53 protein-coding genes and 2 pseudogenes (1 of these 55 only partly in view) are annotated in these 55,963 nt (G+C 62.9%); 28 read left to right on the forward strand and 27 right to left on the reverse strand.

From position 1 onward, the window contains the following. Positions 1–387 precede the first annotated feature (387 nt). Genes KIH07_RS17715 through KIH07_RS17725 form a run of 3 tightly spaced genes read left to right on the forward strand, consistent with a single transcriptional unit; the run spans position 388 to position 2,804 of the window. The gene (locus KIH07_RS17715; RefSeq protein WP_226493229.1) at positions 388–1,482 is read left to right on the forward strand and encodes an enoyl-CoA hydratase/isomerase family protein; all 1,095 of its coding nucleotides are present in this window, start codon (positions 388–390) and stop codon (positions 1,480–1,482) included. An 8-nt stretch (positions 1,483–1,490) separates the two neighbouring features. Then, the gene (locus tag KIH07_RS17720) at positions 1,491–2,171 is read left to right on the forward strand and encodes a glutathione S-transferase family protein (protein ID WP_226493230.1); all 681 of its coding nucleotides are present in this window, start codon (positions 1,491–1,493) and stop codon (positions 2,169–2,171) included. A gap of 6 nt (positions 2,172–2,177) precedes the next feature. Further along, positions 2,178–2,804, forward strand: coding sequence for a DsbA family protein (locus tag KIH07_RS17725; RefSeq protein WP_226493231.1), 627 nt, complete (start codon positions 2,178–2,180; stop codon positions 2,802–2,804). Here the strand turns inward: KIH07_RS17725 and KIH07_RS17730 are convergent. From KIH07_RS17730 to KIH07_RS17740, 3 genes are all read right to left on the reverse strand, one after another. Next, positions 2,780–3,508, reverse strand: coding sequence for a Crp/Fnr family transcriptional regulator (locus KIH07_RS17730; protein ID WP_226493232.1), 729 nt, complete (start codon positions 3,506–3,508; stop codon positions 2,780–2,782). The two genes, KIH07_RS17725 and KIH07_RS17730, sit on opposite strands and share 25 nt — an antisense overlap. Before the next feature lie 74 nt (positions 3,509–3,582). Then, on the reverse strand, positions 3,583–4,572 hold the full coding sequence (locus KIH07_RS17735; RefSeq protein ID WP_226493233.1) for a hypothetical protein: 990 nt from the start codon (positions 4,570–4,572) through the stop codon (positions 3,583–3,585). A gap of 238 nt (positions 4,573–4,810) precedes the next feature. Beyond that, complete coding sequence (locus tag KIH07_RS17740; RefSeq protein WP_226493234.1) at positions 4,811–5,287, reverse strand: Lrp/AsnC family transcriptional regulator; 477 nt, start codon at positions 5,285–5,287, stop codon at positions 4,811–4,813. A gap of 297 nt (positions 5,288–5,584) precedes the next feature. Here KIH07_RS17740 and KIH07_RS17745 point away from each other — a divergent pair. Both KIH07_RS17745 and KIH07_RS17750 read left to right on the forward strand, forming a co-directional pair. Further along, a pseudogene (locus KIH07_RS17745) lies at positions 5,585–6,418 on the forward strand (acetoacetate decarboxylase family protein). Positions 6,419–6,538: 120 nt separating this feature from the next. Continuing rightward, positions 6,539–6,880, forward strand: a pseudogene (locus KIH07_RS17750) (RraA family protein); the annotation flags it as partial. Between the two features lie 240 nt (positions 6,881–7,120). Here the strand turns inward: KIH07_RS17750 and KIH07_RS17755 are convergent. Genes KIH07_RS17755 through KIH07_RS17765 form a run of 3 tightly spaced genes read right to left on the reverse strand, consistent with a single transcriptional unit; the run spans position 7,121 to position 9,871 of the window. Further along, on the reverse strand, positions 7,121–7,909 hold the full coding sequence (locus tag KIH07_RS17755) for a hydroxypyruvate isomerase family protein (RefSeq protein WP_226493235.1): 789 nt from the start codon (positions 7,907–7,909) through the stop codon (positions 7,121–7,123). Between the two features lie 46 nt (positions 7,910–7,955). Further along, entirely contained in the window at positions 7,956–8,822 is an 867-nt protein-coding gene (locus KIH07_RS17760; protein ID WP_226493236.1) for an amidohydrolase family protein, read from the reverse strand. 50 nt (positions 8,823–8,872) lie between these two features. Then, positions 8,873–9,871, reverse strand: coding sequence for a Bug family tripartite tricarboxylate transporter substrate binding protein (locus KIH07_RS17765; RefSeq protein ID WP_226493237.1), 999 nt, complete (start codon positions 9,869–9,871; stop codon positions 8,873–8,875). Positions 9,872–10,116: 245 nt separating this feature from the next. Between KIH07_RS17765 and acnA the strand changes: the two genes are divergently transcribed. The 3 genes from acnA to KIH07_RS17780 are packed head-to-tail and all read left to right on the forward strand — an operon-like array spanning position 10,117 to position 14,555. Further along, entirely contained in the window at positions 10,117–12,747 is a 2,631-nt protein-coding gene (gene acnA / locus KIH07_RS17770) for an aconitate hydratase AcnA (protein WP_413465762.1), read from the forward strand. Between the two features lie 8 nt (positions 12,748–12,755). Further along, the gene (locus tag KIH07_RS17775; RefSeq protein ID WP_226493238.1) at positions 12,756–13,499 is read left to right on the forward strand and encodes an ABC transporter substrate-binding protein; all 744 of its coding nucleotides are present in this window, start codon (positions 12,756–12,758) and stop codon (positions 13,497–13,499) included. 3 nt (positions 13,500–13,502) lie between these two features. Beyond that, positions 13,503–14,555: a lactonase family protein gene (locus tag KIH07_RS17780; RefSeq protein ID WP_226493239.1), complete on the forward strand. Its 1,053-nt coding sequence runs from the start codon at positions 13,503–13,505 to the stop codon at positions 14,553–14,555. Positions 14,556–14,608: 53 nt separating this feature from the next. Here KIH07_RS17780 and KIH07_RS17785 read toward each other — a convergent pair whose 3' ends face one another. After that, positions 14,609–14,986: a methylglyoxal synthase gene (locus tag KIH07_RS17785; RefSeq protein WP_226493240.1), complete on the reverse strand. Its 378-nt coding sequence runs from the start codon at positions 14,984–14,986 to the stop codon at positions 14,609–14,611. Positions 14,987–15,150: 164 nt separating this feature from the next. On the opposite strand from KIH07_RS17785, the gene KIH07_RS17790 reads away from it, so the two are divergent. The 11 genes from KIH07_RS17790 (at position 15,151) to KIH07_RS17840 (ending at position 25,627) form a co-directional block, all read left to right on the forward strand. Beyond that, a complete protein-coding gene (locus KIH07_RS17790; RefSeq protein WP_226493241.1) occupies positions 15,151–16,122 on the forward strand; it encodes a GntR family transcriptional regulator in 972 nt (323 codons plus the stop codon). Positions 16,123–16,228: 106 nt separating this feature from the next. After that, a complete protein-coding gene (locus tag KIH07_RS17795; RefSeq protein WP_226493242.1) occupies positions 16,229–17,302 on the forward strand; it encodes an isocitrate/isopropylmalate dehydrogenase family protein in 1,074 nt (357 codons plus the stop codon). Positions 17,303–17,318: 16 nt separating this feature from the next. Further along, positions 17,319–18,581 carry a 3-oxo-tetronate kinase gene (otnK, locus tag KIH07_RS17800; protein WP_226493243.1) on the forward strand — a complete coding sequence of 421 codons (1,263 nt, stop codon included), beginning with the start codon at positions 17,319–17,321 and terminating at the stop codon, positions 18,579–18,581. Between the two features lie 22 nt (positions 18,582–18,603). Next, the gene (locus KIH07_RS17805) at positions 18,604–19,260 is read left to right on the forward strand and encodes an aldolase (protein WP_226493244.1); all 657 of its coding nucleotides are present in this window, start codon (positions 18,604–18,606) and stop codon (positions 19,258–19,260) included. Between the two features lie 130 nt (positions 19,261–19,390). After that, positions 19,391–20,371, forward strand: a complete 981-nt coding sequence (locus tag KIH07_RS17810; protein ID WP_226493245.1) for a Bug family tripartite tricarboxylate transporter substrate binding protein — start codon at positions 19,391–19,393, stop codon at positions 20,369–20,371. 271 nt (positions 20,372–20,642) lie between these two features. Next, a complete protein-coding gene (locus KIH07_RS17815) occupies positions 20,643–21,641 on the forward strand; it encodes a Bug family tripartite tricarboxylate transporter substrate binding protein (RefSeq protein ID WP_226493246.1) in 999 nt (332 codons plus the stop codon). A gap of 111 nt (positions 21,642–21,752) precedes the next feature. Continuing rightward, positions 21,753–22,217: a tripartite tricarboxylate transporter TctB family protein gene (locus KIH07_RS17820; protein WP_226493247.1), complete on the forward strand. Its 465-nt coding sequence runs from the start codon at positions 21,753–21,755 to the stop codon at positions 22,215–22,217. 15 nt (positions 22,218–22,232) lie between these two features. Further along, a complete protein-coding gene (locus KIH07_RS17825; RefSeq protein ID WP_226493248.1) occupies positions 22,233–23,756 on the forward strand; it encodes a tripartite tricarboxylate transporter permease in 1,524 nt (507 codons plus the stop codon). Then, complete coding sequence (locus KIH07_RS17830; protein WP_226493249.1) at positions 23,753–24,421, forward strand: aspartate/glutamate racemase family protein; 669 nt, start codon at positions 23,753–23,755, stop codon at positions 24,419–24,421. The genes KIH07_RS17825 and KIH07_RS17830 overlap by 4 nt, the downstream gene beginning before the upstream one ends. 85 nt (positions 24,422–24,506) lie before the next feature. Next, positions 24,507–25,052, forward strand: a complete 546-nt coding sequence (locus KIH07_RS17835; protein ID WP_226493250.1) for a chromate transporter — start codon at positions 24,507–24,509, stop codon at positions 25,050–25,052. Beyond that, a complete protein-coding gene (locus tag KIH07_RS17840) occupies positions 25,049–25,627 on the forward strand; it encodes a chromate transporter (protein WP_226493251.1) in 579 nt (192 codons plus the stop codon). The genes KIH07_RS17835 and KIH07_RS17840 overlap by 4 nt, the downstream gene beginning before the upstream one ends. On the opposite strand, the gene KIH07_RS17845 is transcribed toward KIH07_RS17840, so the two are convergent. After that, a complete protein-coding gene (locus tag KIH07_RS17845) occupies positions 25,624–26,580 on the reverse strand; it encodes a GntR family transcriptional regulator (protein WP_226493252.1) in 957 nt (318 codons plus the stop codon). The two genes, KIH07_RS17840 and KIH07_RS17845, sit on opposite strands and share 4 nt — an antisense overlap. A 225-nt stretch (positions 26,581–26,805) precedes the next feature. On the opposite strand from KIH07_RS17845, the gene KIH07_RS17850 reads away from it, so the two are divergent. Next, positions 26,806–27,792, forward strand: coding sequence for a Bug family tripartite tricarboxylate transporter substrate binding protein (locus KIH07_RS17850; RefSeq protein ID WP_226493253.1), 987 nt, complete (start codon positions 26,806–26,808; stop codon positions 27,790–27,792). A 58-nt stretch (positions 27,793–27,850) separates the two neighbouring features. Here the strand turns inward: KIH07_RS17850 and iolB are convergent, their stop codons facing one another. The 12 genes from iolB to KIH07_RS17910 form a co-directional block, all read right to left on the reverse strand. Further along, a complete protein-coding gene (iolB, locus tag KIH07_RS17855) occupies positions 27,851–28,654 on the reverse strand; it encodes a 5-deoxy-glucuronate isomerase (protein ID WP_226493254.1) in 804 nt (267 codons plus the stop codon). A gap of 27 nt (positions 28,655–28,681) precedes the next feature. After that, positions 28,682–30,559 carry a 3D-(3,5/4)-trihydroxycyclohexane-1,2-dione acylhydrolase (decyclizing) gene (gene iolD / locus KIH07_RS17860; RefSeq protein ID WP_226493255.1) on the reverse strand — a complete coding sequence of 626 codons (1,878 nt, stop codon included), beginning with the start codon at positions 30,557–30,559 and terminating at the stop codon, positions 28,682–28,684. A gap of 13 nt (positions 30,560–30,572) precedes the next feature. Next, complete coding sequence (locus tag KIH07_RS17865; RefSeq protein WP_226494744.1) at positions 30,573–32,528, reverse strand: bifunctional 5-dehydro-2-deoxygluconokinase/5-dehydro-2-deoxyphosphogluconate aldolase; 1,956 nt, start codon at positions 32,526–32,528, stop codon at positions 30,573–30,575. 153 nt (positions 32,529–32,681) lie between these two features. Next, entirely contained in the window at positions 32,682–32,993 is a 312-nt protein-coding gene (locus KIH07_RS17870; RefSeq protein ID WP_226493256.1) for a MurR/RpiR family transcriptional regulator, read from the reverse strand. A 2-nt stretch (positions 32,994–32,995) separates the two neighbouring features. Continuing rightward, positions 32,996–33,901 (reverse strand): sugar phosphate isomerase/epimerase family protein, encoded by a 906-nt coding sequence (locus tag KIH07_RS17875; RefSeq protein WP_226493257.1) that lies wholly within the window; start codon positions 33,899–33,901, stop codon positions 32,996–32,998. 16 nt (positions 33,902–33,917) lie between these two features. After that, complete coding sequence (locus tag KIH07_RS17880; RefSeq protein ID WP_226493258.1) at positions 33,918–34,859, reverse strand: sugar phosphate isomerase/epimerase family protein; 942 nt, start codon at positions 34,857–34,859, stop codon at positions 33,918–33,920. A 39-nt stretch (positions 34,860–34,898) separates the two neighbouring features. Further along, positions 34,899–36,071: a Gfo/Idh/MocA family protein gene (locus tag KIH07_RS17885; protein WP_226493259.1), complete on the reverse strand. Its 1,173-nt coding sequence runs from the start codon at positions 36,069–36,071 to the stop codon at positions 34,899–34,901. Between the two features lie 114 nt (positions 36,072–36,185). After that, a complete protein-coding gene (locus KIH07_RS17890; protein WP_226493260.1) occupies positions 36,186–36,980 on the reverse strand; it encodes an ATP-binding cassette domain-containing protein in 795 nt (264 codons plus the stop codon). Beyond that, complete coding sequence (locus tag KIH07_RS17895; RefSeq protein ID WP_226493261.1) at positions 36,977–38,032, reverse strand: ABC transporter permease; 1,056 nt, start codon at positions 38,030–38,032, stop codon at positions 36,977–36,979. The genes KIH07_RS17890 and KIH07_RS17895 overlap by 4 nt, the downstream gene beginning before the upstream one ends. A gap of 1 nt (position 38,033) precedes the next feature. Continuing rightward, positions 38,034–39,008 carry a sugar ABC transporter substrate-binding protein gene (locus tag KIH07_RS17900; protein ID WP_226493262.1) on the reverse strand — a complete coding sequence of 325 codons (975 nt, stop codon included), beginning with the start codon at positions 39,006–39,008 and terminating at the stop codon, positions 38,034–38,036. Positions 39,009–39,211: 203 nt separating this feature from the next. After that, positions 39,212–40,237, reverse strand: a complete 1,026-nt coding sequence (locus KIH07_RS17905) for a LacI family DNA-binding transcriptional regulator (protein ID WP_226493263.1) — start codon at positions 40,235–40,237, stop codon at positions 39,212–39,214. Between the two features lie 185 nt (positions 40,238–40,422). Beyond that, positions 40,423–41,718: a tyrosine-type recombinase/integrase gene (locus KIH07_RS17910; RefSeq protein WP_226493264.1), complete on the reverse strand. Its 1,296-nt coding sequence runs from the start codon at positions 41,716–41,718 to the stop codon at positions 40,423–40,425. A 285-nt stretch (positions 41,719–42,003) separates the two neighbouring features. On the opposite strand from KIH07_RS17910, the gene KIH07_RS17915 reads away from it, so the two are divergent. The 4 genes from KIH07_RS17915 to KIH07_RS17930 all read left to right on the forward strand — a co-directional run bounded on the left by KIH07_RS17915 (position 42,004) and on the right by KIH07_RS17930 (position 44,880). Then, positions 42,004–42,369 carry a VanZ family protein gene (locus tag KIH07_RS17915; RefSeq protein ID WP_226493265.1) on the forward strand — a complete coding sequence of 122 codons (366 nt, stop codon included), beginning with the start codon at positions 42,004–42,006 and terminating at the stop codon, positions 42,367–42,369. An 87-nt stretch (positions 42,370–42,456) separates the two neighbouring features. After that, positions 42,457–43,227, forward strand: coding sequence for a leucyl/phenylalanyl-tRNA--protein transferase (gene aat, locus KIH07_RS17920; RefSeq protein WP_226493266.1), 771 nt, complete (start codon positions 42,457–42,459; stop codon positions 43,225–43,227). Beyond that, entirely contained in the window at positions 43,224–43,961 is a 738-nt protein-coding gene (locus KIH07_RS17925; protein ID WP_226493267.1) for an arginyltransferase, read from the forward strand. The genes aat and KIH07_RS17925 overlap by 4 nt, the downstream gene beginning before the upstream one ends. Before the next feature lie 115 nt (positions 43,962–44,076). Next, entirely contained in the window at positions 44,077–44,880 is an 804-nt protein-coding gene (locus KIH07_RS17930) for an IclR family transcriptional regulator (protein WP_226493268.1), read from the forward strand. 82 nt (positions 44,881–44,962) lie between these two features. Here the strand turns inward: KIH07_RS17930 and KIH07_RS17935 are convergent, their stop codons facing one another. From KIH07_RS17935 to KIH07_RS17960, 6 genes are all read right to left on the reverse strand, one after another. Further along, positions 44,963–46,171 (reverse strand): serine hydrolase, encoded by a 1,209-nt coding sequence (locus KIH07_RS17935; RefSeq protein WP_226493269.1) that lies wholly within the window; start codon positions 46,169–46,171, stop codon positions 44,963–44,965. 176 nt (positions 46,172–46,347) lie between these two features. Further along, positions 46,348–47,889, reverse strand: a complete 1,542-nt coding sequence (locus tag KIH07_RS17940) for a 2-isopropylmalate synthase (protein WP_226493270.1) — start codon at positions 47,887–47,889, stop codon at positions 46,348–46,350. 235 nt (positions 47,890–48,124) lie between these two features. Beyond that, positions 48,125–48,934: a CDP-diacylglycerol--serine O-phosphatidyltransferase gene (pssA, locus tag KIH07_RS17945; protein WP_226493271.1), complete on the reverse strand. Its 810-nt coding sequence runs from the start codon at positions 48,932–48,934 to the stop codon at positions 48,125–48,127. A gap of 159 nt (positions 48,935–49,093) precedes the next feature. After that, positions 49,094–50,110, reverse strand: coding sequence for a ketol-acid reductoisomerase (ilvC, locus tag KIH07_RS17950; protein ID WP_226493272.1), 1,017 nt, complete (start codon positions 50,108–50,110; stop codon positions 49,094–49,096). Positions 50,111–50,245: 135 nt separating this feature from the next. Beyond that, on the reverse strand, positions 50,246–50,737 hold the full coding sequence (gene ilvN, locus KIH07_RS17955; RefSeq protein ID WP_226493273.1) for an acetolactate synthase small subunit: 492 nt from the start codon (positions 50,735–50,737) through the stop codon (positions 50,246–50,248). A gap of 121 nt (positions 50,738–50,858) precedes the next feature. Further along, positions 50,859–52,634 (reverse strand): acetolactate synthase 3 catalytic subunit, encoded by a 1,776-nt coding sequence (locus KIH07_RS17960; RefSeq protein WP_226493274.1) that lies wholly within the window; start codon positions 52,632–52,634, stop codon positions 50,859–50,861. A gap of 329 nt (positions 52,635–52,963) precedes the next feature. On the opposite strand from KIH07_RS17960, the gene KIH07_RS17965 reads away from it, so the two are divergent. Genes KIH07_RS17965 through KIH07_RS17975 form a run of 3 tightly spaced genes read left to right on the forward strand, consistent with a single transcriptional unit; the run spans position 52,964 to position 54,517 of the window. Continuing rightward, on the forward strand, positions 52,964–53,443 hold the full coding sequence (locus KIH07_RS17965; protein WP_413465806.1) for an RDD family protein: 480 nt from the start codon (positions 52,964–52,966) through the stop codon (positions 53,441–53,443). A gap of 18 nt (positions 53,444–53,461) precedes the next feature. Next, positions 53,462–53,905, forward strand: a complete 444-nt coding sequence (locus KIH07_RS17970) for a diacylglycerol kinase (protein WP_413465764.1) — start codon at positions 53,462–53,464, stop codon at positions 53,903–53,905. A 24-nt stretch (positions 53,906–53,929) separates the two neighbouring features. Continuing rightward, positions 53,930–54,517 carry a TIGR00730 family Rossman fold protein gene (locus KIH07_RS17975; protein ID WP_226493276.1) on the forward strand — a complete coding sequence of 196 codons (588 nt, stop codon included), beginning with the start codon at positions 53,930–53,932 and terminating at the stop codon, positions 54,515–54,517. A 26-nt stretch (positions 54,518–54,543) separates the two neighbouring features. Here KIH07_RS17975 and KIH07_RS17980 read toward each other — a convergent pair whose 3' ends face one another. Continuing rightward, a complete protein-coding gene (locus KIH07_RS17980; protein ID WP_068168637.1) occupies positions 54,544–54,882 on the reverse strand; it encodes a P-II family nitrogen regulator in 339 nt (112 codons plus the stop codon). 100 nt (positions 54,883–54,982) lie between these two features. Between KIH07_RS17980 and KIH07_RS17985 the strand changes: the two genes are divergently transcribed. Then, positions 54,983–55,963, forward strand: partial view of an asparaginase gene (locus KIH07_RS17985; RefSeq protein ID WP_226493277.1) — the 5' portion only. Its footprint extends 66 nt past the window's final position; 981 of the gene's 1,047 nt are visible here — the first part of the coding sequence; the start codon lies at positions 54,983–54,985; its stop codon lies off the right edge, out of view.

Here is a 55,963-nt window from a genome sequence, read left to right on the forward strand (position 1 = left end):
ATAATTGTTGGCAGCGAGTTTTCTTGCACGCAAATCTTGCATACAAGGAATGTAGACAAACTTGAAAACTGCTGTCACAGGGTTATCCCGATGTGCCACCCAAGACTGTTTTCAAGGTGGCGCGCGTGATCGCTGTGCGCACCCGGTGGATCGGCCCGGAAGCGCACGCCGACAACCTGATCCAGTCGCGGCTGGATTTCCTGGAGACAAAAGACCGGCGATTGCAGCGCACCGTTTCCACACCGACAGTAAGCAATTGGATGGACGCCCCACCCGTGCCGGCACCAACGTGAATACCAAGGGACATCCCACTTTCGGGTAACGGCATCGAGTGCCAAGATTGACGTTGCTTGGAAGTGAATCTGCACCTTTGAACGGAGCAGTCCCTTGAGCAAGATTGCACGTGTCGTCGTTGATTTGGCCAAGAATCATATTCAGAGGCATACCGTGGATGAGACCGGCAAGGTGGTAAGCACCCGGGCGCTCAAACGCGAAAGGTTCATAGCTTGGTGCGTCATGTTTGAAGTCCCCTTTAAAAACATGAACCACCCGGAAGTAGAGAATTCCCCCAGGGCGTCCATGTGCGGATGTCTGAAGCGACCAACTGATCAAGAGTGGAGTTGTCGTCGCAATGACAACATGCTTCTTTTGCCACCCCTAGACTGCAGTGAAGTCAATCAAGACGAGCAGCTTTCAAGGAAAAACGACATGGCATGGGACATCGAAGTCATTCAAGAGTGCGCCGTGGTGCGCATGAACACCAACAAGGTGAACGTTCAGAACGACCAGTTCTTCAGCGATCTGCACGGCGCTTTTGATCGACTGGAGAAGGAGTTCAGTGAACTGCCGGTGGTGCTGACGGGTCAAGGCAATGCGTTCTCCGCGGGGATCGACTTCCAGTACAGCTTCGACATCTTCGGCAGCGGCGACCCGGACAAGATTCGAGATTGGTACCGGACCTACCGCGAGACCAACCTGCGCATCTTCACCTACCCCCGCCCCACCGTCGCAGCGGTGAACGGCCATGCCATCGCCGGTGGACTCATCACGGCGCTGGACTGCGACTTCCGGGTGGCGGCCCGAAAGACAGCCAAGTTCGGCCTCAACGAAGTGCCCATTGGCATCCCGATGCCGGCTGCCTACGTGGAGATCATCAAGTACGCCCTGGGGGATCAGGTCGGCGCATTGACCACGCTGCGCGGCAAGCTCTACGACTTCGATGAGGCCGAAAAATTGGGCTTCTTCCACGAGGTCGTGACAGAGGATCAGCTCATCGACACCGCCATCGGCTACGCACGCTGCATCACCCCCGATTGCAACACCGCCTACGCAATGTCCAAGAAGGCATTGCAGGACGGGGTCATGCGTCAGATTCAGGAACGAACTGTGGCGCTGGATGCCCAGTTGCCCGCAGGCATGAGCGACGAAGGCAATCGCCATGCACAGGACCATCGCCGCCAAGAAATCATGCACAAACGCTGATCACAACCATGATTGACCTCTACAGCTGGTCTGCGCCCAATGGCCACAAGGTACACATCCTGATTGAAGAGCTGGGTATTCCTTACCGGATCGTCCCGATCAACATCACGACCGGTGCGCAGCACGAGGACACCTACCGGGCCATCAACCCGAACGGAAAAATTCCGGCCATCGTCGATCACGCCCCGCTGGGTGGAGGACCGTGCCACACGGTGTTTGAGACCGGCGCGATCCTGTTGTATCTCGCGGAGAAAGAAAAGCGGTTCTTGCCAGAAGACATGCGAGAGCGCAGCGACGTGATGCAGTGGCTGTTCTGGCAAGTCGGCGGCCTGGGCCCCATGATGGGACAGGCTCAACACTTCTTCCGGTATGCCTCCGAACAGGTGCCCTACGGCATCGCCCGGTACCAGAAGGAAACCCGGCGCCTGCTCAAGGTCATGGATGACAGGCTGCAGCACCACGAATACCTGGGCGGTGCGTACTCCATCGCCGACATGGCCTGCTTTCCCTGGATCAGGATCCACAAGTTGACCGGTATCGATCTGGACGAATTTCCCAACATCCAGGCCTGGTACAGCCGGATTCGCGCCCGGCCTGCGCTGGACCGTGCCCTCAACCTTCTGCGTGAGCAATGGGTGGACGTTTCGAAATCCGATGAGGCCAAGCGCAACCTGTTTCAGAAGGGGTGACCGGAGATGCCCGAGCCAAGCGACCGCACCGTTGATGTCTTCATCGACCTGCGCAGCCCTTACTCCTACCTGGCCATCCAGCCAGCCCGCGATCTGGAAAAATCAAGCGGTATTCAGCTCGATTGGTGGCCATTCATCACCGACTTTCAGTCGGCCTATGGCGGGGAGATCGAAGAACGCAGCCCCAGGGATGTGGCGAAGCTGAAGTACCTCTACATGGACTGTCGGCGCCTGGCCAAGGCACAAGGCCTCACCATTCGAGCCACCACCAAGCTGTGGGACGCCACCCTGGCGAGCCAAGCCATGCTGTTTGCCAAATCACAGCATCGACTGTGGGAGCTTTGCGACCCGTTGCTGGCCGCTTTCTGGCGCAGGGAGTTTGATCTTGAGTCACCCGAGCAGCTGACAACGGCGCTGGTGACAGCGGGATTGCGTGCGGACGACTGGGCGGCATACCAAGAGAGCCGTGCCGCCAGCGACCTGGAAACGGCATTGGCTCGCGCAGAGCAGCTGGGTGTGTTTGGTGCCCCTACCTTCGTGTGGCAAGGCGAACTGTTCTGGGGTGGTGACCGGCTGCCATTGCTCAAAGCCGCACTGGCGTCGAGTTTTCAGCTGGACTCGAACCCCGCCTGACCCTCGGTCAGGACATACACGCGCAACCTTTGCACGTCGACAAACAGCATGCCTTTGTTGGGCTCAATGCTGACGAGTCCCAGGCGCTTGAATTTCCCCAGCGCCACGTTGACCCGCTGCCGCGACAGCCCACAGATCAATGACAGCTCGTGCTGCGAAACAGCCAGTGCCTGGAGGCCCTCGTGCCGGTCCTTAGCCACCATCAGCAACCCGCGAGCCACACGAACTTCGGGCTTGAGCAACCTAGACGCCACCAGCATGGTCACAAAGGCCCCCATTCGGGCATTCATGATCTCCGTCAGGTAGTGGTTGAACGGGATCGACGCATGGCGCAGCGTGTCGAAGGTTTGAATCGGAATACAGCAGATGTGGACCGCAGTGAGTGCGCGCAGGTCGTAGCGCCGCATTTCCTTTTTGAGCAGGGACCCATCGCCGCCCCATTCGCCTTCCCGCAGGCAATAGAGGGTGGTCTCTGAGCCGTCGGACCCCACCACGTACATCTGCAGATACCCTTTCAGCAGCCCATACCAATGCGTGCTGGGCATGCCCTCACGTGCAATGTAGTCACCGGGCTCAGCGTGCTGCTCTACCGCAGTTTCCAGCGTCAGCGAGCGAAGCTCGGCTGGCAAGGCGCGGTACCACGCCCAACCCTCCAGAAACTGGACGACGCTGTCGCTCACTCGTGCACCCATATTGTTGTTCATCCAATGTCCATATCGAGTGAATAGTAGTGAACATCTCATCAAGTGGATAGGCCATGGACTCCACGAGGGGTTGACTACACAACGAGTGAACCGGAGGTGTGATCCCCAAGGCCGCCGTGATCCGGAACCGCCCAACCGATCGACCGCCAGGACTTGACCACGCGCTGCCGGCGCGCCTCCCGCCCAAGGGACAACAGCGGCAGGTCCCGGTGCCACCGCGCCAACTTGTCCGAGGCGCTGCGCCCCCACAAGAACTCAGCATCGTGAATGACTTCACCCGCTCCAGAAAGAACGCCAGCCGTCAGAACATGCGTCTCAGCGAGGTGCGGGTCCAGCGTTGAGCATCCGTGAAGGCCTGCGATAGCTGCGATGCACTGTTGCGCCCAAGTGGTGGGCCATGATGCCAACCGTCCTTCGCCCAACAGGTAGGCCAGGGTGCAGCCCGTCACGAAGATATCTTCTCTGAGCCTGAAGGGCTTGGCATAGTCTGAATAGCCGTCGCCGGGAAGAACGTGAGAAGACGGAATCCCGACATCGCCAAACGTGACTTCAGCGTGGGTCAGCTCAGGAACCGATCCTTGATGTTGTCGGCGCGCCAAGGCAATGCCAGGGGTGTGAAGCGGGACTCGAACGCAGGCCAGGCTGCCGGGGCCTTTGGTCAGACCGGCCCCGTTGCGCGCCAAGACGAACAGTTGCAGTTCTTCAGGTCCGTCAAGGGTCCACCCTTTTTTCCCATGAAGCGACAGAGCGCCGTTGGAATCGATGACCACCGTCTCGATGTCGGTGATCTTCCGGCCGGACTCGTTGACGCAAAAGGCGCTCACTGCCCCATGGCGGGCCTGGGCCGGAAACGTGGTCTGAATGGCGCCCTGGTAGCCACTGAAGAAGGCCCAAGCCAGGCGATCGGCGCGAACCGCCGCAGCGGCGGCTGCCACGAAGGGTCCGTGTACAGCCAGAGCGATCTGCTTTTTGCGCCAGGACGGCAGCCAAGTCGAGAGGTCCTCACATTCGATCGGCCGCTCATCTGCGACCAACAGATTTTCAAGCAGAACGTTCAACGACATCGGCGGTCCTTGGCTGAAGGTTTGTGGCAGGCTTGGCAAACTGGTCGAGTGCACCGGAAAACCGCCTCTCGATTGTTTCTGCCACGGCCGCGCTGGCTTGTCATTCCGACGACAAGACGATGGGGTTCGTTGAATCGCATCGGTGCCTGAGGCGTCGGAGAACATCCAGCAAGCGTCCAGACCGCCCGTTCGAGATATGCCTCAACGCGCTGCCCAGCCCCCTTCCGACGCACGCCGCTCAAATGGGCAGCGCCGACGTCGATTTGATTTTTTGCATCGGGATCTCGGTCTTGACACTCTGGACGCCCGCGATCCTCGTCAGGTGCTCGCCTTGAAACCTTCTGTAGGCATCAAGGTCGGCCGCGACAACACGCAGCAGGAAATCGCAGTCACCGGCCATGAGGTGGCACTCGACGACTTCAGCGAACCTTTGAACCTCGGTCGTGAACCCGTCAATGGTTTTGGCGTCCTGACTCTTGAGCCATATCCGGACGAACACGGTGAGGCCGATGCCCAGCTTCGACGGACTCAATTGCGCCGCATAACGCTCGATCACACCCGACTCTTCAAGAACTTTGACCCGCCGCAAGCATGGTGAGGGAGAAAGGCCCACCCGTTCGGCCAGGTCCACGTTCTGTATGCGTCCCTCCTCCTGGAGGATCCGAAGAATTCTTCGGTCAATGGCATCGAGAGTTTTTTGAGCGTCTGTATTCATGTTACGCGGGATGTGTCATTGATTTGGCATAGCACTTCAATTGATTTGATGATATTGGCATATGATGCCATAATTAGTTCAACACTGAGCACAAAACGCAACCAAATTTCCATCGATTAGCCATATATCTCTTCACAGAATCAAGCACTAGTTGCGCTGTGGCTGACCACTCGCGCAAGCGCTCGATCAATCAGCCGCTGACCTTCACCGCAGTGAGCCATCGCCAGTCGCAGCAGAGGCCGTTAGCTGCGGTGTAGATGGATCACACGGCCGCCAGACACACAACAGGAAAAAGAGATGACACGATTCGCCACCGCCCGAGGCTTCACGGGCCCGTTCTCTCGTGACGGTGCTGCCAGCATTGCCTCAACACCCCCGTGGCACTACTCGGCAGACTTCTCCACCATTGAGTGCTGGGCGGATCCAGCCGCCGTCGAGGCGCTGCTCCCTCCAGAACTCAGTCTTCACCCCGATGAGCGTGGGCACACCACCGTTTCTTTTGTCGACTGGCAGGCGTGCACGGACACAGGGGGCGAACTGCTCGACCCCATCCGTGCCCAGTACCGGGAATGCATCGTGCTGGTCAGTGTGCAGTACGAAGGTCAGCAGATGCAGTACTGCCCCTACATCGTGGTTGACCAGGACACCTCGCTGGCACGTGGATAGGCGCTGGGCTACCCAAAGAAGATGGGCTCGGTGTGGGTGACCCGATCCATGGGGGTGAAGTCCATCGCTTCACCGGGCATCGAAGCCGGTGCATCGTTCGCCGGCACGGTGACCGTCAAGGACCGATGGGTTGCCGAGGGCCACGTGACGCTGACTCGGCCTGCAGACGGTCCTGCAGCGACCTTTGGCAGCCGGCCCATCGTGGCGCTGCGACACTTTCCGTCGATGTTCGAGGGTCAACTCGATCAACCTGCGGTGTACGAGCTCGTCAGATTGCAGGCTGAGAACGCACAGGCAGGCCTCGTGTGGGAAGGAACGGCATCGCTCAACATTTTCGACAACCCCATCGAACCTCTCAGTACGCTGCGTCCGACCCGCATCGGCCGCGGCTGGCGCTACTCCCTCGCCATGACCAACCGCTCAAACCACTTGCTTCGTGACTTGCGCGAAGCCACCCAAAACTGAATCCATCAAGGAGACACCACCATGGACGCCGTGCGCCTTCAAAGAACCTACCTCGATCTCACAACCCCGCACGTCGCGGACGCCTGTCTGCGGCTGGGCATACCGGTCAGGTGCGCGCCCATGGAAATGCGACCCGTCTGGAGAGGCACTCATATGGTGGGCCGGGTGTGCCCTGCACGGTACTACGGCAGCGTGGACGTCTTCCTGGAGGCGATCAAGCGTTCATCCCCAGGGGATGTGATAGTCGTTGACAACGGCGGGCGAAAGGACGAAGCCTGTGTCGGTGACCTTGTGACGCTGGAGACAGCACACGCAGGCTTGCGTGGCATCGTGATCTGGGGCCTGCACCGCGACACCAAGGAGCTTGAAACCATTCGCTTGCCCGTGTTCAGCCTGGGCACCCTGCCGACCGGCCCCCAGCGACTGGACACACAAGAAGCACAGGCGCTCACTTCCGCCATCTGCGGCACCCATACCGTCAGTGCAGAGGACTTCGTGCTGGGCGACGACGACGGTCTCATCTTCATTCCGCTGGATCGGGCAACCGATGTTGCTGAACTTGCTGCCAGCATCCGCGACACCGAACGCTACCAAGCCGCCCGCATGCAACAAGGCACGACCTTCAGGGCACAAGCCCGATTCGATGAGTTTCTTGCTGGCCGGGAGGCCGAGGGGGTGCGCCAGGGGGCCTCAGATCTGCGACTAAGCCCCGGGGTCAAGCACAGGCAGAACGCCGGGCACACGCGACATCCAACCCAGTCCCGCCTCAGTGCCTTGCGCGGGCAGGTATTCACAACCGAACCAGCCGTCATAGCCCACAGAAGTCAGGGCGTGCAAAGTAGCCGAAAAATCTATGGATCCGGTGCCGGGTTCGTGCCGTCCCGGGTGATCTGCCAGCTGCACATGGGCGATGTGCCGCCCCAGGGCTTGTGCCACAGACGCGGGGTCTCCTGTCAGACAGGCCGCATGAAAGGTGTCAAACACCAAACCCAGCCGAGGCAGTTCCTCGATCAGTTTGTAGAAGCGCTTGTAGTCCGAGAGAACATACCCGGGAATCGAAGCCTCGCTGATGACTTCAATGGCAACGCCCAATCCATGGCGCCCAGCCACGTGCAGACTCAGCCACAAGCTCTCCAGGTAAGTGGCCATCACGCGCGGGTCGTCCAAGTCCACACCCGCCATCGGGCTGATCCACCGGATCCCCAGTCGCTGGGCGCAGGCCACGGCCTGGTCCAGTCCGTCGCGGAACTCCGCCTGGCGCCCGGGCAAAGCGGCCAACCCCTTCTCTTTCCCGTGCGCCTGCCCTTGCGGCAACACCACGATGGGCCAATGCAGGCCGAGCTCGGCGCTCAGTTGCGCAATCTCGTCCAGCGGTTCCTGGTAGAGGTTGGGCCATTCGATGCCAGAAAAGCCTGCCGCCGCCGCGCGACGGATGCGCTCAAGCGGCGAGTATTCGGTGAACAGGAATCCGATGTGCGCGCTGAATTTCATGCAATGGCAGGCAGCGCATGGCGAAGGCCGAAACGCTGCTCAGTCGTCAGAACCCAAAAACCTGCGCCGGGCTGGTGACCATGAGACGGTGCCAAGCCTGCGCAGATCCGATGCGGAATTGCGTCAAGGCGAGCGTGTGGGCATCGTCTTCGTAGCGGAAGGGTTCAATGTCCCCTGCCTTGTGGCCCACATCGCGTGCGTGGCCGCTCGTGTGGGGCCAGTTGCTGCCCCACATCAGCTGGTCCGGACCGGACGCAACGAGGGTGCGCACCACCGGGGCGAGGTCGGCGTAGTCGGGCGTCAGGGCCGACACCTGGTAGGGAGCGGACAGCTTCAGGTACACACTGGGCGTGAAGTCCAGCAGCCTGGCCAGTGACAGGAGATCGCCCGGATCATCACCAGGCTTGACCAGTGCGAAGTGGTCCAGCACCACTCTGCGCTTGAGCCGTGCAAGATCGGGAGCGATGTCCAGGATGTCTTTCAATCGGGCAAACAGCTCGATGCTCCAGTCCATCGCCCCGAGTTGATCGTCCAGCGCTTGCAGCTGCTGAACAAGCGCGTCGGGACCATTGGACCGACCGGGCTCTTGCACCACCCAGTTGACACGCACAGCCCTTACGCCAGCCTCGTGCATGGCCTCCAGCTGGCCGAGGGTGACCGAGCGATCGAGCACCACCGAGCCACGGGCCTGTACGCCCGCCTGACTCAGCGAGGCCAGCGCATCCAGCAGGCACGCGTTATTGGTCCCGTAGACGCTGGGTTGCACACACACCACGCGACCACAACCGATGCGCTCCAGGTGTCGCAAAAGGTCGGCTGTGGTCGCAGCTGCCGGCGTGTAGGCGCGGTGCGACACGTAGGGAAACCGCCAGGGGTCGAACACATGGACGTGCGTGTCGGTCAGCTCGGACATGGAATGTCGGTTTCTCGAAGTGCGAGGGCGCGTGGACAGGACAAACGGGATCAGTCGGCCTGGATGTTGGCTTTCTTGATGACCTCGGTCCAGGTCTTGACTTCCTGTGCCAGGAAGCTGTTGAAAGCATCGCGGGATGCCAGGATCGGCGTGGCGCCCAGCTGATCAAATCGGGCGCGCAGCTCGGGAGTGCCCATGGCCTTGATGGTTTCCTTGTGCAGTCGATCCAGGATGTCCTTGGGTGTCTGCGCGGGTGCGGCCAGACCAACCCAGTGGGTCATCTCGTATTTCGGGAAACCCGCTTCGGCGAAGGTCGGTACGTTCGGCAGCTTGGGCGACCGCTTCTCGCCCGTCACCGCCAACGCGGTCACGCGGCCACCGGATACCTGCGGACCCGCCGTGGTCACGCTGTCTAGCAGCATGTTGATCTCCCCACCTGCCAGCGCCTGCATGGCAGGACCGCCGCCCCGGTAGGGCACATGCTGGAACTGGGCGCCGGTGCTCACTTCCAGCAATGAAGTCGCCAGGTGTGGGGTACTGGCCACGCCGCCGCTGCCGTAGTTCAACGCATTGGGCTTGCTCTTGCCTGTATTCACCAGCTCCTGCAGGGACTTGTACGGGGAGGCGAGCGGCACCATCATCACCAAGGGGGATTCCGCGACTTTCGCAATGCCAGTGATGTCTTTGAGCGTGTCGTATTTGAGGCGGGCGCCGTAGAGCGCAGGCGCGGTCACGAACGGGGCACTGGGGAACAGCAGCGTGTAGCCGTCCGCCGGTGACTTGGCAACCAGTTCGGAGCCAATGGTGCCGCCCGCACCGGGCTTGTTTTCCACGATAACGGGCTGCCCCAGCTGTGACTGAAGGCGCTCAGCCAGGATGCGGGCCATCACGTCGTTGGGGCCACCAGCGGCGAAGGCCACCACGATTTTGATCGGACGACTCGGATAGCCCGACTGCGCGAATGCGCTACCAGAAATGGCCGCACCGACGGCCAAGCCGATAACGACAGCACGGCGCGCGGGAGTGAAGGGGGTGCTTGAACGCTGCATGTCTTGTCTCCTAGCAAGTGAACACGGTTGGAAGTACCAATGGGACACGGTCCCCACTGTCTGGTCTTATTGTATTCACGTATTATTTGATGCAATACTAGTGTTTGCTCCATCAGTAAAAACCACACCTAGGGGGGTGTGGCTCCAGCAATGAAGCGAACCTCAACTAGAGAACTGGGCACCCGCGACAGGTTTGGTATGTGGCACATATTGCATTATGTTGACTTCAAATGCAAAATTGCACGATGACCAACACCCCCCTCACAGACATACCCAGCGCCACCATGACGGTGCATGGCGCCTCCTACCGACACGTCAACCTGTCAGCGCTGCTGGGCCCCACACTGACACGACTGCCCCATGTTCTGCGCGTCTTGCTCGAGAACGTGGTGCGCACCACACAAGGAACTGAACAGCAGGCGCACGTGGCACACCTGCTCCAGTGGCTGGATCACGCCAGCAGCGAAGCCGAGATCCCGTTCCAGCCGGGCCGGGTGCTGATGCACGACACCACCAGTACCCCCGCACTGGTGGACATCGCGGGGATGCGAGATGCGCTGGCCGAAGCCGGCGTGGACCCGGCGGTGCTGAGCCCCACCCTGCCGGTGGATGTTTCGGTCGACCATTCGCTGGCGGTCGAGGTCTATGGCCGACCCGACGCGATCACGCTGAACATGGAGCACGAAATCCGCCGCAACCGTGAGCGCTACCGCTTCCTGCGCTGGGCCTCGAAGGCACTAGACGGCGTACGCATCAACCCGCCCGGCACGGGCATCATGCACACCATCAACCTGGAACAGTTGGCCACCGTCAGCTGCGTCGAACAACGCGACGGCCAGGCCTGGCTGATCCCCGACGTGATGCTGGGCACCGACAGCCACACCCCGATGGTCAACGGCCTGGGTGTGCTGGGCTGGGGCGTCGGCGGACTGGAAGCGCAGACCGTCATGTTCGGCATGCCGACCATGTTGCGCATCCCGGACGTGGTGGGCGTGCGATTGGTGGGCCGGTTGGCAGCACCTGCACAGGCCACCGACCTGGCCCTGACCGTGACCCAGCGCTTGCGTGCGCTGGATGTGACAGGCGAGTTTGTCGAGTTCTTCGGGCCTGGTGTGTCTACCCTCTCGGCCAACGAGCGGGCGGTGGTGGCCAACATGGCTCCGGAATATGGCGCCACCACCGGCTACTTTCCGGTGGACGAAGCCACCCTGAGCTATCTGGCGGCCACTGGCCGGAGCCCGGCACACATCGAGCTGGTGCGCGCTCACCAGCAAGCGTCTGGACTGTGGTTCGACCCACTCGCCACCCCCGTCTATTCCAAATCCATCGAAATCGACCTGGGCCAGATTGGTGTGCACATCGCGGGTCCGACCCGGCCGCAGGACCTGCTGTCGCTGCAGGACGCGGGCCGGGCGCTGGACGCGGTCGGTTTTCAGCCCAAGGCCTTGTCCAAAGACATGCCGCTGCATCCGGTGGGCATTGCCGCCATCTCCAGTTGCACCAACACCAGCGATCCAAGGCTGTTGGTTGCCGCCGGTCTGTTGGCACGCAAGGCCAGGGCCAAGGGTCTGACGGTGCCGTACTGGGTCAAGACCTCGCTGGCCCCCGGATCGCCCGCGGCGGCCAGCTATCTGCAGCGCGCCGGCCTGACCGACGACCTCGCGGCACTGGGTTTCAACATCGTGGGTTATGGCTGCAGCACCTGCATTGGCAACCCCGGGCCACTGACCGAACCGATCCGCCTGGCGCAGGAGCGCGGCGAGGTCAAGGCGCTGGCCATTGTCTCGGGCAACCGCAATTTCCCGGGCCGCGTTCACCCCGACATCGAGCTCAGCTACATCATGTCGCCGCTGCTGGTGGTGGCGTTCGCCATTGCTGGCGACGCCCGCCGCAACCTGCGCGATGAGCCGCTGCAGACCGGCGCTGACGAAATCCCCGTCCACCTGGCCGACATCTGGCCCAGCGCCAGCGAGATCGACGAAACCTTGCGTCTGTCGCAAGCCCCAGCCGACTACGCCGCCGACTTTGCCAGGGCCAGCGCCAACCCGCTCTGGCACGGCATCGAGGCACCTGACGCGGCGCGCTTTCCCTGGGACGAAGCCTCCACAGCGCTGCGACGCCCTCCGTTTGCGTCGCTCCGGGAAGGCTCGCAACTGGGCAGCTACCGCGCCTACCCGCTGCTGGTGCTGGGTGACGACATCACCACCGACCACATCTCACCCGCCAGTGCGATACCACCCGACAGCCTGGTCGCCGATTTTCTGGTCGAGCGCGGCGACGACCGGCGCGACCTCAACGTGTTCGCGTCCAGACGGGGCAACTGGGAAGTGATGCTGCGCGCCGCTTTCCACAACAAGAACCTGCGCAACCTGCTGGCACCCGGCGCTCCGGTGGCGCACACGCTGCACATTCCCACGGGCGAAACACTGCCCCTGTGGGAGGCGTCGGCAAGGTACAAGGCCGCAGGGCAATCCGTGGTCATCGTCGCGGGTGAGCGCTACGGCATGGGGTCTTCGCGCGACTGGGCGGCCAAGGGTCAGCGGCTGCTGGGCGTGCGCGCCGTGTTGGCGGTCGGCTTCGAACGCATCCACCGCTCCAACCTGATCGGCATGGGCATCCTGCCAGTGCGCATGACCCACGGCGTTTCGCCGACCAGCCTGAACATCCAGCCCGGCGACGAAATCGAGGTGATTGCGGATGCCGCAACCCTGAGCCCACGCTGCGACATCGAAGTGCGCCTGCGCCGTCGAGACGGCAGCTCGACATCCATTCCGGCCAAGGCCGCCGTTGAAACGCAGCTCGAAGTCGAGCTGCTGCAAAAGGGTGGCGTGATTCCCGCCATCCTCGAAAAGACCATCGCACAACACCGTCAGTGAGAACCCATATGAGCACCGTATCCGATGCATTGAAGAAAACACTTGCGCCGACTGGCCGCCTGCGCGCATCCATCAACCTGGGCAACCCGGTGCTGGTACAGCGCAACGCCACCACAGGCGAACCCGAAGGTGTGTCTGTCTCCCTGGCGCAAGCGTTCGCGCAGCACCTGGGCCTGCCCCTGGATCTGGTGGTTTTCGACACGGCTGGCAAATCGGTCGATGCGGTCACCCGGGAAGAGGCCGACTTCGGCTTCTTCGCCATCGATCCTGTCCGCGGCCAGGGCATCCACTTCACCGCACCCTACGTCCTCATCGAGGGGGCATACCTGGTGCGCGAAGGCTCGACCTTCACCTGCAACGACGATGTGGACCAGGAAGGCGTGCTCGTCACGGTGGGCAAGGGCAGCGCGTACGACCTGTTCCTGACCCGCGAACTGCGCCAGGCTCACATCGTGCGCGCCCCCTCCTCACCTACGGTGGTGGACGTATTCATGGAACAGGCGCTGGATGTCGCTGCCGGCGTGCGCCAGCAACTTGAAGCCGACCTGCAGCGTTTTGAAGGTCTGCGTATCCTGCCGGGCCGCTTCATGGTGATCGAGCAGGCCATGGGGCTGCCCCGCGGGCGTGGAGACGAAGCCGCCCGCTGCCTGTTTGATTTCCTGGAAAGCGCCAAGACTTCAGGTCTGGTGGCCAGGGAACTGGCCCGCTTTGGTATCCAGGGTGCGTCAGTGGCTCCCGCTGCGAAGGCCTGAACCATGTGGGCATACATCGGCTCCAGAACCACCCGCGAGCGCAACGCTCGCGGCGAAGGCATCAGCATCTTCCAAGTCAACGAATCCACAGGCGATCTGACCCCCACAGGCGTCGTAGGCGGCCTGCTGAACCCATCCTTCCAGGCCTACAGCGACCGCCATCAGGTGCTGTACTCCATCCATGGCGACAGCCAGGAGGTGAGCGCTTTTCGGGTTCACACCGAAACGGGGGCACTCACCTTTCTCAATCAGGTGTCTTGCGAAGGGCGCAACCCGGTGCATCTGGCGCTGGATCCCAGCCATCAGCGGCTGGTGGTTTCCAACCACCTGACCAGTGCCGTGGCCGTGTTGAGCATCCTGGACGATGGCCGGTTGGGCGGGGTGACACAACTCGTACCGCTGGAAGGTGACCCCGGCCCGCACCGCAAGGAACAGCCCTTCTCCAAGCCTCATTTCAATCCGTTCGACCGTTCAGGGCGCTTTGTGATCGTGCCCGACAAAGGGCTGGACAGGATCTTCGTGTTCCGCTTCGAGAACGGCCGACTCACTCCCGCGCGCACGCCGTCGGTCACCAGCCGGGAAACCGCAGGTCCGCGCCATGTCGCCCTCCATCCGAACGGCCCATGGTTGTACTGCGTCAACGAACTGGATTCCACCGTGACCGCCTACCGCTTCAACGGCGACAGCGGTGAGTTGACGCCGTTCCAGGTGTTGTCAACCCTCAGTGAGCGGTTCACCGACAACAGCCGCGCCTCTGAAATCGAGGTCCACCCCGGCGGACGCTGGCTGTATGCCTCCAACCGCGGCGAAGACAGTGTGGCGGTCTTTGAAATCGATCAAGCCTGCGGCGAATTGCGCCTGGCGCAGACCGTCCCGACACTGGGCCGCACACCTCGATTCTTTGCCTTGCACCCGTCCGGCCGCTGGCTGTATGTTCTCAACGAGGATTCGGACACCATCGTGCGCTTCCGGGTCGATGAACACTCAGGCTTGCTGGCAAGCGTGGGCGATCCACTTCATTGCGCCAGCCCGGTTTGCATGAGCTTTGTGGGCTGATTCCTCTGGTGGCGCGCGACTGCCCGCTCCCGGGCAGGATCACGCAGACGGGTCTAACTCGGAATGTTCTGCGCCAGAAAGTCCAGCAGCATGTTGGCGGTGGACAGGTTGGTCGCGCAGGGCACGTTGTGCACATCACAAGCCCTCACAAGGGCGTTGATGTCGGGCTCATGGGGTTGTGGCGTCATAGGGTCGCGCAGAAACACCAGCGCCTGGACACGCCCTGCCACCAGCATGGCGCCGATCTGTTGGTCCCCGCCCAGCGGACCGCTGAGCACACACTCCACCGGCAGTGCCAGCTCCCGGGACAGGCGCCCCCCCGTGGTTCCGGTGGCCACCAGGACGCATTGGCGCAACAACGGCAGGTGCCTGCCGGCCAAAACCAGCATGTCGTCCTTCTTTCGGTCGTGTGCGATCAGGGCAAGTCTCATCTGTACAAAGTATCTGCTTCACTGATATTGTATGAAAATAATCTTTGATACACAAAAGCCGATTCCCTTCCGTTCCAAGGTCGTTGCCGCTTTGCCCACCAACCATCGCTACGGCGCGTATGGCCATAATTGTTCGTCAGCCACCACCAGCACACGCCAACACCATGAACACCCCCAGAGCCGCAAAAAAAGCCAGCTCGATGCCGCCCCCTCCGAGCGGCATCGCCAACTCGGTGGCGGCAGGCATTCTGGAATACATCCGCAAGCTGGATCTTCCCGCCGGTGAGCGGCTGAGGGAGCAGACGCTGGCCAACGAACTGGGCGTGTCCCGTTCGCCCATCCGAAAGGCCCTGCAGTACATGGAGTCGGCCGGGATCGTTGAATCCAGTCCGAACCGGGGATTTTTCCTCAAGCAAAGGGCAGCTGATCTGATGCGCCTGGACATGCCAGCCGACGAAGAGTCTGACGAAGCCCTGTACTTGCGCGTGGCCGAAGAGCGCCTGAGCGGCGCACTGCCAGAAGAGATTACCGAGGTTGATCTCATGGAGCGTTACGACCTGTCCCGATTGCAAGTGCAGCGCGTGCTCAATCGCATGGGGCGCGAAGGGCTGGCTGAGCGAAAGCCCGGGCGAGGCTGGGTGTTCCGCCCATTTCTCAGCACCGACACCGCCTACCGGGAGGGCTACCGATTCCGCATGATCATCGAGCCCGCCGCACTGCTGGAGCCCAGTTTCCGGATCGACAAGGTCGCATTCGACAGGATCCGGCGGGACCAGCAAGCGATGCTCGATGGCGGCATCGAAAAATGGCCCCGGAGCGAGCTGTTTCGCGCCGGCGCCCAGTTCCACGAAACCCTGGTCGCTGCGTCCAACAACAGCTTCCTGCTGGAGTCCATCCGCAACGTCAACCAGTTGCGTCGCCTGGTCGAGTACCGGGTGAACGTGGATCGCAGCCGCCTGTACCGGCAATGCGGAGAACACCTCATGCTGCTGGACCTGATCGAAGGAGGCGACCGGGTGGAAGCCTCGTACAAGTTGCGCCAGCACCTGGACGTTGCGCGCAGCATCAAGCTGCACGACGCGGATGAAGCCACGGATGGCAAAACCAAGTCCTCTCCCGTGGAAGTCAACGTGTAACCACGCATCTCTACGCATTTGTACTAAGAATTGACAAAATACAACTTCACACTATACTCCGGGATCAACTGGTGGCGCGGTGCCACCATTTCTCATGGAGACATAGATGAAGATTCTTGTGCTGCCCGGTGATGGCATTGGTCCTGAAATCGTTGCTGCTTCCCTCAAGGTGCTGACGGCCGCGAGCCAGAAGTTCGCTCTCGGTCTGAGCTTTGACCACGACGACGTGGGCTTCACCAGCCTGGAAAAAAACGGCACGACACTGCGCGACGAAACCCTGGCCAAGGCCCGCACCTACGACGGCATCATCCTGGGCACGCAATCGCACGCCGACTACCCGGCGCCGGAAAAAGGTGGCCGCAATGTTTCGGCAGGTTTCCGCATCGGCCTGGACCTGTACGCCAACGTGCGCCCCGCCCGCACCCGCCCCTTCCTGGAGTCGAACATGCGTCCGGGCAAGACCATGGATCTGGTCATCATGCGTGAGGCCACCGAGGGCTTCTACCCCGACCGCAACATGACCCGCGGCTGGGCCGAGCTGATGCCCAGCCCGGACATGGCCCTGTCCTTCCGCAAGATCACCCGCCACTGCAGCGAGCGCATCGCGCGCCGCGCCTTTGAACTGGCGATGAAGCGCAACAAGAAGGTCACCGCTATCCACAAGGCCAACAGCTTCCACATGACCGACGGTCTGTTCATGGAATGCGTGCGCGACGTGGCCAAGGAATTCCCCGAAGTCACCCTCAACGACCTGCTGGTGGATGCCTCCACCGCCCACCTAGTGCGCAACCCGGAGCGCTTTGACGTGCTGGTGGCGACCAACTTCTACGGCGACATCATTTCCGACCTGGCCAGCGAGCTCTCGGGCAGTCTGGGACTGGCTGGCTCGATGATGGCCAGCGACACCCACTGCTGCGCCCAGGCGCAGCACGGCTCGGCACCCGACATCCAGGGACAGGACAAGGCCAACCCGGTGTCGATGATCCTGTCCTGCGCGATGCTGCTGCAGTGGCTGGGCGAGAAGCGTGGCGTGCCCGCGCTGGAAGCCGCCGCCAAGGCGATGGACGTGGCCGTGGACAAGGTGCTGGAAGACCCGGCCTCGCGTACGCCCGACCTCGGCGGTTCGACCGGCTGCCAGGCTTTTGCCGACAAGGTGGCCCAGGCCCTGCTGAACGCCTGAGGCAACGAGGTCCCTCATGTTCCTCGGATGCATCGCAGACGACTTCACCGGGGCGACCGACCTGGCCAACAACCTGGTCCGGTCGGGCATGCGGGTGGTGCAGACCATCGGCATCCCGACCGAACCACCGCCCGCCGATGCGGACGCGGTGGTGATCGCCCTCAAGACCCGGACCATCGCGCCTGACGCGGCGGTCGCGGAATCGCTCCAGGCCGGACGCTGGCTGCGTACCAACGGGGCGCGCCAGATCTACTTCAAGGTGTGCTCGACCTTCGATTCCACCGACGAGGGCAACATCGGACCGGTGACCGAGGCGCTGATGGACGAACTGGGTGCGAACTTCGTGCCCGTCTGCCCGGCTTTCCCCGAGAACCAGCGCACCATCTTCAATGGCTACCTGTTCGTGGGCAACGGTCTGCTGAGCGAGAGCAGCATGCGCAACCACCCGCTGACGCCAATGCACGACCCGAATCTGGTGCGAGTCATGCAGCGTCAATGCAAGCGGCAGGTCGGTCTCATCGACCACCGCACGGTCCATGCTGGCTCGGGCGCGGTCAAAGAGCGTATCGACCTGCTCAGGCAATCAGGCACCGAGCTGGCCATCGTGGACGCCACGTCCGACGAGGACCTGCTCATCATGGGCCGTGCTTTCGCTGGCGTGCAGCTGCTGGTGGCGGGCTCTGGTGTGGCGCTGGGCCTACCGCAGAACTTCGGCATTGCACCCAGTTCGCAGGCGTCCCGGCTGCCCACGGCCCGCGGGCACAAAGCGATCGTGTCGGGCAGCTGCTCGGTGGCGAGCAACGAGCAAGTGGCGACTTTCAAAGCCAGGGGCTACGCCTCATTCGCCATTCACCCGCTGCGCGCGGCCAAGGGCGAAGACCTCATAGGTGCGTGCCTCGACTGGGCCAAGTCCCGACTCGGGGACGAACCCATTTTGATCTACGCGACCGCTGAACCCCAGGCGGTTAAAGAAACGCAGGCCATTCTGGGGGTGCAGGCCGCAGGAGAACTCACGGAGCACATCCTCTCCTCCATCGCCGCAGGCTTGGTCGCGCAAGGCGTGGGCCAACTGGTGGTTGCCGGTGGCGAAACATCGGGTGCCTGCGTCAAGGCCCTGGGCATTGCCAGCATGCGCATCGGCCCGCAGATCGACCCAGGTGTACCGTGGTGCCATGCCCCTGAGAACACGGCTGCACCCCAAGGACTGCACATCGCACTGAAGTCGGGCAACTTTGGCACGCCGGACTTCTTCACCAAGGCGTTCGGGGTGCTGGCATGAGCGCTGGACAGGAGATGCCGCTGTGACCGAAGCCGAACTTCGCACCGAGATCTGCCGGGTCGGCAAGAGTCTGTTTGACCGCGGTTATGTGCATGCCACGGCGGGCAATATCAGTGCCCGCCTGGCGGACGGCTTTCTCATCACGCCCACCGACGCCTGCCTTGGATTTCTTGAGCCTGAGGCGCTGGCCAAGGTGGCGCTCGATGGGACACAGATCAGTGGCCAGCGGGCCAGCAAGACGCTGGTGCTCCACCGAAGCATTTATGCAGCAGAGCCCGAGGCGATGTCCGTCATCCACACGCATTCGACCCACCTGGTGGGCACCAGCCTGACCAGTGCCTGGACCCAGGACGAGTTGCTCCCCCCCATCACGCCGTACTTTGTGATGAAGGTTGGTCATGTGCCACTGATCCCTTACCACCGACCTGGTGACCCCAGGGTTGGTCAACTGGTGGCACAGGCAGTTGCCAAGCATGGAGCAGCAGGGCGAAAGATTCGTGCCGTGATGCTGGACCGGCTCGGTCCAAATGTCTGGCACAGCTCGCCCGCAGCCGCCATGGCCACGCTGGAAGAACTGGAAGAAACCGCCAAGCTCTGGATGCTGGCCAGTCCCAAGCCAGTCCCACTGAGCGAAGAGGCGATCGCCGAACTCCGAGAACATTTCGGCGCCAGCTGGTAAAGCCGCGCCGCAGCAGACGGTTGCCCCATCGGGAACAGGTCCAGTCGGCCTGTTTCACCGATACCTTCAGCGCAGACCCCAAAGAGGGCCGCGCCAACCCCCCGACGGATTCCCAGAAGAGGAGACAAGCATGATGAACGCCGCACGTGCGCGCAGCATTTTGGCTGGACTGCTGTGCGCCTTGATGGGCACTGGATTCGCAGCCGACACGTTCCCGAACAGAGGGCTCACGCTCATCGTTCCTTACTCTGAGGGCGGCAGCTCGGACACGCGTGCCCGGCAGATTGCCCGGCACATGGCAACCCATCTCGGCCAGCCTGTGCAGGTGGTCAACCACGCCGGTGACGGTGGAAACAAGGGCACAGACCTCATTGCCAAGGCACGTCCCGACGGCTACACCTTCGGGCTCGGCAACCTGGCTCCGATGACCGTCAACCGCCACCTCCATCCCGGGCTCCCCTTCAACCCCAGAACGGACTTGCGGGCCATCGGAATGATCGAGCGCGGCCCCCTGGTGCTGGTGGTCGCCGCCGACGCCGACGTCTCCAGCGCCCAGGCGCTGCTGGACAAAGCGAAGACAACCCCGCGCAGACTGCGGTATGCCTCGGCTGGTGTCGGCGGATCTTTTCACCTGGCGGTCGAGCTGCTGGAGCAGCAGGTGGGCTTCACTGCGCAGCATGTGCCTTTTGACGGCGGCGGCAAAGCCACGGACGCCCTGATCCAGAAACAGGTGAACTTCAAGTTCGACGGCGTGCCGTCGGCCATGGCTTTGCTGGCGGAGGCCCCCCCCAAGATCAAGGTGTTGGCAGTGGCCAGCCGTCGCCGCTCGCCGGTCTTGCCAAACGTCCCGACGTTTCGGGAACTGGGCATCGATGGCCTGGAGGTATCGAACTGGCTGGGACTGGTGGCGCCATCGGGTACCCCCGATGCGGTCATCGAACGGTTGAACCAGGCTCTGCAGTTCTCTTTTTCCCAGCCCGATGTCGGATCGGTCATCACCCGCCAAGGGAACGAGCTGGGTGCTGGACCGCCCATGCACTTCGACGCCTTCATGTCGGCAGAGTCGTACCGATGGGGCCGGCTGATTCGCGACAAAAAGATCTCCCCCTGACCCAGCCAGGGTGGTCCGTGCAATTTCGCGGGCCAAACGAACCGCTCCCACGCCCGCTAAGAAAACGCACTTTATGTTTCTAATATTTTCTTGGAACAATTTTCTTGGTGTTTTCCATGAGTAAACAAGACAAGTATGTGTTTTATCATTGCTTGAGACGATTCGTACAGATGGCTTTGCGCATACTCAACGTATCCCGAAGGCTCTGCCCGACTGTCCTGACCGGTCCATACCGGTGACCCTATCTATCCACCGTTCAGAGGTACATCAAATGAAGACTTGGACCAGGCGCTACCTGATTTCCATCATCCCGGCGCTGTTTGTTTCAACTGGCGCTTATGCCCAAGACTGGGCCCCGAACAAGCAAGTGACCATCGTGGCGCCGGCCGGTGCAGGCGGCGGCCTGGACATGGTGGCGCGCACCATGGCCAAGGTGTTCGACGCCAAGAAAATCGTGACCCAGCCGATCACGGTCGAAAACAAACCCGGCGGCGGCCAGGTCACAGGTACGGTGGAGTTCGCCACCAAGGAAGCGCGCAACGATCACAAGCTGATGATTGCGTCGACCCCGTTCATCCTCAACCACATCAAGCGCGACGGCAACAGCCCCATCGGCCCGGACCAGATTTACCCCCTGGCCATGCTGCAAGTCGACTACGGCGTGATCGCCGTGCGCGCCGACTCCAAGTTCAAGACCCTCAAAGAGCTGGTGGATGCGGTCAAGGCCAACCCGGCCAGCGTGCAATTCCTGGGCGGCGGTGCCCCCGGCACCTGGGACCACCTGAACACCATCCTGGTGGTGCGCAAGGCCGGTGTGGACACCAAGGCCTTCAAGTACAACTCGTACAACAACGGCGGTGAGGCGCTCACGGCTCTCCTCGGTGGTCACGGCGAAGCCATGACATCCGATGTGTCCTCCATCAAGCAATACGTGCAAGCTGGCAAGGTCCGTGTGCTGGGCGTTTCCTCTCCCACTCGTCTGGCAGAAGACGACGTGATGAAGAGCGTTCCCACCTACAAGGAACAAGGCTTCGACGTCACCACCGCCAACTGGCGTGGCGTGTTTGTCGGCAAGGATGTCTCACCCGCGGCAAAAGCCTATTGGGGCAAGAAGGTGGCCGAGCTGGTGGCAACGCCAGAGTGGAAAGAGGAGCTCAAGAAGCAAGGCGTCCTCAATGAGTACAAGGACGCCAAAGGCTTCTATGCCCACCTGAAGGAAGAACTGGGCGACTACACCGACAGCTACAAAGAACTCGGCATGGCCAAGTAAGGCGGTCCGAACCTCTGCATATCTGTGTTTGACGAGCCCCAGCGCTGGACAGCGCTGGGGCTGTCATGTGTTTCTGGCGCCGATGGCGCATGAAGTTTGAGGATCCAGTCCATGTTTGATCGAGTATTCAACCTGATTCTGGTGGTCCTGGGAGTCGCGCTGTATTGGCATTCCGACACCATGACCACCGAATTGACCAGCGGCAACATTGGCCCGGAGGTTCTGCCCCGGGTGCTGGCCCTCGCGCTGGTCTTCACCGCCGGGCTGAACCTGGTCACGGTCATGCGAAAGCAGCCTGCCGGCCGCAAAAGCACTGACGACGAAGACAGTGGAGCCAGCAGCGCCTACACGAAGTTTCTGATTCTCGTGGGTCTCTTGGTGGCCTACACCCTGCTGCTGGAGCCGCTGGGTTACGTGATTTCCACTTTCCTGTTCCTGCTGGCGGCCATCCAGACGATGGAACGCGGCCACCTGCTCAAGTCTGCGGTCATTGCGGCCGCGTTTTCAGGCGGCGTCTACCTGCTGTACGTCAAGGTCGCCCTGGGCTCCCTGCCCCCCTTGCCGTTTCTTGAATAACCCATAAGGCTCGTCGTGGAAGCTCTTCAATACCTGTCGCAGGGCCTGGGGGTTGCGCTGCAACCCATCAACCTGCTGTTCGCATTCATCGGTTGCCTGCTGGGCACCTTGGTCGGCGTTCTGCCGGGCATCGGCCCCATCAGCGGCGTGGCGCTGCTCATTCCGGTCACCGCCTCCATCACCAGCGGCATGCCCGCTGCCGAAGCAGCCACCAGTTCCATCATCCTGCTCGCCGGTGTGTACTACGGCGCCATGTACGGTGGTTCGACCACCGCGATCCTGATCAACACACCCGGCGAAAACTCTTCGGTGTGCACGACCCTGGACGGCTATCAGATGGCCAAGAACGGCCGCGCAGGCGTTGCTTTGGCCATCTGCGCGATCGCTTCTTTCGTGGCCGGTCTGATCGCCTGTGTCGGGCTGATCTTCCTGGCCCTTCCCCTGGCGGAGTTGTCGCTGAAGTTCGGACCTGCCGCCCAGTTCTCGCTGATGATCCTGGGCCTCTGCGCACTGAGCAGTCTGGCGGCCAAGTCGCAGCTCAAGGCCTTTGTCATGACACAGTGCGGACTGATCCTGTCCACAGTGGGTGTGGACCCGATCTCGGGTGTTGCCCGCATGACCTTCGGCTACACCGAGCTGTACAGCGGCATCGAATTCCTGACGCTTGCGGTCGGCATGTTCGCCCTGGGTGAAGTCTTCAAGACCATCATCACCCGTGACTACGCCTCCGGCGAACCCATCAAGGTGGGCAGCCTCCTGCCCAGTGCACAGGACCTGAAAGACAGCACGCCCTCCATCCTGCGCGGCTCGCTGCTGGGCTTTTTCCAGGGCCTGATTCCTGGCAGTGGCGCCACGTTGTGTTCGTTCATGGCCTACACGGTGGAAAAGAAGCTGAGCAAGAACGGCAAGAACTTTGGCAAAGGTGCCATTGAAGGCGTGGCCGCCCCCGAGGCCGCCAACAACGCTGCGGCCGGCGGCGCCATGATTCCCTTGCTGACCCTCGGCATTCCCGGCACCGGCACCACGGCTGTGCTGATGGGCGCGCTGATCATGTTCAACATCACCCCCGGGCCGCTGCTGTTCCAGGAGCACCCGCAAGTCGCCTGGGGCCTGATCGCCAGCATGCTGGTCGGCAACGTGATGCTGCTGGTGCTCAACCTGCCCCTGGTCAAGGTGTTTGCCAAGGTCATCGAGACGCCGCCCACCTATCTGATCCCGGGCATCCTGGCCATCTCGGTCTTTGGTGTGTACGCGGTGCAGGTCAGCATCTTCAATTTGTTGCTGATGACCGCCAGCGGTGTCGCAGCCTACTTCCTTGCCAAGAACGACTACCCGATCGCGCCGCTGGTGCTGGCGCTGATCCTCGGCCCCCTGATCGAGAACAACCTGCGTCGGGGCATGAACCTGTACAACGGCGACTGGTTCCAATTCCTCTCGGATCCGGCGTCGATCGTGTTCCTCACAATCGCCGTGCTCTGGGTTGGCATTCCGCAGGTGATGAAGCTGCGCGGCAAGACCGTCCTGGTGGAAGACGCATGATCGGTCTGGACGCAGCCCCCCGCGTGGTGCTCGTTCACGCGGTCCCGGTGGCCATGGCACCGGTGGAAGCGGCGTTCAAGCGCCTGTGGCCGCAGGCCCGTCGCAGCAATCTGCTGGACGACGGCCTGCCGGCCGACCTGGAGCGCGCCGGACAGCTGACGCCCGAGCTGCATGAACGCATCGCCCGCCTAGTCGACCACGCCGTGGGCATCGGCGCCCAGGGCGTGCTGTTCACCTGCTCGGCCTTTGGTGATGCCATTGCGGCCAAGGCGGCGTGCTCACCCATTCCGGTGCTCAAGCCAGACCAGGCCATGTTTGACCTGGCCCTCGAAGCGGGTCGCCGCATCGGCATGCTCGCCACCTTTGCACCGGCCGTGCCCAACATGGAGAGGGACTTCCGAGCGGCGGCCAAACGCCGTGGCATCGACGTGGACATCGAGTCGGTGTGCGTGCCCGAGGCCATGGACGCCGCGCGCGCGGGCGATACCGCGCGGCACAACCGGCTGCTGGTCGAGGCCGCTTCACAGCTGGCCCATTGCGATGCGGTGATGCTGGCGCAGTTCTCCACATCCGTAGCACTCGATGCCGTGCAGTCGGTGCTGGCCTGCCCGGTGCTCAGTTCGCCCGATGCGGCGGTTGCGCTGCTCAAAAAGCAGCTCGGCTGATCCGATACACATCAGACCAACAGGACGGACATCGATGCACGCAGGGGGGTCAGTGTCGGAACACCAACCAAAGTCACGGGCACAAATGTTCCTGGCCTTCAGCATCTTGTCCATGCAGGGCTTTGGTGGCGTCATGGCCATCGCCCGGCGCGAGCTGGTCGAGAAGCGGGCCTGGTTGACGCCGGAGCGCTTCCTGGCCGACTGGGCGGTGGCGCACGTGCTGCCTGGCCCCAATGTGGTCAACCTGTCGGTGATGGTAGGCGACCGGTTCTTTGGCTGGACCGGTGCCGCCGTGGCGGTGGCAGGCCTGTTCACTTTTCCTCTGCTTCTGGTCCTGCTGCTGGCCGTGGGCTTTGAGTCCTACGGCTCCATTGCCGCTGTCCAGGGTGCCCTCAAAGGCATCGCCGCCGTGGTCACTGCGTTGATCGCCAGCACAGCGGCCAAGATGCTGCCCTCCATGCGTGCGCATCCAGGCGGGCGGCTTTTCTGCCTGTTCTGCGGCATGGTCACGCTGGCACTGGTGCTGGTGCTGCGATGGCCCCTGCCCTGGATCCTGGGCTCCGTGGGTCTGACCGCCTGGGCCTGGACCTATTACTGGCTTGGGGCCCACCCGAAGCCAGGCGCACGATGACCAACGTCCAAGCCTTCGCCTGGAGCGACCTGCCCAGCCTGTGCCTGAACTTCGCCACGCTGTCCCTCATCTCCGTCGGCGGTGGCATGGCCGTGGTGCCTGACATGCACCGCTTCCTGGTGCTTGAAAGCCGCTGGCTCACAGCGTCGCAGTTCAGCGACTCCGTGGCCCTGGCGCAGGTTGCGCCGGGCCCCAACATCCTGTTCGTGGCCCTGATGGGCTGGTACGCGTCGTCGCTTTCGCTGGGTGTCTGGGCCGCGCCGCTGGTGGCAACGCTGTGCCTGCTGTGCATGGTGGGCCCCAGCTCGGTGCTGGCCTTGTACGCCTCGCGCTGGATGGAGCGGCACCATGAGGTGCGCAGCGTCAAAGCCTTCCACAACGGCCTTGCGCCGGTGGTGGTGGCCCTGCTGTTTTCGTCGGCGGTGTACGTCTACCCTTCCAAGAGCATGACCTTGCACGATCTGGCGCTGGCGGTGTTGTGCCTGACGGCGTTCGTGCTGCTGCTCAAAACCCGCGTGAACCTGATGCTGCTGCTGGCCGCCGGTGCCACCGCTGGCGCGCTGGGCCTGGTTTAAGTGCCCCGTAGCGGCGCGCTCCGCCGCGGGATCGACCTTTCGGCCTGCCGTGGCTGGGGCGTCACCTCCGGCCCGAGCAAGACGCGGATTTTTTCCATGTTTCTGATGGTGGCGTTCAGGTGCTCGCTCATCGCGGCCGATGCGTCCGATAGCCGCTCTGCTTCAATCAGATCCAGGATATCCAGGTGCTGCTGGCAGTGCGCCGCGTACCGCACACGGTCCTTCATCGACCGGTACGACAACAGGCGCCGCAGGCGGTGGACGCGACGCACAGCGTCGATGAAGAACGCGTTTCCTGAAGCCTGCACCAAGGCCTCGTGAAACAGCACGCCCCGGTCGTGCAACTCCTCGGGCGTGGCGGTTTCGATGCCACCGTTCAGCAGTCGCCGCTCGGTGGCGCGCAAGCGCGCGATCACCTGGGGATCCAGGTGGTAGCCAGGCTCCAGCAAGGCGGCAGGCTCCAGCGCCAAGCGCAGCCGGTAGGACTTCAGCAGACTGCCGGGGGTGGTCAGGATGGCACTGAAGTCCCAGCCGTAGCCAGGGCGTTTCTGCATCCACCCTTCATCGGAAATCCGGTGCAGCAGGGTGTGCAGCTGACCGCCTGAGAGGCTGTACCTCGACCTCAGTTCAGCTTCGGTCACCTCGTCGGGCAGGGCCCCATTGAGGCGGTCTTCCGCCAGCTGAAAGTACGCCGCGCTCAAGCAGTCGGTCTGCGAGACCCCGAACTCCGTCGCCAGCAACGTGGCGACCCGATCCAACGACGCTGCGAGGAAGAAGCCGCGGTTCGGTTCACGCACCACCACGCCCTTTTCTTGCAGCCTGATCAGCGCCTGGCTGACCGGGGTGCGCGACACCTTCAGGCGCCCGGCCAACGCGGCCGCCGTCAGGTGAGCACCCTCGGCCAGCCCTTGATCAAGAACGGTTTCCAGTATCTGGCGCGCGAGCATTTTCATCCTTCATTCGAGCATCAACCCATATAGTCGTCACCCAAAAACATTGCATCAAACAACTCCTTGCAACAACAGGCCACTCACCAGAAGTATCGAATGAGAGCTCGCATTCAGAAATTCATGCAATAAATGCAGGCCATGGACGGATGAGACCCCGGGTTTTCCACATAGTTATTTTGTATTTAATAAAACTAAAATGCAACTTTCAACCTTCCAAAAGCATCTACGATGAAGCCCCTATCGCACCCGCTCGCTCGCGCCGTCGGACTCGCACTGGGCATCGCCGCCCTCAGCCCCACACAGGCGCAGGACTACCCGTCCCGCAACGTGTCCATCGTCGTGCCCTTCGGCGCAGGTGGCGGCGTGGACATCACTGCCCGCCTGCTGGCCGAGAAGCTGCGCACCACGCTGGGTGGCACGGTCATCGTGGAAAACAAGGCCGGCGGCAGCGGCATGATCGGCGCGCAGGCGGTGGTCAAGGCCGCGCCGGACGGCCACACCCTGCTGCTGGGTTCGGCCGGCGAAACCGCCATCAACCCCTTCGTCTACAAGGGCCGCATGCAGTACGAGCCGGCCAAGGATCTGGTGCCGGTCACGCTGGTGGTGCGCGTGCCCAACGTGCTGGTGGTGGCCAACAAACTGCCGGTGAAGAACACCGAAGAGCTGATCGCCCACGCCAAGAAGAACCCGGGCAAGTTGTCCTATTCCACCAGCGGCGTGGGCAACCCGCAGCACCTCAATGGCGAATTGCTCGAAGAACTGGGCGGCATCTTCATGGTCCACATCCCCTACCGCGGCGCCGCGGCCCAGCTGGTGGACGTAACCTCCGGCCTGGTGGACATGACCTTCGTGAGCTACACGGCGGCCAAGTCCTTCATCCAGGCCGGCAAGGTCAAGCCGATCGCGGTGACCTCGCCCACCCGCGCTTCGTTCGCGCCCGACCTGCCGGCCCTGGCCGAACACAAGCCGCTCGCCAAGTACGCACTGGAAAACTGGTTTGGCCTGTTCGCCCCCGCCGGCACGCCCGACGCTGTGGTGCAGAAGCTCAATGCCGCCGTGACCGCCGCCCTCAAAGACCCCGAGCTGGCCAAGAAGCTGCGCGAACAGGGTTGCGAACCCACGCCCATGAGCCCGCAGCAGTTCAAGGACTTCATCAAGAAGGAGTCCACTCAGTTCGAACGCATCGTCACCACCGCCAAGATCGTTGCGGAGTAAACAGTCAATCCTTCAAAGAATGCGTATCGGTTCAGGCGCGCCGGTGTCTCGGCGATGCCTACTTCAGCATCCACTCATGCTGGGGGTCGTTCTTGAACACCCAGAAGCGGTTCGGGCCGGCCATCACGTTGAGGTAGTACAGGTCGTAGCCGTGCGGCGCGACCACAGGGTGGTAGCCGCGCGGCACCATCACCACGTCGTGGTCTTCCACCGCGCAGGCTTCGTCCAGGCTGCGGTCGTCGGTGTAGACGCGCTGGAAGGCAAAGCCCTGCGGCGGGTTGAGGCGGTGGTAGTACGTCTCCTCCAGCAAGGTCTCGGTCGGCGGCGTTTCCTGGTCGTGCTTGTGCGGCGGGTAGCTGCTGGAATGGCTGGCCGGGGTCATCACCTCCACCACCAGCAGGTGCGCCGCGGTCGGGTCGTCGTGCGGCAGGATGTCGCAGACATAACGCGTGTTCGTGCCCTTGCCGCGCACGCTGCGCTTCATCTTGGCCGGGTCCAGCACGCTCACCTTGCGGTTGCGCGCATCGTCCGGCGCGCTGCACAGCGCCACCTCGGCCGCCCGCACGGCGCGGATCTGCACCGTCTTGCCGGAGGGCACGTACACCGCCGCCGGCGACACGTCTTCGAACACTCTGTTGCGCGTGCCCAGGTGGCTGTAAGTCTCGCCGTCGATGGTGACATCCACTGTGCCGGTGAGCACCACCAGGCACAGTTCGCGCTCACCGGTTTCCACGGCTTCCGATTCACCCGCCGCCAGGCGAAGGGCGCGGAACCCCACGTGGGTCCAGCCGGCGCGCTCGGGAGTGACGTTGACGATCTCGCGCCCGGTGGGTACGGCCTTGGCTAACAGAGGACTGACCATTGTGTTCTCCAGCAAATGGGATCTAACTCAGATGCGCTGCGCTGTCTGCGCCTTGACGTAGCTGGCGTGGGCCTCGTTGACCTCGCGGCGGCCCGAGACCTCGGGCACCGCGACCTCCCACCAGCAGCCACCGTCGGTGATGCGGTGGTGGGTGGTGTCGATGACGATGACCTGGGTGCGCTTGGCCTGGCGGGCCTTGACCATGGCGGCCTTGAGTTCGGCGATGTCCCTGACGTGCACCGCGTCGGCGCCCATGGCGCGGGCGTGCATGGCGAAGTCGATGGTGCTGCGCTCGCCGCCTTCGGGCACACAGTCGTCGAGCATGTTGTTGAAGCCCGGGCTGCCGGTCTTGATCTGCAGGCGCTCGATGCAGCCGTAGCCCCGGTTGTCCAGGATCACGACGATCATCTTCTGCCCCAGCAGCAGCGAGGTGGCCAGCTCGGAGTTGGCCATCATGTAGGAGCCGTCGCCCACCAGCACGATGGATTCCTGCTCAGGCCGGGCCATCTTCACGCCCAGGCCGCCGGCCACCTCGTAGCCCATACAGGAGTAGCCGTATTCCATGTGGTAGTTGCCGGGCAGGCTGGCGCGCCAGAGCTTGTGCAGCTCGGCCGGCAGCGTGCCGGCGGCACACAGCGCCACGTCTTGGGTACCGCTGTCCAGGCCGAGTTCCAGCGCCGAATCGCGCACCGCGCCGATGACCTCGGCGTCGTAGGGCAGCATGTCCTTCGGCACGTTCGTGGTCAGTTCGGTGATGCGCGCGTTGGCCGCTGCGGCCTGCTGCTTCGCGCGGGCGGTCCAGGCGGCGTCGGCGGCCCAATCATGGAGGCCGGCTTCGAGCTGGCCCAGGCCCACGCGCGCATCGGCCACCAGGGCGGCGCCGCTCCACTTGCCGGCGTCGTAGGGCTGCACGTTCAGGCTCAGCAGCTTGGCTTGCGGGAACAGCGCGTGTGAACCGGTGGTGAAGTCCTGCAGGCGGGTGCCGACCGCGAACACCACGTCGGCCTCGCGCGCCATGTCGTTGGCCCAGGACACGCCGTCGACACCGATGGCGCCGAGGTTGAGCGGGTGGTCCCAGGGCAGGCTGCTCTTGCCGCCGTGCGACTCGACCACGGGCACGCCGTGCGCGTCGACGAAGGCGCGCAGCGCGGCCCAGGCCCGGCTGTAGAGCACGCCGCCCCCGGCCACGATCAGCGGACGCTTCGCACTGCGCAACAGGGCGACGGAGTGGGCCAGTTCGCGCTCGTCCGCCGGCGGACGGCGGAAACGCAGCACGCCGGGGCTCAGGAAATCCTCGGGGCAGTCGAAGGCCATGGCCTGCACGTCCTGCGGCAGCGAGAGGCAGGCCGGGCCGCAGTTGGCCGGGTCCGTCATCGTCTGAATCGCGCGCGGCAACGCGGTGAGGATGTGCTCGGGTCGCGTGAGGCGGTCGAAGTAGCGCGTGACCGGGCGGAAGCAGTCGCTGGCGCTGATATCGCCCTGGCCGAAACTTTCGATCTGCTGCAGCACCGGGTCGGGCCGGCGGGTGGCGAACACGTCACCGGGCAGCAGCAGCACCGGCAGGCGGTTGACGTGCGCCACCGCAGCCGCCGTGACCATGTTGGTCGCGCCCGGTCCGATGCTGGTGGACACGGCCATGATGCGCTGGCGGAACTGGGCCTTGCTGAACGCGATGGCGGCGTGCGCCATGGTCTGTTCGTTGTGCGCGCGGTAGGTGGTGAGGTGGTCGCGTTCGGCCGCCAGGGCCTCCCCCAGCCCGGCCACGTTGCCGTGGCCGAAGATGGTGAACACGCCGCCGCAATAGGGCTCGATGGAAGTGTGGCCGTCGAGGTGCTCCACCTCCATCCGCAGGGCAGCCAGGTGTTTCACCAGCGCCTGCGCCATCGTGAGTCGTACGGTTTTCATAGGTTCTGTCGTGTCAAGCTGCGGCGCGTTGGGCAGTGTGACGGCTTCTCCACGCATCCACCAGCACCGCGAAGTTGCGGGCGACTTCGTCCACCAAGGCCGCGTCGTCGATCTCGCCCTTGAACCATTTCAGGGACGCATCGGCCCACAGGGTACGACCAACCATGAAACCCTTGACGATGGGGTTGGTGGCGTTGGCAAAACTGGCGGCCAGAAACGCCAGCGGCTGGTTCAGGCCCAGGATGACCGCGCCGCGACAGTGGCGGTCGCGCTGGGCGATCAACGCTTCCAGATCGCGCCAGCCCCGCTCCTGCATGGGCGCCAGCTTCCACCATTCGGGCTTGACGCCCAGGTTGTAGAACCGCTCAACCGCATGCAGAACATCGCCATCTGCGTTATCCGCAGCACTCATGCCCTTGGGCAAAATGATTTCGAGTAGTAATTCATTGCCAGAGGCACGCGTGGCCTCCCACAACTCCAACACTGTGTTTTCTTGCTCTTCTCGCAAAGATTCATCGTCGTTGGGGTGGTAGTGCAGCAGACATTTGACGACCTGTTCCGTCGGCCAATGACGAAGCGCACTGCCTATGGACCTGGTGCCGTCAAAGCGCAGCGGACGAGAACCAGGTAGCTCCACCGGACGTCCGACCCACCAGCCGCGGCCGGTGGCCCGTGCCAATGCATCGGACCCCATGGCGCTGCCATCGATGAGAACCCCCGTGTGTTCATGCAGGTTGCATGACGCCTCGACCAGCTCCGTAGCCTTAACGAGCAACGCTTTCAAGTGCGGAATCCGATCGCCGGAAACACCCACAGCATTGACCATCTCTGTGAACTGCGCCCTGTGATCAAAAGCCATCACACAGAGTTCTTCCCAGCTCGGGCGCGCGGCGGTGACGCGGTGCAGGTGGGCCAACTGCTCGTCAGCATCCACCTTCGGGTTGCGGCTGCCGCCGAACCAGTGGGCCAGTTCGGCCGGCGTGGGCATGGCGGCGGAACAGGCGTGGCGCGAAACCACGATGGCGCCGCAGGCGTTGGCCACCTGGGTGGATTCGGCCCAGTCCTTGCCCTGCAGCAGGCTGGCCATCAGACCCGAGAGGAAAGCGTCGCCCGCGCCCAGCACGTTGAGCACCTCCACGCGTTCGCCCCGGTAGGTGGGCGCGGCGTCGATGTGCTCGGGCACAGCGCCTTCGATCACGCAACAGCCCAGGGCGCCGCGCTTGACCACCAGCGTGGCCTGCGGGCACAGGGCGCGCACGGCGCGCAGGCTGGCGATGAGGTCGTCCGCCACACCACCGGCAATGAAGAACTCTTCTTCAGTGCCCACCAGCAGGTCGAACAGCGGCAGCGATTCTTGCAGCTGGCGCGTCACGCCGGCGTCGGCCACGTAGCGGTTTTCACCGGCGCCCCGGCCGGTCAGGCCCCAGAGCACCGGGCGGTAGTCGATGTCCAGCACGGTCACGGTGCCGTGGCGGCGCGCGGCCTGCAACGCCTTGTGGGCGGCGGCGCGGGTACCGTCGGTCGACAGGTGGGTGCCGGTGATGGCCAGTGCGCGGCATTGGGCGATGAAGCCATCGTCGATGGCGGCGGCGTCCAGCGCCATGTCGGCGCAGTTCTCGCGCACGAACAGCAGCGGGAAGGTGTCGCGGTCCTTGATGCCCAGCAGCACCAGGGCAGTGAGGCGTTCCTTGTCAATCTGCACCTGGCTGGTGTCGCAGCCTTCGCGCTGCAACGACTCGATCAGAAATCGACCCATATGTTCGTCGCCGACTCGAGAAATCATCGCGCTGCGCAACCCCAGGCGAGCGACTCCGAATGCAACATTGGCTGAGCTCCCGCCAAGGTACTTTGCCATGCTGCGGGCATCCTCAAGACGACTTCCGAATTGTTCGGAGTACAAATCAACAGCAAGACGTCCGAGGCAGGCGATGTCGTGCTCTCTGTTAGCGGGAAATGTCAGATTCATGATGATGGTGTTGCCGAATAAGGCTCACTCGTTCAGGTGTTTCGATTCGCTGCAAACAGGATGCCAATGGGTCTTTGTGCCAGCAGCGACTACTCATAGGGCACATGGAACCGCATGCACCAAAAAAATCGATGCCTTGACAAAGCCTGCCGTGTGTCACGAGAGTTCTCTGATGGGCTGAGGCCGCTTCGTGCGAGCAGCAGAGTGCAACCGATGCAAGATCGCTTGTTTGCAGGCCTGTCGCATGTCGCGGAAGCCGCTGAAGCCCATGTACTGTGCGAAGCGGACGACGCTGGCAGCCGAGACGGAACTGCGGGTCGAGAAGTCTTCAATGCCACAAAGCCCCAGCAGCATCGGGTCTTGCAGGATGCAGATAGCCACCTTGCGATTTTGAGGAGTCAACGTGTGCAATTCGTTGCGGATGCGGACAATGATTTCCGGCCATTCGGGCGCCGTTTCGGGGGCCATGCTCAGCTCCGTGCGAAGTGCCGGTCGATCTGGCGCTGGATCTCGGTGCGCATGAAGCGGCTGGAGTCGTCAGCGCGCTCTTCCCAGGCGAAGACGCAGGACGACATCACGCCGTCGAACTGCACCTCGGCCAGGGTGCCGAAGAAGACGTCCCAGTCGATCTCGCCCTGGCCCATGTCCAGGTGCTGGTGCACGCGGATCTGCGTGGAGCCCGGCGGGTTGACGATGTAGCGCAGCTGGCTGCTCTTCTTGTGGTTGAAGGTGTCGGCCACGCGCACATGGGCCAGCACCGGGGCGGCCTCGCGGATCATGGCGGCCATGTCGTCGCCGTAATAGAAGGTGTGCGGCGCGATGTAGGACAGCTTCAGCGCCTTGGAGCCGATGTTCTTGACGATGTCGGCCGCCGGCTGCAGCGTCTCGATCCAGTCCTCGGGGTGCGGCTCCACCGACAAGGTGATGCCTTCCTTCTCGAAGATCGGCAGCAGCTCGTCCATGCTGCGGAACCAGGCGGCCTCGCACATCTCCTTGGTGTTGGCGCCGGGGCGCTCACCCACCGAGCGCTCGGGCGAGGCGCCGCGACCGAACTCGCTGATCATGAGTTGGCAGTCCATCTCCACCGCCACCTCGATCGCCTTCTTCCAGCAGCGCATGGCCCAGGTCCGCTCGTCCTCGAACGGGCTGGCCCAGCGGTACATGGGCTGCAGCGAGGCCAGGCCGACGCCGGCCGAACGCATCGCGGCCTTGAAGCCGGCCATGCGCTCCTTGGTCGCACGGGGCATGACCCACCAGTCCAGGAAGTCCGAGCGGGGTGAGAGTTCGATCTGGTCGTAGCCCAGCGCGGCCACCGCCGACGGCAGCTCGGTCAGCGGCAGGTGCCGGATCATGTACGGGTCGAGGGCAATCTTCATGGCCGGTCCTCCTTGCTCACTGGCTGATGGTCTGCTTGAGCGCTTCGATGGAGGTCAGCACGCCGGCTTCCACCGACATGGTCAGGTCTTCCATCTCCAGCGACACGTAGCCGTCGTAACCCATCATGCGGCAGACCGAGAAGAACTCTTTCCACCATTGCAGGTCGCGCCCACAGCCCACGGCCACGTAGTTCCAGGTGCGGTTGGCCGCGTCTGTCACGGGCTTGGTTTCCAGCACGCCGTCGATGTCGGCCAGGCCGCGTTCGACGCGGGCGTCCTTGCCGTGGATGTGGTGGATGGCACCCTTGAGCGCGCGGGCCGAGGCGATGGGCTCGGCGCCCATGACCATCAGATGCGAGGGGTCAAGGTTGATGCCGACGATGGGGTCGGTGGCTTCGCGCAGGCGCCACAGGGTGGACGGGTTGTAGACCAGCATGCAGGGGAATTCCTCGATGGCGATCTGGTCCACACCGTGCGCCTTGCAGTGCTCGACGAACTTCTTCCACCAAGGAATGGCGACCTCGTTCCACTGGTAGTCCAGCGCCGGGCCCATGTACGAAGGCCACGACACGGTGGAGGTGATCCAGTTGGGCGTCTTGTCGCCGGGGGCGCCGGCCGGGCAGCCGGACATCATCACGACCTTGCGCACGCCCAGCAGGCTGGCCAGGCGGATGGTGTCGTAGGTGCTGGCGGTGTGCTGCTCGCCCATTTCGCCCGGGCACAGCGGGTTGCCCGAGCAGTTGAGGGCGGCGATTTCCATGCCGCGTTTGGACAGTTCGGCCAGGAAGGCCTTGCGCTTGTCTTCAGAGGCCAGCAGCTCCTGGGTCTTGACGTGCGGGCAGCTGGCCCAGCCGCCGGCGGTCATTTCCACCGCGTTGACGCCCAGGGACTGGACCTGGTCGAGCATGTCGGTGTAGCTCAGGTTGCTGTAAACGTCGGTGCAGATCGAGAGTTTCATGTCGGGTTCCGTTGGGATCAGAAAAGAGGATGTGGGGATTTACTGGAAGTCGATCCAGGCGGCGCCGGCGTCGGCCGAGCGCACGCAGTTTTCCAGCCAGCGCACGCCTTCGGTGCCGGCCTGGATGCCCGGGTAGTGGTGGGTCTTGAGGAAGGCGTCGTCGCCACGCTGGCGTGCGTCGATGGCCTGAGCGATCCACAGGTAGATGTTCGACCAGCTGTCGCCGAGGCCTTCGGTGTGCAAGGCGCCCATGCGGTCCACGGCCAGGCTCTCGGCTTCCAGGTAGGGCATGCCGTGGTGCAGGATGCGGTTGGGCTCGCCCTGCACTTCGTAGATCAGCTGGTCGGGGTGCGCATCGGACCAGGACACGCTGGCCTTGGAGCCGACGAAGCGGTAGCGCTGCGAGCCCATGTTGCCGGCGTCCACCGACGACACCCACAGGCGGCCGCGCGCGCCGTTGTCGTAGTGCATGAGCACGGTGGCGTGGTCTTCCAGCGGCGCGCGGGTGGGGATGAAGGCCTTGCGGTCGCACAGCAGGCGCTCGATCTTCATGTGCGGCAGCACCACTTCGGACAGGTAGTACAGGTGTGTGCCGATGTCGCCCAGCACGAAGGTCGGGCCGGCGGTGCGCGGGTTGGTGCGCCACTTGAGCGCTTCGCCCGCGCCGGAGTCGTCGCCCGAATTGAAGCCGTGGGTGTAGGCCATGTCGACGATGCGGATGTCGCCCAGCAGGCCCTTCTTGACCATGGCGGCCATCTGGTGCACCAGCGGGTGGCCGGTGAAGCCATAGGTCACGCCGACGATCAGGCCCTTGGCGGCGGCCAGCTTTTCGACCTCTTCGCACTCGGCGACGGTGAAGAACAGCGGCTTCTCGCAGATCACGTGGATACCGGCGTTCAGCAGGGCCTTGGTGATCTCGAAGTGGGTGAAGTTGGGCGTGGCGACCGACACCACCTCCACGCCATCGGCGCGGCCCTTTTCACCCGCGATCAGCGCCTGCACGTCGGCGTAGCAGCGCTCGGCGGCCACACCCAGGTTCACGCCGAAGTCGCGGCCGCGCTCGGCGTCCAGGTCAAAGGCACCGCAGACGAGCTGGTAGGTGCCGTCGCGCAGCGCGCCGGTGCGGTGCTTGTAGCCGACCTGGCCGGTGCGGCCGCCGCCGACCATGCCCCAGCGCAGTGGGCGGGCGGTCTTCTTTTCTCCGTTCAACATGAGTAAATCCTTGAGATGTTTAAAAAAAATTGAGGGGGTTGAAAAAATGCAACCGGGTGCAAAGAGAATTCAAAAAAACGGGGAAGCGTCCCCGTGGCGTGGGTACTGGCGGCGTCAGGCGGCCAGGCCGGCCTCGTGTTCGATCTCCGCCTCCAGCTCTGCCATCGTTTCGCCGCCGGCCATCAGGTCGGTGACTTCCTCGCGGGTTCTTTCGCCCTTGCGGAAATCGGCCGCCTTGGCGCCGCGGATCAGCACGGCAAAGTGGTCCCCGACCGTCAAAGCGTGCACCACCTGGTGCGTGATGAAGATGACCGCGATGCCCTTCTTGCGTGCCTGCAGCACGATGCGCAGCACGTGTGCCGCTTCCTTCACGCCCAGTGCGGCGGTGGGTTCGTCGAGGATCAGCACGCGGGCGCCGAAGTACACGGCACGGGCGATCGCCAGCGCCTGGCGCTCGCCGCCCGAGAGACCGCCAACCAGGCGGTCGCCGTCGTCGATGCGGGTGATGCCGAACTCCCGCACCGCTTTCACCGCGACCTCGTTGGCGGTCTTGCGGTCGAACACTTTCAGTGGCCCCCAGGACTTGGTCGGCTCGGCACCGACGAAGAAGCAACGGCCGATGCTCATCAGCGGGAAGGTGCCGCCGAATTGGTGCACCGTGGCGATGCCCATGTCGCTGGCTGCCTTGGGGTTGGCGAAGTCGACCACCTGGCCGTCCATCTCCAGGGTGCCGGAGGTCGGGCGGTGCACACCCGAGAGGACCTTGATCAATGTGGACTTGCCGGCGCCGTTGTCGCCCAGCAGGCACAGCACTTCGCCAGCATGCACCTCCAGCGAAATGTCGTGCAGCACATCGATGGGGCCGAAGGACTTGTTGACGTGCGAGAGCTTGAGGATTGGAGCGCTCATTTCTTCACCGCGCCTTTCGTGCTGCGGGCGCTGGACAGCGCCATCTTGCGGAAGGTGTTGTTCATCAGCACGGCGACCAGCAGCAGGATGCCGATGATCAGGCTGGCCCAGTTGGCATCGAATCCCGTGAAGAAGATGCCTTGGTTGACGATGGCAAAGGTCAACGTGCCCAGCACGATACCGACCACCGAACCATAGCCCCCGGTCAGCAGCACGCCGCCGATCACCACCGAGATGATCGAGTTGAAGATGAAGGACATGCCGGCCGAAACCTGCGCGCTGTTGTAGAGGATGGCCTGCGACATGCCGACGAACGACGCGGCGACCGAGCTGCTCATGAACAGCGCGATGGTGAGTCTGTCGGTCGGGATGCCGGCGTTGCGGGCGCCGTCCTTGTCGCCGCCGAGCGCCAGCAGCCAGTTCCCAACCGGCGAAAGGTGCAGCACAAAGCCAACCCCCAGTGCCGCAGCCAGCCACCAGAAGATCGTTACCTGGAATTTGTCGGCCACGAACTGGCCCAGCAGCGCCTTGGCCAGATCGCCCGCCTCCAAGGGAACACTGGTGCTGCCCGCGATCAGCACCGACAGCCCCAGCGTCAAGCCTGCCACGGCAAAGAGCGTGGCCAGCGTGACGATCAGCGACGGTACAGCCGTTCGGATGACCAGCAGGCCGTTGATGAAACCCACCAACAGGCCCAGACCGAGCGAGGCCGCGATGCCGACCGCGATCGGCGCACCGAAGTGCCCCGAGACGATGGCCACCATCATCGACGAGGCTGGGATCATTGAACCGATCGAGATGTCCAGGTGGCCGGCGATCATCAGCAGGCCGACCGGCAGGGCCACGATACCCAGCGCAGCGGCGACGTTGAGCCAGCTCGCCACGCCGCCGGCGGTGACGAAGTTCTCGCCGCCGAACAGGGTGAAGAAGGCGAACACGACGACCAGGCCGATCATCGAGCCGGTCTCGGGCCTGCGCAGCAGGTTGCCGAGGGAAATACCGGGTGCAGGGGTGGTCATGGTGGGCGCCACTGGGTGGGTCAGGGTGTTCATGTCAGCGCGCGCCGGCCTTCACGCCCGCCAGGGTGGCGTCGATGTTGGTCGCGTCCACGATGCCGGGGCCGGTCAGGATGGGGCTGGTGGGCACGTCGAGGCCGTACTGCACATAGTTGTTGAGCAGGGACACGGCCAGGAAGCCCTGCAGGTAGGGCTGCTGGTCGATGGCGAACAGCTGCGATCCCTTCTTGATGCGGTCCAGCGTGGACTGGTCCATGTCGAAGGTGCCGAGCTTCACTTTACTGCCGGTCTGCGTGATCGCGGTGGCGGCGCTGTTGGCGTCGCCTGCGCTGATGGTGATCACGCCCTGGATCGCACTGTCGCGCATCAGAGCGGCCTTGATGGCCTCGGCCACCGCTGTCGGGTTGCCGAAGCTGGTGGCCGGCAGTGGCAGCTGCTTGGAGGTGCCGCCGGCCTTGGCGATGCCGTCAGCCACGCCCTTACAGCGCGCTTCCAGGTTGGCCGCGCCAGGCACGGTGTTCACACAGATCACGTTCTTCACGCCTGCCTGGGCGAACTTGGCGCCACCCGCCACGCCGGCCACGTACTCGTCGCTGCCGATGTAGTTGCGCGCACCCAGCTTGTCGGCCGCAGCCTTGCCGCCGGCGTTGTAGATGATCAGCGGGATGCCGGCCTTGACGACCTCCTTGAAGGCGTCGTCCATGGCGGCGGGCACCCAGTCGGGGCCAACGATAGCATCCGGCTTCTGGCTGATGGCCGAGCGGATCAGGTTCGCCGCGTCGGGACCGAGGTTGTCGTAGTTCTGCGGGCCCAGCCAGGTCACCGAACCGCCTTGCGCCTTGACCACGATGCCGGCCGCCTCGGCGCCGCGCTTGACGATGGACCAGAACGGGTCATCGGCCTTGCCGCCGATCACGATGATCTTGGCGCCCGCAGCCAGGGCCGAGCTCGAGACGGCGCAAAAAGCCGCCGAAATTGCAACCGCTTTCAAAACGCGTTTGAAAAACATCATGTTTGTCTCCTTGCTGCTCGTCAAGAGCGAAAAACCTGTGATTCAGGTTGATATGGTGGGTGATCGGCTACTTCTAAAAAGCTATCCCGGTGGCTGTTTCAAGCAGATTTTTGCATTGCATTGCAACCGGGTGCAAGCACTTTAGCGGCAGAATCAAAACCTTGGTTTAGGGGTTTTCCCTCGGGGTCAGGAAAGAGGGCAGGTCAGCCCGGATCGCGCTTGTGCGATCCGCGCAGCACCAGAATGCCCGGTGCCAGGCAGGAGTCGGCCGTGCGAGCGGCCGGATCCAGCAGGCGGTTGACGGCCTCGGTCACCAGGTACTCCATCGGCTGGCGGAAGGTGGTGAGCTCGTAGCTGGGCGAGGCGGCAATATCGATGTCGTCAAAGCCCACGATGGCGATCCGGCGAGCCGCATGACAGGCCACCAGGCAGTCCATCGCGCCGATGGCCAGGATGTCGTTCTCGCAGAACAGCGCCTCGATGCGCTCCTGCCGCGGGGTCGATTCCCAGTGCCGCATCAGCGCCTGCATGCCGCAGCTGCGGTCGTAGTGGTCGGCGTGCAGCACGTTGCGCAGTGCCACCTGCCCGGCGCGCAGGCCCTCCTTGAACCCTTCGAAGCGCCGCAGCGTGGTGCCCGCGGAGGTGGGACCCGACATGTAGCCGATCGAGCGGTAGCCCTGGTCCAGGAACAGCCGGGCGATCTCCTGGCCGGCCTGGTATCCGTCGGTGCTGACGTAGGGGATGCCGGCGTCTTCGCTATTGCGGAACATCACCACCAGCGGGATGTGCTTGATATTGCGCGCCAGGTTGACCAGCTCATCGGTAAGGGTCACGCCCAGGAACAGCAGGCCATCGATCTGCAGCTGGTCGGCCAGCGTCAGCGCGGCGGCCGAGCTGTAGACCGAGCTGATGTTGAGCAGCAGCGAGCTGTAGCCCTTGAGCTGCAGCTGCCGGGTGACCTCGTTGAGCAGGGCCAGCTGGTTCGGGTTGCTGGCCATCTCGTCGACCACCAGCCCGATGATGTGGGTCTTGCGCGTGGCCAGGCTGCGCGCCAGCAGGTTGGGGCTGTAACCCAGCTCGGCGGCAATGCGGTGCACTTTCTCGCGCACGGCCGGGGCGATCGAGGCGCCATCGGTGAAGGCCCGCGAGACGGTCCACTTGGACACGCCCGCGCGCTCGGCAACATCACTGGCGGTGACTTTCCGGAAGGATGCGCCCGATTTGGTCATAGCATTTTGCAAGACTGGAATGGAAGCGCGAGCTGGGCTCAGCACGAGTTGGTTGAAGCACATCGAATTCTAGGCGTGAGTCAAAAGCCACCTTCACTGACTTCCGACTTGAACGGCTGTTGGGGGCTCATGTCACCCTACTGGAAGTTTGATTGGCATCCAACGGAACTCTGGATCCACTTCTTTCAGCGCAAAGCCACAGTCTTTTCAGAGTTCGGAAGCACAGCAGCAGCCTCAATAAAGTCAGCCACTGTCTGCCAGCCAGCGCGCAGCTGTGCTTCGCTCTTGCCAACGTAGTGTCCCAAGGTCACATCCCCTGCGACCGAGTGGTTCAACATTCGCTTCAGCAAACCACCTGAGACCAACTCTTCAGCAATGCTGGCAAAGGTGTCGCGCAAGCCATGTCCTTGCACATTGGTCTTTGCCTCCGCGTTGATCCACTTCAAGGTCTTTCGCGCATCGGTGATGGGGAAGAGGACCTCGTCGGGTTTCCGGCCTGCGCAGTGCTTGGCCGCGATTTCCAGCGCCTGTCGCGCCAGTAGCAGCTTGTGGTCGCTTCGGTTCTTTGTGTCCCGAAGAACGACCTTTCCAGCGTCACAGTCCACATCCCCCACCCTGATCGGTGGGTAGTTGTAGCGCTTGTCGCCATGAATTTCGCCGCCACGACAACCGGTCAACAACTGAAAACGGTAGTAGTCCGCAGCTATCTGTGAGGGGGCTTTGCCGCTCACCCGCCACCAAGCACCGAGTCGTTCAGGAGGGATGGGAGCCGGGTTCCCTTTTGCTGGAGCCAGAACGATGCGATCCCGCCCCGCTGCCTCTCGGCCCAGCGGATTGCCTGGCACCACAATGCCATGCCAGCGCATCACCGCGCGCAGCACTTGCATCGCATAGTCGGCTTGCCGCTTTGACCTCTTAAGCAGGGACGCGTATTGGTCCCGAATGTCATCGGAGGTGAGCTTCACCAGCAGCTTGCCTGCGAGTTGGTAAAGCAATCCGTCAGCCAGCTTTTTGCCCCTCTTGGTTGTTTCACCCGGTTCGACCATTGCCAGGTAGTCTGCCCTAGTGCGGGCTTTCAATGGCAGACCGTCCTTTGCCCGCCGCTTCTTGTCAACGTACTCGCGGAGTGCCTTGGCCAGCGTCATGCCTTCTTGCCGATCCAGTTGCTCACGCTCGGCTGCTTCAGCCCGCAGCCGCGCCTCCTCCTGGGCTGGCCAGTCCACGCCGTCGCGAGCCAGCGCTCGGATGCGTGCGGCCTCGGCACAGGCCGTGGCCAGCTTCATCTGGCCCGGACCTTCCCCATACTCCTGCGGCAATCGATACTGGCGCTCAACATCAGAGCCTTTGACGGTGTATCGGACCAGCAGTGTGCGAACGCCATCTGGCGCGATGCGCAACTGCAAGCCTCGGTCGAGCGTGAGCTTGTAGGGCCGCGCTTTGGCTTTGTGGGTTTCAATCGCTCTAACAGTGAGGAGCGGCATTTGCGTGTTCCGTGTCCGACTGGTGTCCGAAAAATCCTGAGCTCAAATGCTACCCAGCGGGACTGCATGAAACAACAAATTCTTTCAACCCATTGATTTAGAATGGTTTTATCTCGTCCCAAGAAGCCCCATAGCGTCCCAGAAAATCCGTTTTATACTGACTGTTAATCCGCAGGTCCCTGGTTCGAGTCCAGGTCGGGGAGCCAGAACACGTTAAACAACAAAGGCCTTCTTCGGAAGGCCTTTGTTGTTTCTGGCGGCATCACGCACTCGCACTCCTGGCCCTTGCCCACCCCTCTCATGATGACCATCAAGCGATCGGTTTTCTGGCTCAGCCTGATTGTCGTGGCGGTGCTCTCGTTGATGCCCGTCGAATTCCTGCCTCCCCAGACGCTCAATGTCTGGGACAAGGCCCAGCATGCGCTGGCTTTTGCCGGCCTGGCTCTGCTGGGTCTGCAGCCCTATCCCACACGCCCATGGCGCCTGGCCCTGTGGCTGCTGGCGTACGGTGGGGCCATCGAGATGATCCAGTCGGCCACCGGCTGGCGGTATGGGGACTGGCTGGATCTGCTGGCCGATGCCCTGGGCATTGCGACAGGGGTCCTGCTCTGGGGTTTGCTTCGCTTGCGTGTACCGCACGCCGGTGGCTGAACACGGGCCATTGCAGATTTCACGGCATGCTCAACGGCCTGACAAGCTCGACAGCACCGACCATGGGCAACCGCGCACAATACGGGCATGACGCAATCGCCGCCCACCCGGACGCTGCCCTGGCTGGAACCTGGGCAGTCGTTTCCACCCGTTGAGACCGCCTGGGGTCCGTCCGATCCCGCCCCAGGGTTGTTGGCTGCGGGCGGCGTGCTGGACGTGCCCACATTGATTGCCGCCTATTCGCAGGGCATCTTTCCCTGGTACAGCGCTGGGCAACCCATCTTGTGGTGGAGCACCGACCCGCGCATGGTGCTTCACTGTCGCCGCTTCCGGCTGCACCGCTCCCTTCGCAAGACCTTGAAAACCCTGCTCAAGGCGGGGCGGCTGGAGATCCGGTTCGACCACGGATTCGAGCGCATTATTCAGGCCTGCGCACACACCCGTCGCGCCGGACAAAGTGGTTCCTGGATCCTGCCACCCATGGTTCAGGCCTATGTCCGCCTGCACCGCGCCGGTATGGCCCACAGCGTGGAAACCTGGATCGACGGTGAGCTCGCTGGTGGCCTCTATTGCGTCAATCTGGGTGGCATGGTTTATGGCGAGTCCATGTTCTGCCGGCAAAGCGATGCCTCAAAGATCGCGCTGGCGGCACTGGTGGCTTTCTGTCGCGCCCATGCCCTGCCCTTGATTGATTGCCAGCAAGACACCTCCCACCTGGCTTCATTGGGTGGCGAGCTCATGCCGCGCGAAGCGTTCTGCCGCCACCTGCGCATGGCCCTCCAACATGCAACGCCGCAGTGGGATTTCCTCCCCGTATACTGGGAGGAAATCCTGAATGAAGGCGGCATTCGAGTGTGACGCACCTCAAAGAACTCCCTCTTCAGGCGCTGCAGTTTTATGCCACAGCGCCTTACCCTTGCAGCTATCTGCAAGGGCATCAGGCCCGCTCGCAGGTCGCCACACCGAGCCATCTGATCCACAACGACGCTTACTCGGACCTGGTCACGCACGGCTTTCGCCGCAGCGGCATGTTCACCTACCGCCCGTACTGCGATGGCTGCCAGGCCTGTGTGCCGTTGAGGGTTCCGGTGAAGCGCTTTGCCCCCAGTCGCAGCCAGCGGCGCTGCCTGGCCAGCCATGCGCACCTGCAGACCCGGGTGCTCAAATTGTGCTTCGTCCCGGAACACTACCAGTTGTACCTGCGCTACCAGAACAGCCGCCACGCAGGCGGGGGCATGGATCACGACAGCATCGACCAGTACACCCAGTTTCTCCTGCAAAGCCGCGTCAACTCGCGATTGATCGAGTTTCACGAACCGGCCAGAAACGGACACCCCCCGCAACTCAAGATGGTGTCTATCGTGGACGTGCTCAACGACGGCCTCTCGGCGGTCTATACGTTCTACGAGCCCGATGACAAGGCGAGCTACGGCACGTACAGCGTGCTCTGGCAGATCGAGCAATCCCGAACCCTGAACCTGCCCCATGTCTATCTGGGTTACTGGATCGCCCAGAGCGACAAAATGCGCTACAAGTCCGGGTTCCGTCCGCACGAAGTGCTCATAGATGGACACTGGATCGCTCGAGACTGAGCCATCGGCCGCCACGAGGGCGGCGCTTGCCTGATCATCGAAACGCGTCGTCAGCCCGAAGCGGGCAGGAAACGTCATTTCATCTCGTAAAATATGCTCAACCCAATTTGAGCCCATGACCAAACGATCCGACAACCTGCCCAGCACCCCCACCGTCCAGGTGATCGAACGCATGTTCAACCTGCTGGAGGTGCTGGCCGCACGCGAGGAGCCGGTTTCACTCAAGGAAATCAGCGAAAAGACCGGCTTGCACCCATCCACAGCCCACCGCATCCTCAACGACCTGACCATCGGGCGTTTTGTGGACAGACCAGAAGCCGGCAGCTACCGTTTGGGCATGCGGCTGCTGGAGCTGGGCAATCTGGTGAAGGCACGTCTGAGCGTGCGCGATGCCGCGCTGCTGCCCATGCGCGAGCTGCACAAGCTGATCCAACAGCCGGTCAACCTGAGTGTTCGCCAGGGCGACGAGATCGTGTATGTGGAACGGGCCTACAGTGAGCGCTCCGGCATGCAGGTGGTGCGCGCCATTGGTGGTCGGGCACCACTGCATCTCACCTCCGTCGGCAAGCTGTTTCTGGCCGCTGACGATCCGCAACGCGTGCGTGCCTATGCCACACGCACCGGTCTGGCTGGCAATACGCGAAACAGCCTGACCCAGCTGGCCACGCTGGAGCGCGAACTGATCCAGTGCCGCCAAGCGGGTCTGGCGCGTGACAACGAAGAACTGGAGCTGGGCGTGCGCTGCATGGCGGCAGGCATCTACGACGACCAATGCAAGCTCGTGGCAGGCCTCTCGATTTCCGCACCAGCCGACCGCATCGATGAAAGCTGGGTGCCCCGGCTGCGCTCCACTGCGGCAGAGATATCTGCCGCACTGGGTTGCCCCAACGTCAAAAATCTGGCACCGGTCGGCCCCTGAATGCTTCTTTCAAAAAAAACGGTCCGACAGGGACCGTTTTTTTATCGGCGGAACTCTTTGTGCCCCGCTCATTCCGGAATGCTCAGCCTTGAGGTCTGACAAGCACGGCCTGAGACGGCGGCGTTTGGGCCTCCACCCACCGACGCACACGCTCGGCATCCTGCGCACGGTCCAGCTTACCCGCCGAGTCCAGGAACACCATGATGAGTTTGCGATCCGCCACCTTCGCCTGCATCACCAAGCATCGACCCGCTTCAGAGATATAGCCCGTCTTTTGTAACCCGATGTCCCAATCCGGACTGCGAATCAAACGATTGGAGTTCTTGAACTGAAGCATGCGATCGCCCAGCTCCACCAAGTAGCTAGGCGAGGTGGACAGACTGCGCAGAATCGGCCGCTCGTAGGCCACAGACACCAGCGTGGCCAGATCACGGGCACTGGACTGATTCAGGCTCGACAGACCGGTGGGCTCCACGTAGCGGGTATCGCCCATACCCAACTCAAAAGCCTTCTGGTTCATAAGGCTCACGAACTGGTGCAAGCCACCTGGGTAGGTACGCCCCAACGCGTGGGCAGCGCGATTCTCGCTGGACATCAAAGCGAGGTGCATCAACTCACCCCGGCTCAGGGTGGTGCCCACTGCCAAGCGCGACCGACTTCCTTTGAGGGTATCCACGTCATCCTGGGTGATGGTGATCAATTCATCCATCGGCAGGTTGGCGTCGGCAATCACCAGACCCGTCATGAGTTTGGTCAACGAAGCGATGGGAAGCACCGCCGCGTCGTTCTTGCTGAACAGAACTTCGCGGGTGTCCTGATCAATCACCAGCGCCACGCTCGAGTTCAAGTCCAGCGGGTCCAGGCTGCTGCGCAGCCCCAGGCGCTCGCCCACGGACAGCCGGGCCGGCACGGACACACGGACCACGCTCGCTGGCCGGCTGTACGCGGCCGCCGTATACCGCCGGGACTTGCTGCTGGCCACGCGCAGCTTGCCGCCCTTTGACCTCGCCAGGGTGGTTGCCGACTTTTTGCGGGTGTTCTTGGCCAGTCGCTTGGAGCTCGGCGCGGTGCTGCGCTTGGCCTGGACAACCGACGTCTTCCGGGCATGGGTTTTGGCAACCGCCGTGTTTCTTTTGTCCGCGGACTTGGTGGCGACAGGCCTTTTGCCTTTTTCGCTCGAACGGGTCTGGGTGGCGGACTGCACCGACAGCGGAATGGCCAGCGCGGCGGTTAGAGCCAGGCAGGCGGTCGTTTGCAGGATTTTTCGGATGCGATTCGAGCAAAGGACCATGACGCCACTCCAGCAACAGATGTTGTGCTGGAGTGGAGTATAGACAACCCAAGAAAAACTAGCAATATCAAAAGCTTGCCTAAGTTTCTTCGATGATCGGTAGAACAGGTGCTACTTTCGGTATCAATTCAACTGTTCACGATACCAAGATTTGCAAGTCATTGATTTTAAAAGCTTTATCCTTGGGCTGCCACACGGTCCGCCTTGCTGTGCAATTTGTTGAGCGCACTCAGATAGGCCTTGGCCGACGCGACCACGATATCCGGGTCCGCCCCCACGCCATTGACGACCCGCCCGCTGTGTTGCAACCGCACGGTCACTTCCCCCTGGCTTTCGGTCGAACCACTCGTGATGGCATTGACCGAGTACAGCACCAGTTCGGCGCCGCTCTTGACATGGGTTTCAATGGCTTTCAATGAGGCATCCACCGGCCCGTTGCCGTCGGATTCACCGAGGAACTCCTTGCCCGCCACGGTAAACACCACGCGGGCATGGGGCCGCTCGCCGGTTTCACTGCGCTGCGAGAGCGACACCAGGCCGTACTGCTCCTTTTCGGTGGTCACACTCTCGTCACTGCACAGGGCGAGGATGTCTTCGTCGAAGATCTCGCTCTTGCGATCGGCCAGTTCCTTGAAGGCGGCAAATGCGGTGTTGATCTCGCTCTCGGACTCCATCTCGATGCCCAGGTCCTGCAAACGCTGCTTGAAGGCATTCCGACCGCTGAGCTTGCCCAACACAATCTTGTTCGCACTCCAGCCAACGTCTTCGGCCCGCATGATTTCATAGGTGTCTCGCGCCTTGAGCACGCCGTCCTGGTGGATGCCACTGGCATGGGCAAAGGCATTGGCTCCCACCACGGCCTTGTTGGGCTGCACCACGAAACCCGTGGTCTGGCTGACCATGCGGCTGGCAGGCACGATCTGCGTGGTATCAACGCCCACGTCGAGGTTGAAATAGTCGCGACGCGTGCGCACCGCCATCACGACTTCTTCCAGCGAACAGTTGCCGGCGCGCTCACCCAGGCCGTTGATGGTGCACTCCACCTGACGAGCGCCGCCGATCTTGACACCCGCCAGCGAGTTGGCCACCGCCATACCCAGGTCGTTGTGGCAATGAACGGACCAGATCGCCTTGTCCGAGTTGGGCACGCGCTCGCGCAGGGTGCGAATGAAATCGCCATACAGCTCGGGAATCGCGTAGCCCACCGTGTCTGGGATGTTGAGTGTGGTGGCGCCTTCCTTGATGACCGCCTCGAGCACGCGGCAAAGAAAGTCCATGTCACTGCGATAACCGTCTTCGGGACTGAACTCGATGTCGTCGACCAGATTGCGAGCAAAGCGCACCGACTGCTTGGCCTGCTCGAACACTTGATCGGGCGTCATGCGCAGCTTCTTCTCCATGTGCAACGGACTGGTCGCAATGAAGGTGTGGATGCGCGCCCGGTTGGCCCCTTTGAGAGCCTCCGCCGCACGGGAAATGTCGCGGTCGTTGGCCCGTGCCAGCGAGCACACCGTGGAATCCTTGATGGTGTTGGCGATGGCCTGCACACAATCAAAATCACCGTTGGAGCTGGCGGCGAAACCGGCCTCGATCACGTCCACCTTCAGACGTTCCAGCTGACGTGCGATGCGCAGCTTCTCGTCCTTGGTCATGGAGGCGCCGGGCGACTGCTCGCCGTCGCGCAAGGTGGTGTCAAAAATGATCAGTTTGTCGCTCATCTCAATTCTCCGGTGTGTGGTCTCGTAGACCACTCTTGAAAAAACCCGCAGCCCAAAACAAAACGGCCCGCTGCAGGTGCAAACGGGCCGTTGTTGGAAATCACTCGCGCGTTACCAGACCTGCCCGTTGTGGACACCCAGTAGTAGCGAGAGCGAAACTTGTTTCATGTCAAGCAATGTATCACAAAGGAAGACCCGCCGAGACAACGTGACGTCGCAAACGCCATGGACCCGCTCAATCGTGCAACCCACGCTCATCGGGTTCATCGGTGGAGGTGCTGATCACACTGGTCGGGCGCCCCTTGGCCTTGCGCCAGAAATAGACCGCGTACCCCGACAGGCCGTAGACCACGAAAAGGCCAAACAAGACAGTGGGCGGATGGATGTTGATGATGGCGATACCCAGAGCCACCAGCACAATCGCGGCAAACGGCACGCTCTTTTTGAGACTCAGATCCTTGAAACTGTAGAAGGGCACATTGGTGACCATGGTCAAACCAGCGTACAGGGTGAGAGCGAACATCACCCAGGTCACATCCGAGGGAGGTATCTCGGCCTCGGTCATGAGCCAGATGAACCCGGCCACCAGAGCCGCGGCCGCTGGCGATGGCAGCCCCTGGAAGAAGCGCTTGTCCACCACGCCGGTGTTGACGTTGAAGCGGGCCAGCCGCAGAGCCGCGCAAGCGCAGTACACGAACGCAGCGATCCAGCCCCAGCGCCCCAGATCGTTGAGCGTCCAGACGTAGGCAATCAACGCGGGCGCGGCACCGAACGACACCATGTCGGACAGCGAATCCATCTGCTCGCCAAACGCACTTTGTGTGTGGGTCATCCGGGCCACGCGGCCATCCAGGCTGTCGAGCACCATGGCCACGAAGATGGCGACCGTGGCCAGATCAAAGCGGCCGTTCATGGCCATGACAATGGCGTAGAACCCACCGAACAGCGCAGCGAGCGTGATCATGTTGGGCAACATGTAGATGCCCTTGCGCCGCCGCGGTGGTTCAATGGTTGTCTGGTTCAGAGGATCGATTCCGTCGTGCATGAATGTCTCGGTTGGAGCCGTATGGCGAGCCAAGGCTCGTGGGTGGCAGTGTAAGCCAGCGAGTCCATCGACTGAAAAGACAAAGGCCACCGAAGTGGCCTTTGTATCGCAATGAGCAGCGCCACGGGTCGCTCGCCCGGCAGCGCTTCCACGCCCGGATCAGTTGCGGGTCTGGTCGACCAGCTTGTTCTTGGCGATCCAGGGCATCATGGCACGCAGCTGGGCGCCCACCACTTCGATCTGGTGATCGGCGGTGTTGCGGCGGCGGGCGGTCATGCTCGGGTAGTTCAGACGGCCTTCCTGGATGAACATCTTGGCGTAGTCACCGTTCTGGATGCGCTTCAGAGCGTTGCGCATGGCCTTGCGCGACTCTTCGTTGATCACTTCGGGGCCGGTCACGTACTCGCCGAACTCCGCGTTGTTGGAGATCGAGTAGTTCATGTTGGCGATGCCACCTTCGTAGATCAGATCCACGATCAGCTTGAGTTCGTGCAGGCACTCGAAGTAGGCCATCTCAGGGGCATAACCGGCTTCGACCAGGGTTTCATAACCCATCTTGATCAGCTCGACGGCACCGCCGCACAGCACGGCCTGCTCGCCGAACAGATCGGTCTCGGTCTCTTCCTTGAAGTTGGTCTCGATGATGCCGGCCTTGCCGCCGCCGTTGGCCATGGCGTAGGACAGGGCCAGGTCACGTGCCTTGCCGCTCTTGTCCTGGTGCACTGCGATGAGGTGGGGCACACCGCCGCCCTGCGTGTAGGTGTTGCGCACGGTGTGGCCAGGGGCCTTCGGCGCCACCATCCACACGTCCAGATCGGCGCGGGGCACGACCTGGTTGTAGTGCACGTTGAAACCGTGGGCGAACACCAGCGAAGCACCCTGCTTGATGTTGGGAGCGACGTTGTTGGTGTAGACCTCGGCGATCTGCTCGTCGGGCAGCAGGATCATGACCACGTCAGCCGCCTTCACGGCGTCGTTGACTTCCATCACGGTCAGGCCGGCCTTGCCGACCTTGTCCCAGGAAGCGCCGCCCTTGCGCAGGCCGACCACGACCTTGACGCCGCTGTCGTTCAGGTTTTGTGCATGGGCGTGGCCTTGTGAGCCATAACCAATGATGGCCACGGTCTTGCCCTTGATCAGGCTCAGGTCACAGTCTTTGTCGTAGAAAACTTTCATCTATTGCTCCAGTGGATTTGAGGTGTGTTGCCGTTCTTCGCGAGCCTGTCGAAGGGCTCTCGGGACCCCTGTCCGGTGGACAGGGGCTTCGACAGGCTCAGCCAGAACGGGCCAATGGCTGAGCCCTGAAATAGGTCAAACGCGCAGGATTCTCTCACCCCGACCAATGCCGCAGGAACCGGTGCGCACCGTTTCCAGAATAGCGGTGCGGTCGATGGCTTCCAGGAAAGCGTCGTTCTTGCCCTGGTCACCGGTGAGTTCGATGGTGTAGCTTTTCTCGGTCACGTCGATCACACGACCACGGAAGATGTCGGCCATGCGCTTCATTTCCTCGCGCTCCTTGCCCACCGCGCGCACCTTCACCAGCATGAGCTCACGCTCGGTGTAGGCGCCTTCGGTCAGGTCCACCACCTTGACCACCTCGATGAGGCGGTTCAGGTGCTTGGTGATCTGCTCGATCACGTCGTCCGACCCGGTGGTCTGGATCGTCATGCGCGAGAGGCTGGGGTCTTCCGTGGGGGCCACGGTGAGGGATTCGATGTTGTAGCCCCGCGCAGAGAACAGGCCAACCACGCGCGAGAGGGCGCCGGGTTCGTTTTCGAGCAGGACAGCGATGATGTGTTTCATGAATGAGATTCCTCTTTTCTGAGCCCTCCCCTGCGCACGGTAATGCGCAGGATTGGCTGCAAATAGATTCGTCAAGGGACTGCCGACCACCCAAAATGGATGGGCGGCAGGGTGAACAGGGTCAGAGGTCTTCGGCGCCCAGGGTCATCTCGGTGATGCCCTTGCCGGCGCGCACCATGGGGAAGACGTTCTCCGTCGGGTCGGTGCGGAAGTCCATGAACACGGTGCGGTCCTTGAGCTTGCGCGCTTCGCGCAGCGCCGGCTCCACGTCCTGCGGGCGTTCGATCAGCATGCCGACGTGGCCATAGGCCTCGGCGAGCTTCACGAAGTTGGGCAGCGCATCCATGTAGCTGTGGCTGTAGCGGCCCTCGTAGTCAAGTTCCTGCCACTGACGCACCATGCCGAGGTAGCGGTTGTTCAGTGCCATGATCTTGATCGGCGTGTTGTACTGCAGGCAGGTGGACAGTTCCTGGATGCACATCTGCACCGAACCTTCACCGGTCACGCAGAACACCTCGCTCTCGGGCTTGGCCAGCTTGATGCCCATGGCATAGGGAATGCCCACGCCCATGGTGCCCAGGCCACCGGAGTTGATCCAGCGGCGTGGCTCGTTGAACTTGTAGTATTGCGCTGCCCACATCTGGTGCTGGCCGACGTCGGACGTGATGTAGGCATCGGCGTCCTTGGTCATGTTCCAGAGCGTTTCCACCACGTACTGCGGCTTGATCACGTCCTTGTTGCCACGGTCGTACTTCAGGCATTCCTTCGAACGCCAGCCTTCGATGGCGTCCCACCAGCCCGCGAGCGCCTTTTCGTCGGGCCGGAGCGGGCTTTCGCGCACCATGCTGATCAGCTCGGTCAGCACGTCCTTCACGTCGCCAACGATGGGCACATCCACCTTGACGCGCTTGGAGATGCTCGACGGGTCGATGTCGACGTGGATGATCTTGCGCTCGTTCTGCGCGAAGTGCTTGGGGTTGCCGATCACGCGGTCGTCAAAGCGCGCACCCACGGCCAGCAGCACGTCGCAGTTCTGCATCGCGTTGTTGGCCTCCACCGTGCCGTGCATGCCCAGCATGCCCAGGAACTTGCGGTCGGTCGCTGGGTAGGCACCCAGGCCCATGAGCGTGTTCGTCACCGGGTACCCGAGCATGTCGACCAGCGTGCGCAACTCCTGCACGGCACTGCCCAGCAGCACGCCGCCACCGGTGTAGATGTAGGGGCGCTTGGCCGTCAACAACAGCTGCAATGCCTTGCGAATCTGGCCGCCATGGCCCTTGCGCACCGGGTTGTAGGACCGCATCACCACCGACTCGGGGTAACCGGTGTAGACGGTCTTGTTGAAGGAAACGTCCTTCGGGATGTCCACCACCACCGGGCCGGGCCGGCCGCTGCGGGCGATGTGAAAGGCCTTTTTCATCACCATCGCCATGTCGCGCACGTCTTTCACCAGGAAGTTGTGCTTGACGATGGGGCGCGTGATGCCGACGGTGTCGCATTCCTGAAAGGCGTCCAGGCCGATCGCGGCGGTGGGGACCTGGCCGGTGACGATCACCATGGGAATGCTGTCCATGTAGGCGGTGGCGATGCCGGTGATGGCATTGGTCACGCCCGGACCTGAGGTGACAAGCGCCACGCCCACGTCACCAGTGGCGCGCGCGTAGCCGTCGGCGGCGTGCACAGCGGCCTGTTCGTGCCGCACCAGCACGTGTTGGATGGTGTCCTGCTTGTAGAACGCGTCGTAGATGTGCAGCACGGCACCGCCGGGATAGCCCCAGATGTACTTCACACCTTCGGCCTGGAGGGCCTTGATGAGGATTTCTGCGCCGCGGAGTTCTTGGGGGGCTGCACCGGAGGCAGCGGCAGCGGAGGCCAGCTCGGCCTTGTTGATTTCCATGATGAACCTTTCGAGAATTTCTCTGACGAAATACCTTGGGTGCCCCTTCACCCACTCTTGTGAAGCGGTGTCGGGACTTGAGGCCAATGGACATGGGCGGACACATAACCCGCCGGACCTTGGCCCGTTTGCCTGTTGAATTGCAGCCTGTGATTATCGCACTGCAACACGTCTTGTGGATCAACAAGGGTGGATGCAATCGTGGCCAGGCCGCGAATATTGGCCGCAATGCGACAATTCGGGGCCACTTTCCACCGCATCCGATGACCGCGTCCGACACCAACCTGCAGGCCCAGCCCTCCCTGACCGCCCCGTCCCTGACACGCCGCATGGCCTGCTGGCTGTACGAAGGCATCCTGTTGTTCGGCGTGGTGTTCATTGCCGGTTACCTGTTTTCGACACTCACCCAAACCCGCCACGCGCTCGACAACCGCCACCTGCAACAGGGCTTTCTGTTCGTGGTATTCGGCATCTACTTCACCTGGTTCTGGGCCAAAGGCCAGACGCTGGCCTTGAAGACCTGGCACATCCGCGTGGTGGACCGCCGCGGGCAGCCGCTCACCCAGGCGCGGGCGCTGTTGCGCTACCTCTTGTCGTGGATGTGGTTCCTGCCACCGTTGGCCGTGGGTGGCGCGTTCAGATTGCCCGGTGGCGAGTTGACCGTGATCGTGATCGGCTGGGTGGCCATCTGGGCGGTTCTTTCGCGCTTCCATCCCCAACGCCAGTTCCTGCACGACGCACTCGCGGGCACGCGGCTGGTTCACCACAAGCCTGCAGCGCCCCTCAAGGCGGCCCAACATCAGGCCTGAAGTCTCTTGTCTACCGGTATGCCCACCACCACCCCCAACCGCCCCGCCACAACCGCACCTGCGGTGTCAACCCGTTCCGCCCGCGAACCCGTCAACGCCCAGAAACAGCGCACCGGCCTGGCGCGCATGCTGCACGCCTTCGGTTACTCCATGGCCGGACTGCGCGCGGGCTGGGGCGAAACGGCCTTCCGGCAGGAAGCGCTGGCCGCCCTGGTGCTGGTTCCGCTGTCCTTCTGGCTGGGCCGCAGCTGGGTCGAGGTGGCCTTGCTGGCGGGCACCGTGCTCGCGGTGATGGTGGTCGAACTGCTGAACACCGGCATTGAGGCCGCCATCGACCGCATCGGCCCGGAATGGCACGACCTCTCCAAACGCGCCAAGGACATGGGCAGCGCGGCCGTGCTGCTGAGCCTGCTGCTTTGTTTCGGCGTCTGGACTGCGGCGCTCTGGACCCGGCTGGTCTGAACACCTCACCTTCTTCAACGTCCCATGACGGCCCCCCACTTTTCCCTGTGTGTCTATTGCGGCTCCCGCCCTGGCGCCCGCCCCGAGTTCACCGACGCTGCCCGCACAGTCGGTCACTGGATCGGCAGCCATGGAGGGCAACTGGTCTATGGCGGTGGTCGCAACGGCCTCATGGGCACCGTGGCCCAGGCCACGTTGGACGCGGGCGGGCGCGTGGTCGGCATCATCCCCAAGGCCCTGGTGGAGAAGGAATGGGCCAACCACAGCTGCACCGAACTGCACGTGGTCGACACCATGCATGAACGCAAGCGTCTGATGGCCGAAAAGGCAGACGCATTCGTTGCGCTGCCTGGCGGCATTGGAACGTTCGAGGAGTTTTTTGAAGTCTGGACCTGGCGCCAGCTGGGCTACCACGACAAACCGGTGGGCCTGCTCAACCTGGCGGGTTACTACGATGGGTTGATGCAGTTCCTGCGCACCAGCGTCGAAGCGCAGTTCATGGGCGCCTGGCAGATGGACCTGATCCGCGTCGACAGCGACGCACACCGGCTGCTGCCCGAACTGGTGCAGGCTGCGGGCCTGTCACCCGCGGCCCAGCTCGACGCGATCTGAATGGGGGGCGGACCCGCCGCTTCCCCTCAGACCGCGGTTTCGTCTTCTTCGCCGGTGCGGATGCGCACCACCCGCTCGACGGAGGTGACGAAAATCTTGCCATCCCCGATCTTGCCGGTGCGCGCGGCGCGGATGATGGCGTCGACACAGCGGTCCAGGTCGTCGGTCTTGACCACCACCTCCACCTTTACCTTGGGCAGAAAGTCCACCACGTATTCGGCGCCCCGGTACAGCTCGGTGTGTCCCTTCTGGCGCCCAAACCCCTTCACCTCGGTCACGGTCAGACCGGTCACACCCTGCTCGGCCAAGGCTTCACGCACCTCCTCCAGCTTGAATGGTTTGATGACGGCGGTGATCTGCTTCATGCGTGTTCTCCAGGGCAAGTCTTGAGGGAATGCGCTAGTTTATGCCCAAGGCCAGCCGCACGCTGCGTACACTGAAGGCACCCCCAACCGAAGCATGCCCATGCCCATTTCCGAAGCCGTCCGCACCGCGCCCCACGCCCTGCCCCGTCATGTGCCCATCACCGTCAGTGTCCGGGGCATCCATCCGGAAAACGTCCACTTCGGATCGTTGGCCGTGGTGGACACGCAGGGCCGGCTGCTGGCGAGTGTGGGAGACGTCGACACGCCGGTTTTCACCCGCTCGGCGCTGAAGCCGTTTCAAGCCATGCCCGTGATCGCGCAGGCGGCACAAAGCCATCGGCTGGACGACGCCGATATCGCCCTGCTCTGCGCCAGCCACAACGGCGAGCCCATGCACGTGGAGCGCGTTGCTGCGCTGCTGTCCCGCATCGGTGCGAGCGAGTCGGCGCTGGCCTGCGGCACCCACACGCCGTTCTTCTACCGCTTCAACGACGCCACGCCCGAGCCCGGTGCGCGATTCACCCGTCTGCACCACAACTGTTCGGGCAAACACACGGGCATGTTGTTGCTGGCCAGTGCGCTCGGCCTGCCCCTGAGCGGCTACCTCGACCTTGACCACCCGGTGCAGGAGCAGATCCGGACCAGTGTGAGCCATTTCTCGGGTGTGCCGGTGGACCAGCTGGCGTGGGGCATCGACGGCTGCAGCGCCCCCAACTACGCGCTGCCGCTGCGCGCGCTGGCCCACGCTTTCGCCCGCCTGACGCTCGCCGCGCCGGACCCAGTGTACGGCGATGCCCCACGGCGCATTGCTCGCGCCATGAGCCAACACCCCGAGCTGGTCAGTGGACAGGGTCGCAACGATCTGGCGCTGATGCGCGCCGGCCGTGGCGACTGGGTGAGCAAGGTGGGCGCCGACGGTGTGCAGGTGCTGGCCAGTTTCAGCCGTGGCGTGGCCATCGCGGCCAAATGCAGCGACGGCCAGCTGACGCCACTGATGGTGGCTTTCGTGGCGGCGCTGGAGCAGCTCGGCTGGCTCGATGAACAAAGCCGCGCGGTCCTGGCCAGCCTGATCCCGCCGCCG

The sequence above is a fragment of the Hydrogenophaga taeniospiralis genome, from assembly GCF_020510445.1.
GTDB lineage: Bacteria > Pseudomonadota > Gammaproteobacteria > Burkholderiales > Burkholderiaceae_C > Hydrogenophaga.

Excerpts from the sequence above, each read along its gene's own strand:
- KIH07_RS17720 (WP_226493230.1), top strand. The coding sequence starts at position 1,491 with ATGATTGACCTCTACAGCTGGTCTGCGCCCAATGGCCACAAGGTACAC.
- KIH07_RS17725 (WP_226493231.1), top strand. The coding sequence starts at position 2,178 with ATGCCCGAGCCAAGCGACCGCACCGTTGATGTCTTCATCGACCTGCGC.
- KIH07_RS17730 (WP_226493232.1), bottom strand. The coding sequence starts at position 3,508 with ATGAACAACAATATGGGTGCACGAGTGAGCGACAGCGTCGTCCAGTTT.
- KIH07_RS17735 (WP_226493233.1), bottom strand. The coding sequence starts at position 4,572 with ATGTCGTTGAACGTTCTGCTTGAAAATCTGTTGGTCGCAGATGAGCGG.
- KIH07_RS17740 (WP_226493234.1), bottom strand. The coding sequence starts at position 5,287 with ATGAATACAGACGCTCAAAAAACTCTCGATGCCATTGACCGAAGAATT.
- KIH07_RS17755 (WP_226493235.1), bottom strand. The coding sequence starts at position 7,909 with ATGAAATTCAGCGCGCACATCGGATTCCTGTTCACCGAATACTCGCCG.
- KIH07_RS17760 (WP_226493236.1), bottom strand. The coding sequence starts at position 8,822 with ATGTCCGAGCTGACCGACACGCACGTCCATGTGTTCGACCCCTGGCGG.
- KIH07_RS17765 (WP_226493237.1), bottom strand. The coding sequence starts at position 9,871 with ATGCAGCGTTCAAGCACCCCCTTCACTCCCGCGCGCCGTGCTGTCGTT.
- acnA (WP_413465762.1), top strand. The coding sequence starts at position 10,117 with ATGACCAACACCCCCCTCACAGACATACCCAGCGCCACCATGACGGTG.
- KIH07_RS17775 (WP_226493238.1), top strand. The coding sequence starts at position 12,756 with ATGAGCACCGTATCCGATGCATTGAAGAAAACACTTGCGCCGACTGGC.
- KIH07_RS17780 (WP_226493239.1), top strand. The coding sequence starts at position 13,503 with ATGTGGGCATACATCGGCTCCAGAACCACCCGCGAGCGCAACGCTCGC.
- KIH07_RS17785 (WP_226493240.1), bottom strand. The coding sequence starts at position 14,986 with ATGAGACTTGCCCTGATCGCACACGACCGAAAGAAGGACGACATGCTG.
- KIH07_RS17790 (WP_226493241.1), top strand. The coding sequence starts at position 15,151 with ATGAACACCCCCAGAGCCGCAAAAAAAGCCAGCTCGATGCCGCCCCCT.
- KIH07_RS17795 (WP_226493242.1), top strand. The coding sequence starts at position 16,229 with ATGAAGATTCTTGTGCTGCCCGGTGATGGCATTGGTCCTGAAATCGTT.
- otnK (WP_226493243.1), top strand. The coding sequence starts at position 17,319 with ATGTTCCTCGGATGCATCGCAGACGACTTCACCGGGGCGACCGACCTG.
- KIH07_RS17810 (WP_226493245.1), top strand. The coding sequence starts at position 19,391 with ATGATGAACGCCGCACGTGCGCGCAGCATTTTGGCTGGACTGCTGTGC.
- KIH07_RS17815 (WP_226493246.1), top strand. The coding sequence starts at position 20,643 with ATGAAGACTTGGACCAGGCGCTACCTGATTTCCATCATCCCGGCGCTG.
- KIH07_RS17820 (WP_226493247.1), top strand. The coding sequence starts at position 21,753 with ATGTTTGATCGAGTATTCAACCTGATTCTGGTGGTCCTGGGAGTCGCG.
- KIH07_RS17830 (WP_226493249.1), top strand. The coding sequence starts at position 23,753 with ATGATCGGTCTGGACGCAGCCCCCCGCGTGGTGCTCGTTCACGCGGTC.
- KIH07_RS17835 (WP_226493250.1), top strand. The coding sequence starts at position 24,507 with ATGTTCCTGGCCTTCAGCATCTTGTCCATGCAGGGCTTTGGTGGCGTC.
- KIH07_RS17840 (WP_226493251.1), top strand. The coding sequence starts at position 25,049 with ATGACCAACGTCCAAGCCTTCGCCTGGAGCGACCTGCCCAGCCTGTGC.
- KIH07_RS17845 (WP_226493252.1), bottom strand. The coding sequence starts at position 26,580 with ATGAAAATGCTCGCGCGCCAGATACTGGAAACCGTTCTTGATCAAGGG.
- KIH07_RS17850 (WP_226493253.1), top strand. The coding sequence starts at position 26,806 with ATGAAGCCCCTATCGCACCCGCTCGCTCGCGCCGTCGGACTCGCACTG.
- iolB (WP_226493254.1), bottom strand. The coding sequence starts at position 28,654 with ATGGTCAGTCCTCTGTTAGCCAAGGCCGTACCCACCGGGCGCGAGATC.
- iolD (WP_226493255.1), bottom strand. The coding sequence starts at position 30,559 with ATGAAAACCGTACGACTCACGATGGCGCAGGCGCTGGTGAAACACCTG.
- KIH07_RS17870 (WP_226493256.1), bottom strand. The coding sequence starts at position 32,993 with ATGGCCCCCGAAACGGCGCCCGAATGGCCGGAAATCATTGTCCGCATC.
- KIH07_RS17875 (WP_226493257.1), bottom strand. The coding sequence starts at position 33,901 with ATGAAGATTGCCCTCGACCCGTACATGATCCGGCACCTGCCGCTGACC.
- KIH07_RS17880 (WP_226493258.1), bottom strand. The coding sequence starts at position 34,859 with ATGAAACTCTCGATCTGCACCGACGTTTACAGCAACCTGAGCTACACC.
- KIH07_RS17885 (WP_226493259.1), bottom strand. The coding sequence starts at position 36,071 with ATGTTGAACGGAGAAAAGAAGACCGCCCGCCCACTGCGCTGGGGCATG.
- KIH07_RS17890 (WP_226493260.1), bottom strand. The coding sequence starts at position 36,980 with ATGAGCGCTCCAATCCTCAAGCTCTCGCACGTCAACAAGTCCTTCGGC.
- KIH07_RS17895 (WP_226493261.1), bottom strand. The coding sequence starts at position 38,032 with ATGAACACCCTGACCCACCCAGTGGCGCCCACCATGACCACCCCTGCA.
- KIH07_RS17900 (WP_226493262.1), bottom strand. The coding sequence starts at position 39,008 with ATGATGTTTTTCAAACGCGTTTTGAAAGCGGTTGCAATTTCGGCGGCT.
- KIH07_RS17905 (WP_226493263.1), bottom strand. The coding sequence starts at position 40,237 with ATGACCAAATCGGGCGCATCCTTCCGGAAAGTCACCGCCAGTGATGTT.
- KIH07_RS17910 (WP_226493264.1), bottom strand. The coding sequence starts at position 41,718 with ATGCCGCTCCTCACTGTTAGAGCGATTGAAACCCACAAAGCCAAAGCG.
- aat (WP_226493266.1), top strand. The coding sequence starts at position 42,457 with ATGACGCAATCGCCGCCCACCCGGACGCTGCCCTGGCTGGAACCTGGG.
- KIH07_RS17930 (WP_226493268.1), top strand. The coding sequence starts at position 44,077 with ATGACCAAACGATCCGACAACCTGCCCAGCACCCCCACCGTCCAGGTG.
- KIH07_RS17935 (WP_226493269.1), bottom strand. The coding sequence starts at position 46,171 with ATGGTCCTTTGCTCGAATCGCATCCGAAAAATCCTGCAAACGACCGCC.
- KIH07_RS17940 (WP_226493270.1), bottom strand. The coding sequence starts at position 47,889 with ATGAGCGACAAACTGATCATTTTTGACACCACCTTGCGCGACGGCGAG.
- pssA (WP_226493271.1), bottom strand. The coding sequence starts at position 48,934 with ATGCACGACGGAATCGATCCTCTGAACCAGACAACCATTGAACCACCG.
- ilvC (WP_226493272.1), bottom strand. The coding sequence starts at position 50,110 with ATGAAAGTTTTCTACGACAAAGACTGTGACCTGAGCCTGATCAAGGGC.
- ilvN (WP_226493273.1), bottom strand. The coding sequence starts at position 50,737 with ATGAAACACATCATCGCTGTCCTGCTCGAAAACGAACCCGGCGCCCTC.
- KIH07_RS17960 (WP_226493274.1), bottom strand. The coding sequence starts at position 52,634 with ATGGAAATCAACAAGGCCGAGCTGGCCTCCGCTGCCGCTGCCTCCGGT.
- KIH07_RS17965 (WP_413465806.1), top strand. The coding sequence starts at position 52,964 with ATGGCCTGCTGGCTGTACGAAGGCATCCTGTTGTTCGGCGTGGTGTTC.
- KIH07_RS17970 (WP_413465764.1), top strand. The coding sequence starts at position 53,462 with ATGCCCACCACCACCCCCAACCGCCCCGCCACAACCGCACCTGCGGTG.
- KIH07_RS17975 (WP_226493276.1), top strand. The coding sequence starts at position 53,930 with ATGACGGCCCCCCACTTTTCCCTGTGTGTCTATTGCGGCTCCCGCCCT.
- KIH07_RS17980 (WP_068168637.1), bottom strand. The coding sequence starts at position 54,882 with ATGAAGCAGATCACCGCCGTCATCAAACCATTCAAGCTGGAGGAGGTG.